This is a genomic window from Actinokineospora sp. PR83 (genome assembly GCF_021056305.1).
GTDB lineage: Bacteria > Actinomycetota > Actinomycetes > Mycobacteriales > Pseudonocardiaceae > Actinokineospora > Actinokineospora spheciospongiae.
In genome coordinates, this window is sequence record NZ_JAJCXD010000005.1 from 115,344 (window position 1) to 172,861 (window position 57,518).

Sequence of the window (57,518 nt, forward strand, 5' to 3'; positions counted from 1 at the left end):
CATCCGCCACGATCGCGTCCAGCGCGGTCAAGCCGACGTTCTCCGCGTGAGCGGGCACGATGACCAGGTCCGCCGCGCGGACCAGTTCGCGCTGCGCCTGCTTGTCCGTCGAGTACGCACGCACCTCCACCGCACGTCCGGCGACCTGCGACAGCAACCGCCGGGCCGCGCGCACCGTCTCCGGCGGCGCGCCGTTCACGACCATGCGCACCGCGCGCTCCGGACCGACGCCGCGCACCATCAACGCGGACTCGTGCGCACCGTGCTGCACGAGGTCGCCGCGCCCGGAGTAGACCACCACCGGCCGCACTCCACTCATCGCTGCGCCCCGACGAACGTCGGTGCCAGGACCTCGTCGGCCACCTCCCCCACCACGACCGCCAACTCCCGACCACCGGAATCGCCCGTGGCCACCAACCGCGCCGCCAACTCCCGCAACAACGTCCCCACCACCATGGCCTGCACCTCCGTCAACGTCGGGTCCCACACATCAGGCCACTCCCCCTGTGGGTCCTCAGTCGCATCATCGAGGGCAAAATCCTCCCGAACGCGCCGTGCCTCGCCTGCAAACGGGCGCAGTGCACCATCTGGCGTACCGCTCTGGTAATCCCGCGAGCACAACAGGTGCAGGCTGGGATCGACAACCTCCCTGGCAGTAGCACTCGAGGACCCGGACTCCGCCAGTGCCGCCGCCAAACGATCCAACTTGTCCTGGTGCACCACAGACACCTCAGCAGCCGCGGTCACCTCGAGCAACGCCGCGGCAGCCCGCCGCAACCGCGCATAGCGGTCCACGAGTTCGTCACCGGTCATCACAGCCTCCCAAGAGCATCGATCAACTTCTCCACCGTGCCGGACCAGGTGACATTCCGGTCCTTGAACTCCTGCTGCAACGCCAGGGCGCGGTCCTGCGCATCGTCGTAATTGTCCGCCACGTTCTTCAGCGCCTCAAACCAGCGGTCCTCCGGCACTCGGTCCTCGAAGCCCTGTTCGACGATGCTCGGCCCGGTGTTGTCCGCCGAGAACCCGTCGCCGAGCCAGCGGCCGAAGCCACTGCCGGACGGGACCACGACGGGCACCCCCGCTCCGGCGGCCTCCTGGGCGGTGAGCCCGAAGCCCTCGGCGCGCGAGGTCATGACCATCACGTCGGCATCGTCCAAGTCGGTGTGGAGGTCGGAGCGGTCCGTCGTGAACGGGCGCACCTCGACATCGGCTCGGGCGATGTTGGCGAGCATGGCCTGCTGCCTCCTCACCTGCGCTTCGGGCACACCGCGTACGGTCAGCCGAACGGGGCGCCCTGCGGCCTGCAACATGGAGACCACTCGCGCTGCCTCCTTGGCGCCCTTCTGACCGACATCGGCTCGGCCGAAGAGGAGCACCTTCATCTCACGCCCCTCGATGGAGCGCGGTCTGCGGTCCACGAACTCCATCCCGGGGATCAGCTCGTGCACCCCCTTCGTCGCCACCGGCGCTCCCGCCGCCCTGGCCTGCTCGACCATCTCCCGCACGTTCTCGGCGATGGCCGGTCCGACGCCGACCGCGAGGTCCGCCCCCGCCACCAGGTCGCGCTCGATGGCGTGGTTCACGATGCCCGCGGCCCGGTCGTCCGGATCGTCGTCCGCCTTCACCCGGCCGAGGGCTTCGGGCACCATGTGGACGAAGTGGACCAGCTTCGCGTCCGGGTACCTGGCGTCGCGGGTCGCCGCGGCGTCCGGGCCGGAGAAGCGCGTGTGCCCGATGACAAAATCGACGTCGTCGGGCATGTCGTCGGGATCGTCCGCGGTTCCGAGCAGTGTGCGCGAATCGGGTGAGGCAGACGGGTCCCGTGGACCGATGATCCGCAGGTTGGGCCGCTGGGCGTCCGCGTAGCGGGAGGCGTCCTCGCCGATGCGCACGACCACGTTGTGCCCGGCGTCGGCCAGCGCCTCGGCGAGCGCCCGGTTGAAGACCACGACGCCGCCCTTCTCCGGGCTGTACTCCGTGCACACCATCAGGAAGGTGTGGGTGGCGTCGTCGGCGTCCTGCGCGTCCGCGGCGGCCCTGCGCTCGTCAGGCGTGGGCCCCGGGTCGGTCGCCCGATCCGGCTCAGCCCCGTCCTGAACCCTCCCGTGATCGGCGGTCGGGTCTTGATCGGAGTGCCGGTCCTGGGCTGTGTCCTGGTCCTGGCTCCGGTTCGGGTCGCCGCCGGTGCGCGGCTCGTCGGGGGTGTCCGGGTCGGCGCGGTGCGCGGAGTCGGTGCGGTCGCGCCGGTCCTGCGCCTGCTCCGGTCGCCCGGGGTGGTCCGGACGGCGCGGTTCGGCCCCCGGGTCCGGCACGGTCCGCTCCCGCCGCACCGGCGTGTGGTCCCGGTGGGGGCCGGTCAGGCCGTCGTCACGAGGTCGCGCGGCGGCCGGGCCGGGCCGCGGCTGCCCGTGCTCACCCGGCAGCGGACCGCTGCCCGGTCGTGGCGAACCGGGCGGTGGTCCCTGGGGGGTCGATCCCGCGCCCGGCGGCGGGCGGTGGCCCGGCGGTGGCTGACCACGGTCCTGCGGCGCAGCGTCACCCCCTCGGGGCGGGACATGGTGCGGTCGGGACGAGTCCGGGGGGCGTGGGCCCTGCGGCGCGGGACCGCCGCCCCGCGGCGGCCCGCCGTGGTCCGGCTGAGGCGAACCGTGGCCAGGCTGAGGCGAACCGTGGCCGGGCTGAGGCGAACCGTGGCCGGGCTGGGGCGGTCTGCCTGCCGCCTGCCGCAGGTGGTCGCCCGGGGTGCCCGCCTCGGGCACACGGGGCCCAGGTCGCGGGAGACCCCCCTGCGGCTGATCTGGTCCCGGTCGCCGCGGCTGCCCCTGGTGGGGCTGGGCGCGGTCTGACTGCGCCGAACCGTGCGCCGGGCTCTGCCGATCCGACCGCGGTGGCACGTTCGCCGGGCGCGGCGCCCCCTGCTGACCCGCCTGCGGTGCGCCGTGCGCTTGCCGGGGCGGGACCTGGCCTGCTCGCGGCGGTCCTTGTCCCTGGGACGGGGTGCTGGGGCCCTGCCCGGACGAGCCGGGTCCCTGCGGAGGCAGGTTCTGCCTGCCGGGTGCCTGCTGAGGTGGTGCCCCCTGCCCGGACGTGGCAGGCGGCCCACCCGGGCGTCCGGTGGGCGGCCCCGACGCCGGTCGGGACCCTGCCGGGCCGGGGCCGGGGGGCGGGGCGGGCGTCGGCTGTGGGGTGGGCCTCGCAGGCGCTCCCGGCGCAGGCACGGGAGCAGGGGGCGAACCAGACGGACGCACGGGTGCACCTGGACGTGCGGCCGGAGCGCTCCGGTCATCCGGTGTGGTCGGCGGCCCCGGCGGACGCGCGGGCGTCCCCGGTGCCCCCGAACGCGGAGCGCTCGCGCCGTCGGACACGCTCGGCGAGCGCGATGGGTGGGGACGAGTTCCGGGGGTGTCGGAGCGCGGGGGCGAGGTCGCGGTGGTCGGTGCACGGGACGGTGCGGACGCAGGCGTTCCGGAGGCGCGGGGAGCGGCGGTGCTCGTGCTCCCTGACGGGCGGGGAGCGGACTTGCCCAGGCTGTCGCCCGACTGGCGGAGGTTGGACGCGTTCGACTGGTCGGTGCTCCGGGCTGCCTGGGCGGTGTCCTTGACCTTCTGGCCGCTGCTCTCCGCCGAGGTGGCCGCGCGGGCCACGCCTTCGCGGGCGGTGCGGACGGCTTCGTCGGCCTTGGCCATCGCGACTTGGCCGAACACACCCGCGCTCTGCGACGACGCGCTGATGTTCAGCCTGCCGCCGATGCCACCGCGGATCTGATCCGCCCGGCCGGAGAAGCGGCTGCCCACGGAGTCCAGGGCGTCGGGGTCCATCCCCGTGCCCGACGCGCCGCCTGCGCCACCGGAGCCGCCCGGGCTCGACGTGCTCGGGCCGCTCGACCCGCCGTGGTGGGACGAGCCGCCGCGCCTGCGCGTCATGAGCCGGTCAGCCTGCCGGGAAGGGGGTCAACGCGTGGCGGCACGACCCCACCCTCGACTCCGGTGCCCCCGCACGACTCCGTCACAACCCGTCCCCACGGCGGTCAGCTCGGCCCGGCGACGTTCCCCCCGAACGGCCGTCACCACGCAAGGCTGTCACATCGCGACCGGCCGCACGTCGAGAACACGGCAATGTCTTGTCCGACACGCCCGCCTGACCTCCAGGACCCGGCATAAACTGCACCGGTGTCCGGGTCCACGATGCCGCTGACGCCTGACGGGCAGGTCTGTGTCCGCTGACCACCGAGGCGACGGGCGCACCTTCCGGCCCCGGTTCGTGATCGCACTCGCCTGCCACAACCAGAACACGGTGCACCGGCTGCTGGAGGTCCAGGACCTCTTCCGCTCCGACCCGCGATTCGGATTCGTCTACGCGCTCAGCGACACCTCCCGCTTCCGCGACGGGGTCGAGCGGCTGCTGCGCGGAGCAGGCGTCACGCGGATCGTCCCCTGGTCGGCTCTGCCGGAGCAGGAGTACCGACTCCTGCTCACCGCCAGCGAGCACATCGACTTCACCACGACGAGGGGGCCGGTGGTCCTGCTCCCGCACGGGGTGGGTTTCAACAAGCGGTTCGTCGACGGCGAGCTGGCCGGGCTGCCACCGGTGGCCGTCCTGCGCGAGGGGCGGGTCCACGTCGTCCTGTCCCATCCCGACCAGGTGGCGCAACTGCTCGCCGAGTGCCCGGAGGCGGCCGGACACCTGGTGGTCACCGGGGACACGACGTTCGACCGGCTGGTCGCGAGCCTGCCGCTGCGCGCCCGGTACCGGCGCCGCCTCGGAGTGGGGGACGAGCGGTTGGTGGTGGTCGCCTCCACCTGGGGTGTGGACGCGGCGGTGGGCAGGCGGCCCGAACTGCCCATGCGGCTGCTGGCCGAGTTGCCCTACGACCGGTACAGGGTGTGCCTGGTGGCGCACCCGAACCTGTGGGCCGCGCACGGCGGACGCGACCTGGAGGTCCTGTTCGCCGACGAACTCGACGCGGGCATGCTGCTGCTCCCCCCGGACTCCGGGTGGCACGCCGCGCTGGTCGCGGCTGACGTGGTGGTCACCGACCACGGCTCGCTCAGCCTCTACGCCGCCGGACTGGGCAAACCACTGCTGCTGACCGACCTGTCCGCGGAGATCGAGCCCGGGACCCCGGTGGCGGACCTGCAACACCTCACCCCGCGGCTCGACGCCACCGCGGACCTGCGCACGCAGATCGACAACGCCCTCCCGCCGGAAGACCACCGGGCTCTCGCCGAGCGGGTGTTCGCCAACCAGGGCGGTGCCCACGAGCGCCTGCAGGACCTCGTCTACCGGTTGCTGGAGACCGCCCCGAGCCGACCTCCCGTCCTGCACCGCGCACCCGACCCCGCTCCCGTGGCCCACCGGCTCGCCGCCGCTTTGCGGGTCCGGACCGCCGCGGCCGGGAACGACATCTCGGTGGAGCGCAGACCTGCGCAGGCCCAGCCGCCCCGGGAGGGGTGGCACCTGGCGGTCGAGGAGGGCGCGAGCGACCTGCGCTTGACGCAGAAGGCGTCGATCCTCTGCCGCGAGGACCCGGCGGACGAGGCCCAGGCGGTCGCTTGGGCCTCGTCGGCGCTCGCCGCGTACCCCGGTGCGCGCATCGCCGCAGCCGCTGTTGCGGGTGGGGCGGTGGTGGTGGTCCGCGGCGGGCAGCTCGTCCGCGCGACGTCGACCGCTGCTGTGTCCGTGATCGGCCCGGTCGTCCACCACCTGCTGCTGGCCGGGCGCCTCGCCGACGGCGAGCACACCGCCGACACCGGCGCCCGCCGGGACCGGCTGGGCCTGCGGGTCAGCCCAGGGCAGCCAACCGGCTTGTGAACTCGTCGACCCGGTCGCCGCCGAGTCGGACCTGGATCTCCACCATGCGGGTGATGTGGAGGCGAGCCGCCGCCACGTCACCCCGGCGCTCCGCGAGGTCCGCGGCGGCTTCGCGCGCCCAGGACTCGTGGAACAGGTCGTTGCCCGCGACCAGCACGTCCACGGCTCGGTCGAACGCCGCCGCAGCCCCACCGTCATCGCCGAGGGCTTCGTGCACCCTGCCGATGGTGATCAACGCCCGGCCCTCCATCTTCGAGTCCCGGACCTCGCGCAACAGCTCCGCCGCACGCCCCAGGGTCGCCTGGGCGTCGGCCAGGTCACCCAGGGCGAACCGGGCGCACCCGATGAAGTAGGTCAGCGACGCGGCACCGCGCAGGTCGTCCACGCTGGTGAACAGGTCCAACGACCGCTGGAAAGCCGCCAGCGCCCGCGCGTGGTCCCCGACCGCCTCGTGGTGGCGACCGTCCATCTCGTGCACCGACGCCACCAACCGGGTGTCCCCGGTGCCCGCCAGCAGCGGGAATGCCTCGTCGAGTTCCGCCCGAGCGCGCGCGGTGTCCCCGAGGTCGATCCACGCCCGCGACGCGAAGCTGCGCAGCCGGGCTTCCGCCTCGGCGTTGCCCGCGAGCCGCGCCGCCCGCGAGCCGAGTTCGCTGGTCTCGGTCCAGTCGACCAGGTACCGGCGGTTGGCGTACAGGGCGGTGGCCGACTCCGCCAACTGCCACGCCTGGTCGTACCAGCCCTGCTCCAGCGCGGTGCGGACCCCGGCGGCGAGGTTCGGCCGCTCGACGTCCATCCACTCCAGCGCCGCGGCCTTGTCACCGGAGAACGGGTCCTCCCGGCCGGTCAGCACCTGGTCGTGCGGGGTGCACCGGTACCGACCGGGGCCGAGGATCGCCAGGTCGCCGAACGCCGCCGACACCAGCAGGAACCCCACGGCCCGCCGGACCCCGGCCTCCAGCTCCGCCGGGTCGGCCGCCGCCTCGCTCGCCGCGTGCCTGCGCACCAGCCCGTGGAAGCGGTAACGACCCCCGGTCACCTCTTGGAGCAACCCGGCCTCGACCACCACGTCCACCAGGTCCGCGCAACCGCCCGCATCGATGTCGAGCACAGCGGCGGCGAGCTCCACCGTGAAGTCCGCGACCGGCGACGCCCCCAGCAGCCGGTAGAGCCGAGCGGCGTCCCCGGGGAGCTTGCGGTACGCGACGGCGAACACCGCGCTCACCCTGTCCTCGCCCCTGACCCGGAACGCCCCCGCGCCCCGGCGGGTGTCCGCGATCTCCTCGACCAGCGCCCGCACCGTCAGGGAGCGCCGCCCCACCAGCCGAGCAGCGACCACCCGCAGCGCGACCGGCAGCCCGCCGCACTCCCGCACCAGCGCGGCCAGGTCGGATTCGTCCCCCGCCGCCCGGGCGCCGCACAGCTCCCGCAGCATGTGCGTGCCCGCGGCCTCGTCCAACGGCCCCACCTCGACCACGTCCGCCCCGTCCAACCGCAGCTCGGTCAACTGCGCGTTGCTCGTGACCAGGACCGCGCTGCCCGGGGCCTGCGGCCGGAACGCGGGCACCTGCCCGGGCTCGGCCACGTCGTCCAACACGACCAGCACCGGCGAGGCCGCGGTCTTCGACCGGAACAGCCCGGCCCGATCGGCAGGCGAGGCCGGGACCAGCTGCGGGGACACCCCCAGCGCCAACAAGCACGAGCCCAGCGCGTCGCCCACCGCTTCCTGGTGGTCGGCGACCGCCACGGCCCCGAAGTCGACGTACAGCTCGCCACCCGGGTACGCGCCCCGGTTCAACTCCACCAACCGCCTGGCCAGCGCCGACTTGCCTGCCCCAGGCAGCCCGGTCACCACGGTGATCCGCGACCCGCGCCCCTCCCCCGCGCCCAAGGCCCCACCGACCGCCGCCAACTCCGCGGACCGGTTGACGAACCGGGCGGGAGCCAGGGGCACCTGGTGGGGCACGTCCGCGGTCGCGACGTGGTGGAAGTGCACGCCGCCCTGGATGTCGCGCGCCTGCACGATGTTCCCGTGGTGGTTTCCCCCCACGTGGTTCTTGGACCCCGGATCGCCCGACACCACGCCCCCTGAACGCGACGATGAGAACACGAGGGTACCGAGAAGATCCCCGGTGCGGGTCGAGCGGCGGTCTAGCGCGATGTGGTGGTGGGGAGTTCGGGGAGCGGCGCCGCGCAGATGCGAACCGCTTCCTCCGGGGAGATCCCCAGCATCTGCAGCATCTGCCGCGCGAGGTCCTCGACGGCACTCGGGTCCACCAGGGCGGGGTGGGACGTCTTCAGGCGCAGGAACCCCAGGAGCGCGCCCCCCACCGTGCTGAGCGCGAGGGGGAGGCTGGAGACGGTGAAGCGACCGGCGGCCACGGCGTCCTGGATGTCGCGCATGGCCCGGGGTCCGAGTCCGTCCTGCAGCTCCAGGAGGTCGAGCCCGAACCGGTTGAGGACGTCGGCGAGGGCGGGGTGGGTCCACGCGAGTCGGGCGGAGATCCGGAACGACGTCGCGAACCTCTCGGCGGGGTCGCCCACGTCCTTCGTCGCGTCCTCGATGAGCTGGGCCCACTCTTCCAGCACCGCGGCGGTCGCCGCGTGGAACAGCTCTTCCTTGCTGCTGAAGTGGTTGTAGAACGAGCCGAAGCCGATGTCGGCGGTGTCGGTGATCTGCTGGATGCTCGCCGTCGACGACCGGCCCTCGGTGATCAACCGCTTCGCGGCCTCGATCAGGGCCCGGCGGGTGCGGACCTTGCGGCGGTCGACGCGCCCGGTCTCCGTCGTCGAGTCCGCGCCTGCCATCCAGGTCCCCCCTCGCGTGGTTGTGGTTCCCGCAGCGTATCCGGGCGCGGTCGCGGACCCCGGACGTCTTGTCTCTTGGAGTGTCATCACATAAACTGGTGAAATCATCAGTTTTGAAGGAGTTCATCAGATGCTGGTGCACGACGACAGCCACCGCGGCCTGCACAGCGAGCAGGGCGGGCGGCCCGGCGAACACCCGGGGCGGTCGCGGAACCCGGTCGTCAAGGTGCACGACATCGCCTGGCTCGAGTTCGAGAAGCCCGACCTGGCCGCGGCGGAGGTCTTCGCCCGCGCCTTCGGGTTCACCGTGGCGTACCGGTCCGCCACCGAACTCGACCTGCGCGGCGCGCTGCCGGGCTCGCCGTGCGTGATCGTCCGCAAGGGCCGCCGCTCCCGCTTCGTCGGCCCGGCGTTCACGGCCGCCGCGGCCACCGACGTCCTCCGCCTCGCCGACCACCTCGGCGTCACCGCGCGCCGCCTGCCCGAGCACCTCGGGGGTGTCGGCGTCGACGTGCGCGAGCCCGCGGGCGCCCTGGTGCGGGTCGTGGCCGACACGATCGAGCACCCGGCCCTGGAGGTCCAGCCCGCGCACGTCCACAACACCGGCGGCGAGGTCCGCCGGGTCAACGCCACGCAGCGACCGCCCCGGGCACCCGCGGTCGTGGAACGCCTCGGCCACGTCGTGCTGCAATCGGACCGCTACCTGGCGTCCCTGGACTGGTACCTCGACCACCTGGGGCTGATCGTCTCGGACTTCCTCCACTTCCCCGGCCAGCGCGACCGCGGGCCCACCATGAGCTTCATCCGGTGCGACCAGGGCAGCACGCCGGTCGACCACCACACCCTCGCGATGACCCTGGGGCCCCGCAGCCGCTACGTGCACTCGGCGTACCAGGTCGCGGACCTCGACGCCCTCGCCGCGGGCGGCGAGCACCTGCGCGCGCTCGGGTACCGGCACTCGTGGGGCATCGGCCGCCACATCCAGGGGAGCCAGATCTTCGACTACTGGCGGGACCCCGACGGTTTCCTGGTCGAGCACTTCACCGACGGCGACCGGTTCGACTCCTCCCTGGAGCCGGGCTGGGCCGAGATGACCGCGAGCGGACTCGCCCAGTGGGGCCCGCCCGCCACCGCGGACTTCCTCGGCGTGGCACCGGGCCGGGAGTCCCTGCGCGAAGCGCTGTCGATGCCCGGCGCGCTCCGCTCCGACAACGAATTCGACCTGTCCCGCCTCCTCGGCCTGCTGAAAGTAGCCCGCTCATGAGCCTGCCCGTCCTGCGCACCGCCGACGCCTGGTGGCTGCGGCGAACCGACGGCGCGGTGCGCATCGCCACCGACGCCACGACGACCGCCGGGCTCCTGGCCGACCGCGCTGCCGTGCTGGCGGCCCGCCAGGCCCCCGACCCCGTCCCGGTCGAGCGGCTCGCGCTGATCGCGCCCGTCACCGCCCCGTGCCGGGTCGTGGCCCAGATGGCCAACTACGCCTCCCACGCCGAGGACGCGGGCATGAACCCGGCCGCCGTGCCGCTGACGTTCTTCCGCAAGTCGTCCGGGTCCCTCAGCGGCCCCCACGACGACATCGTCCGACCGGCCCACGTGACCCTCCTCGACCACGAGGTGGAGATCGGCTTGGTGATCGGCCGCGACGTGCCCGTGGGCACCACGATCACCGAGACCGACCTGCCCGACGTCGTCGCCGCGCTGGTGGTCACCAACGACGTGTCGGCGCGCGACCTGCAACTGCCCAAGACGCAGTTCTACGAGTCGAAGTCCTACCGCACCTTCACCCCCGTGGGCCCGGCGCTCGTCCTCCTGGAGGACGGGGAGTTCGAGCGGTTCGCCGAGCTGCGGCTGCGCCTGTGGGTCAACGGGGAGATCCGCCAGGACGAGCTCGCGGCGGACATGATCCACCGACCGCTCGCGGCGTTGCGCGAGCTGACCCGGTTCCAGGACCTCTCGCCGGGCGACCTCGTGCTCACCGGCACCCCGGCGGGCACCGCCCTCAGCGCCCCGCCGAAGCCCGTCGAGCTGATCGGGGCACTGCTCCCGCCCGCCCTCAAGTGGCGGATCTTCCTCGGCAAGCAGGCGAAGAACCCTCGCTACCTCCAGGACGGCGACCTCGTGGAGGCCGCCATCGCCACCGACGACGGCGCCATCGACCTCGGCGCCCAGCACACCTCGGTCCGGTGGACCGCGTGAGCGCGGCGAACGCCACCGGGCAGGCGTGGTGGCCGACCTACCGCGCGCCGGACGACCTCGCCGCCGTCGAGGAGGTCCCGCTGGCGGACAGGGGCCTCCCGGCCACGACCTACGACCTCCTGCGGCACGCCGTGCAGCAGCGGGGCGACAAGACCGCCCTGGTCGTCATGCCGGACGCCGCGCGGTGGCGCGACGCCGTGGAGCGCACCTTCGCCGACGTCCTGCGGGACGTCCACCGCTACGCCAACGCGCTGCACGCGCTCGGTGTCCGCCGAACCGATGCCGTCACCCTCATGGCGCCGAACTGCGCGGAACTCATCCCGGCCGTCCTGGCGGCCCAGCTCGCGGGGATCGCCGCGCCGGTGAACGGTGCTCTCACGGCTGAGCACGTGTCGCAACTGATCCGCCGGTCGGGATCGCGGACGCTCATCGCCGCGGGCCCGGAACTCGACCCGGCGGTGTGGGAGACCGCCACGTCCCTGGCCGCCTCCGGCGACGTCGACACCGTGCTCGTCGTGCGGCCCACCGCCGCCCGCGGCCGGGCGCCGGAGCTTCGACTGCCGGGGGTGGTGGTGGAGCACCTGCACGACTTCGCCGCCGACCGGCCGGACGACCACTTCGCCGGGCGCCCTCCCGCGGCGACCGACCTCGCCGCGATCTTCCACACCGGCGGCACCACCGGCCTGCCCAAGCTCGCGGCCCACACCCACCGCAACGAGGTCGTCGACGCGTGGATGCTGGCGGCCAACGACCTGCTCGACGAGGACGCGCGCATCTTCGCGGCGCTGCCGCTGTTCCACGTCAACGCCTTGGTCGTGACCCTGCTGGCGCCGATGTTCAAGGCCCAGACCGCGATCTGGGCGGGTCCCCTCGGCTACCGCGACGTCGACCTCTACGGCTGCTTCTGGCAGGTGGTCGAGCACCACCGGATCAGCACGATGAGCGCTGTCCCCACCGTCTACGCCGTGCTCGCGCAGGTGCCCGTCGACGCCAGGATCGACAGCATGGTGTGCGCCGTGGTCGGCGCGGCGGCCCTGCCCGACGCCGTGCGCACCGGCTTCGAGCGGCACACCGGTGTGCCGCTGCTGGAGGGCTACGGGCTCACCGAGGCGACGTGCGCGAGCGTGCGCGGCTTCGTCGACGCCCGCCGACCGGGGTCGGTCGGGCAACGCCTGCCGTACCAGCGGGTCAAGGCCGTGCAGGTCGAGGACGACGGCTCCTGGACCGACCTGCCCCCCGGCGGCAGGGGTGTCCTGGCGATCGCGGGCCCCACGGTCTTCGGCGGGTACGTGGTGGGGCGCGACGAGGGCGGTCTCGTGCTCGACGGTCAGGGGAAGCTGGTCGACGGGTGGCTCGACACCGGCGACCTCGGGAGCGTCGACGAGGACGGCTTCGTCCACCTCGCGGGCCGGGCCAAGGACCTCATCATCCGCGGTGGGCACAACATCGACCCCGCCGCCGTGGAGGACGTGCTGCTCGCCCACCCCGACGTCACCGGCGCGAGCGTCGTCGGCGAGCCCGACGAGCACGCGGGCGAGGTCCCGGTGGCCTTCGTGACGGTCGCGGCGGGCGCGGCGGTCGGCCCGGAGGAGATCCTGGAGTGGGCGTCCGGCCGCGTCGCCGAACGGGCAGCGGCACCGCGCCGCGTCACCGTCCTCGACGCACTGCCCCTCACCGACATCGGGAAACCCCACAAGCTCGGCCTCCGCGCCCGAGCCGCGCAGGAGGTCCTCGCGCAGCGACTGCGGGACGTGGACGGGGTCCACGACGTCTCGGCGGACGTCGTGGACGGCGACGTGGTGGTCAGCGTCGTGGTGGACGGCGGCGACACCGCCCCCGACGCTCGCGCCGCCGCGGAGTCGGTGCTCGGCCGCTTCGCGGTCCGCTCACGGGTGCGGGAGCTGTCGTGACCGCTTCGCTCGTGGCGGTGGGCATCACCGGCCTGCTGCCTGCGGTGACGGGCGGGCTGAAGCTCGCGGCCGTGCCCGCCATGCGCGCCCGCGCCGCGCACCTCGGCTTCTCGGTGCGCGCCTTCCGCGTCCTCGGCGCCCTCGAACTGGCCGGTGTCGCCGGTCTCGCAGTGGGGCTGTTCGCCGCGCCGATCGGGGTGGCGGCCGCCGTCGGGCTCACCGCCATGATGGTCGGCGCGGTCGTCTGCCACCTGCGCGCCGGTGACCCGCCCGCGGCGACCGTGCCCGCCCTCGTCGTCGCCGCTCTGCTCGCGGTTGTCATCGCGCTCCTGGCGGGGGTGGTGTGACCGTGCCGGTCAGGTCGCTTCCCGTGGTCGTCGTCGGTGCGGGCCCCACCGGGTCGTGCGCCGCGCTCGGCCTCGCAGCCCGCGGCGTGCCCTGCGTCGTGCTCGACCGGTGGGAGCGGGTGTACCCGCAGCCGCGCGCGGTCCACCTCGACGACGAGGTGTACCGGGCGCTGGCCCGCCTGGGGCTCGGAGCCGAGCTCGCCGGGCTGACGCGACCCGGTGGCGGCCTGCGCCTGGTCGACGCCGCGCTGTCGGTGCTGGCGGAGTTCTCCCGCGACGGCGTGTCCCCCGTGAACGGGTACCCGCGGGCGAACATGTTCGACCAGCCCGCCCTGGACGCCGTGCTGCGCGCCCGGCTGCTCGCCCACGAAGCCGTCACCTTCCTCGGGGGACACGAGGTGACCGGGGTCGAGCAGGTCGGCAGCGGTCGCGTCCGCGTCCGCCACCGCGACGTCCGCACCGGTGAGCCGCACGAGGTCGAGGCGGCCTTCGTCCTCGGCTGCGACGGCGCCAACAGCCGGGTGCGGCAGTCGATCGGTGCGCGGATGGTCGACCTGGGCTTCGAGCAGCGCTGGCTGGTCATGGACGTCGAGACCGAGGCCGACCTGCGCCAGTGGGACGGTGTCCACCAGGTGTGCGACAGCACGCGCGCCGCCACCTACATGCGGGTGGGCGCGACCCGCCACCGCTGGGAGTTCAAGCTGCTCGACGGCGAGACGGCAGCCGACTTCGGGTCGCTGCCCTCGGTCGAGCCGCTGCTGCGGCCGTGGCTGCGCGGTGTCGCCCTGGACGACCTGCGCCTGGTGCGCTCCACCGAGTACACCTTCCGCGCCGCGGTGGCCGACCGGTGGCGCTCGGGACGGGTCTTCCTCCTCGGCGACGCCGCGCACGTGACGCCGCCGTTCATCGGGCAGGGCCTCGGCGCGGGGGTCCGCGACGCCGACAACCTGGCGTGGAAGGTGGCCGGGTTCCTCGACGGCACCCTGGGGGCCGACGTGCTCGACTCCTACCAGGCCGAACGGCTCCCCCACGCGCGCGCGTCGATCTTGCTGGCGCGGCAGGTGGGCCTGCTCATGTGCAGCGGCGGCCGGGTCGGCGACGCGGTGCGCCGCCTGCTCGTCCCGGTGCTCGGCCGCATCCCCCTGCTGGTCAGGCAGGCCGTCGACAGCGCCACACCGCCCCTGCGCGCGTCCGCCCTGACCCGGGCGGACCGCCGCGACCGCCTCGCCGGTCGGCTGTGCCCCAACGCCCTCGACGGCCGCCCCGCGCTCGACGAGCGGATCGGCCCCGGGTGGGCGCTGGTCACCCTGCGCGCGCCGTCCCCGTCGTGCCTGCGGGAGCTGGTCGCGCGCGGGGTCACCGTCGTGGAAGCGGGCGACCACCCCGAGCTGTCCGACTGGTTGCGCGCGGGACGCTGTGTTGCCGCACTCGTCCGCCCCGACCGCTCGGTGCTGGCCTCCGGCGACGAGGTCTCCACCCTCGTCTCGACGGCCTCGTCCCTCCTCCCGCCGCGAACCGAGGCACCCGCATGAGCAGCACCGCACCCGTCTACCGCCCGGACATCTACGCGCGGAGCGCGATCCTCGACCCCTACCCCCACTACGCGCGCATGCGGGAGTTGGGGCCGGTCGTGCGCGTGCCGAAGCAGGGCGCCTACGCCGTCGTCCACCACGCCGCGTGCAGGCAGGTGCTCCTCGACGACTCGACGTTCCGCTCCGGGCACGGGGTCGGGCTCAACCCGGTGGTCAACAGGCTGAGCCGGGGGACGACGCTCAACAGCGACGGCGCGGAGCACGAACGCAGGCGCACCGCGCTGGCCGCGCGCCTGACCCCGAAGTCCCTGCGCTCGATGCGCGAGGAGGTGCAGCGCCGCGCCGACGACGTGGTGGCGGCGGCGGTCCGCCGCGGCCTCGTCGACGGGGTCGCCGACATCGCCGAGGCGCTGCCCACCTCCTTCGTCCCCGACCTGATCGGGTGGCCCGCGGACGGCCGCGAGCACCTGCTCCGCTGGGCGGCGGCGACCTTCGACACCCTCGGTCCGCCCAACGCGCGCACGGTGCGCGCCGCGCCGCGGGCGATCGCCATGATGCGGTTCGCGCGCTCGGTCGTGCGCCGACGCGCGGCGCTCCCCGGTTCGATGGGGGCGGACCTGCTGGAGAAGGCCGACCGGGGCGAGATGCGGCACGGCGAGTGCCCCGCCCTCATGATCGACTACCTGGCGCCCTCCCTGGACACGACCATCAGCGCCATCGCGAGCGCGTTGCTGCTGCTCGGTCGCGACCCGCGGCAGTGGGCGGCGCTGAAGGCCGACCGGTCGCTGGTGCCCAACGCGGTCAACGAGGTCGTCCGGGTCGAGTCGCCGCTGCGGGCGTTCGCCCGGTACGTCCGGACCGACGCGTCGGTGGGCGAGACGGACCTCCCCGCGGGGTCGCGGGTCATCGTGGTCTACGCCTCCGCCAACCGCGACGAGCGCGTCTGGGACGACCCCACCGCGTTCGACATCACCCGCGACGCCACCGCGCAGCTCGGCTTCGGCCAGGGCGCGCACGGGTGCGCGGGCCAGGGGCTGGCGCGCCTGGAGACCCAGGCGATCCTGCGGTCGCTGCTCGACCGGGTCGACCGGATCGAGGTCGTCGGAGAGCCGGTGTGGGGGCTCAACAACATCATCCACAAGCTCGACCGGCTGCCGCTGCGCCTGGTCGCCGCCTAGGAGAGGACGAGCATGGAGATCATCGCCGACTACGGCCGGTGCGAGGGCCACGGGCTCTGCGTCGACCAGGCGCCCGACGTCTTCGACCTCGACGACGCGGGGGACCTGGTCCACCACTTCGAGGGCGTCGACGTGCCCGCGGACCTGGAGGCCACCGCCCGACGCGCGGTCGACGCCTGCCCGGTCGCGGCGCTGCGGCAGGGATGAGCGTCCGCCACGTCGTGGTGGTCGGCGGCTCGACGGCGGGCGCCACCACCATGCGAGAACTCCGCGGCCGGGGCTACGAGGGCCGGATCACCCTGCTCGACCCCGAGGACGGCACGAACCGCCCGCCGCTGTCGAAGGCCGTGCTCGCGGACCCGGGCAACGACGCGACCGTCGGCATGGACCACCGGGGCCTCGACGTCGAGCACGTCCGCGGGGCGGCCGTGGGACTGGACCCCTCCGCCCGGGTCGTCATCGCCGAGGACGGGGAACGGCACCACTACGACGCCCTCGTCGTCGCATCCGGCGCGCGAGCCAGGCGCATCGCGGCACCGGGACAGCGCGGCGAGGCGGTGCTGCGCACACTCGCCGACGCACGACGGCTGCGGGAGCGGTTGACAACCGCGGCCCGCGTGATCGTCGTCGGCGGGGGCTTCCTCGGGATGGAGGTCGCCACCGCTGCCGCCAGGGCCGGTGCCGAGGTCACGGTGGTCGACGTGGAGGCACCCCTGCGGCGCCACCTCGGCCCGTACCTCGCCGACCTCCTCGTCGCACGCGCCGCGGCGATCGGCATCGGGTTCCGGCGATCCGCGGTGCGCCTGCACGCGGACCCCGTGAGCGGGGTGGAACTCGACGACGGAACCGTCCTGCACGCCGACGTGGTGGTCAGTTGCGTCGGGGACCTGCCGGAGACCGGCTGGCTGGGCACGAGCGCAGCGGTGACCGCGCACGGGGTGCTCGTGGACCGCGCGGCCCGGACAGCGGTCCCGCACGTCTGGGGCGCGGGGGACGTCACCTGCCACGCGCAGGGCGGGAGCGCCAGGAGGCGACCGTTCTGGGCGAACGCCGTGACCCAGGGCCGTGTCGCGGCGGCCTCGATCCTCGGCCTGCCGATCGACGCCCCGATCGTCGACGACTACTTCTGGACGGACGTCGCGGGCACCCCGCTCAAAGCTGTCGGCAGGCTGCCGCCCGGTGGCGCACCGCGGGTGCTGGAGGACGCGGGAGGCGGCGACGGGGTACTCGCCTGGGGCGACGAGGCCGTGGTGGCGGTGGGCGTGCGCCGCCCGGCGCCACGGCTGCGGCGGATGCTCTCGGAGCTGGGGCAGCAGAAGCCCCCGGCCTGAGCGTGAGGTTCTCCGACAGCCCGAGGCTGTTGCCACCTGAATCGCCCCCGTCCCACTACCGTTCCCACGCCGCGCGCCTCGGCACGGCCGCGGCGGGAGGCTGTGCGGAGTGGGCAGCGCGGGTCGACCAGCGGGATGCCCGTGGGCGGCAGGTCGCGATCCCGGCCTGTCGCCCACGGTGTCGCCCCGTCGGTCTGCCGGTCAACCCGCAGGCGCAGGTGGCCATCCGGAGCACCGGATGGCCGATACCAGCGCGCTTCACTCGTCGGCGACGAACTCAAGGTCTTGGTCGTGGTCGGTCGGCTGTCGGTCGGTGAAGTCGCCCATGATGTTGTCGAGGCAGTGTTCGACGACGGCCGCGATGGTCAGGGTCGGGTTGACGCCCGCGGTGGAGCCGGGCATCAGGGCCGAGTCGAGGCAGTAGAGGCCGGGGTGGCCGTGCAGGCGGCCGTGCAGGTCGGTGGCCTTGCCGATGACCGCGCCGCCGAGGGGGTGCAGGACGAGGGGGTACGCGGCGAACGGGTCGAGGAGGGTGGCGCCGTCGGGTCCGGTGTGCGGGGCCGCGCGGCGCATGAGGTCCAGGACGTCTCGGTGGGCGGTGGTGTCGCTGCCGCGTTCCCACCGCAGGTGTGCCGCGCCGGTGAGGGGGCAGTGGGTCCACCGGCCGAAGCGGTCCGGGATGCCGATGCCCGGGCAGACCAGCAGGCGGTTGCCCGCCGGGCGGGAGAGTCCGCCGTGGGTGATCATGGCGGTGTCGTCGTGGTTGCGGGCGAAGTGGGCGGGCGGTCCGCCCTGGTGGGCGCCCACGGGGTGGGAGTTGTCGACGAGGACCGGCATCTGGTCGCCGTTGGTCCCCCACTGGGCGCCGACGAACTCGTTGAGCCCGGGGAGTGCGCCGGTGGCGCGGGCGGTGACCAGCATCCTGGGGGTGTGGACGCCTCCGGCGGCCAGCACGAGGCGTTCGCACACCACGCGGATGCGCTCCAGCACCCGGCCGCGGACGTCGAGGTGTTCGACGTCGACGTGGTAGCGGCCGTCGCGGTGCTGACCGATGCCGGTGACGTTGTGCAGTGGTCGCACCACTGTGCGGCCGGTGGCTTCCGCCTCGGCGAGGTAGGTGCGGTCCACGCTGAGCTTGGCGCCGCTGTCGCAACCGGTGAACAGGTATTGCCCGATGGTGGCCGAAGGGCGCCTGGTGCCCTGGAGCTCGGCGCGGATGACGTCGAAGTCGAAGCCGCTGACGACCTTCTCGGCGGGCAGCCCCGCCTCGACGAGGGCGGTGTGCCACAGCTTGTTGGTGCGGTAGCGGGGGTGGGAGAGCAGGTCGTCGGGGAACGGGGCCGCGCGTAGTCTGCGGCGGGCGCGGGGGAAGTGGGTGCGGTCGAGTTCCCCGTAGTCGATCCCGGGCGGGAAGACGCGGCGGAAGGCGTCCGGGCCCGGCTGCGGCAGGATCGCGCCGTAGACCAGGGTGCCGCCACCGACCCCGGCCCCGCACACGACGGTCAGGTTCCGGTGCGCCAAGACGTCCAGCAGCCCGGTGGAGCGCGGGAGCGCGGACGCGGCGAGCGAACCCAGGGCCGACACGGGCCACGGCAGGCGCGGTGGCCCCGGCGCTGCGCGATCCAGCCAGAGCAGCCGCTTGTCCAGCGACGGGAACCAGGGGAAGGTGCCACCGCCCGGGGTGATGGGCCACCGGCGCCCCCGCTCCAGCACGAGGTTGTCGACCCCTGCCCTGGCGAGGCGGAAGGCGGTGATGCTGCCGCCCACCCCGGACCCGATGATGACCACGCGGTGGCTCTCCTCGCGGTCCACGCCGCCGCGACCGGTGGGCGGAGTGCCGCTCATCGCGACCCTCCTGCGGGTCGTGGCGGCCCCTGTGGAACACCTCGGCTGTGGATGTAGACGCCGGGGGCGGGTTCTCCGGCGGGGTACCGGGCGCTCCCGATCGGCGGCGGTGTGCGCTGGGGGCCGGACCGCTCGCGCAACCACTCCACCCAGGGGTGCCACCAGGTGTCCTTGTGCTCGGTGGCACCGGCGAGCCAGGTCGCCGGGTCCGGGGCAGGCGGTCGGTCGCTCGCCCAGTACCGGGCCCTGGGGTGCGGCGGTGCGATGGCGCCCGCGATGTGACCGCCGGAGACGAGGTGGAACCGCACGTCCCCCGGCAGCAGCGAGGTGGTGCGGTAGGCGAACTCCCACGGGATGATGTGGTCGTCGCGCGCCGAGGTGACGAACACGTCCTGCTCGACCCGCTCCGGCCGCAGCCGCCTGCCCGCCAGTTCCACGCGGCCCCCGGCGAAGTCGTTGTCCAGGCAGGACTGTCGCATGAAGAAGTCCTGGGCGCGGGGGGTGACGTTCATCGGGTCGCTGTTCCAGGCCAGGATGTCGAATGCGGGGGGTTTGCCACCCCGGAGCCAGTTCGCCCCCACGTACCGCCACACCAGGTCGTCGGCCCGCAGGAACCGGAAGAAGGCGTCCATGTCGCGACCGTCGATGTAGCCGCGCCGGTCGGCCGCGCGCGCGATGGCGGGGACGACGAACCGCCTGAGGACCTTCCCGGTGGCGCTGTTGTCGGCGAAGTCGGCCGAGTCGGTGAAGTCGGCGATGGTGTTGATCAGTGTGATGCACCCGATGCGGGGTCGTTCGTCCTCGGCGACCCAGGCGGCCAGCATGAGCGCCAGGAGCCCACCGAGGCACGCCCCGGCGAGGTTGACCTCCTCCGCGCCGGTGATGTCCGCGATCGCCCCCAGCGCCGGTACGAGACCGTCCCGCACGTAGTGGTCGAGGCCCACGTCCCGCGAGGCCGCGTCCGGGTTCCGGTAGCTGATGGCGAAGACGGTGTGCCCGTGCTCGACGAGCCACCCGATGACGCTGCGCTGCGGCGCGAGGTCCAGGACGTAGTACTTGTTGACCCACGGCGGGCTGACCAGCATGGGGACGGCGTGCACGGTCTCGGTCCGCGGCTCGTACTGGATCAGCTCCATGACCTCGTTGCGGAACACCACCTTCCCCGGCGTCGCGGCCAGGTCCCGCCCCTTGACGAAGGGGGCCGCGTCGACCGCCGCGGGCAGGCCGCGGTTGGCCGCCAGGTCGGAGAGGAAGTTGGCGGTCCCCTGCACCAGGCTGCGCCCACGGGTCTGCCGCGCCGCGCGGAGGGCGGCGGGGTTGCCCGGCAGGAAGTTCGTCGGCGCGGCTGCACCGACGCCCAGCTCCGCCAGGAAGCGGGCGGCGACCCGGTCGTGCTCGCCCAGCGGCAGGGCGTCCACGGATTCCAGCACGAACCGGGAACCCAGCAGGTAGGTCTGCCGCACCAGGTGGAAGTAGGGGTTGGTGTCCCAGGCGGGGTCGTCGAAGCGCTTGTCGCCCGCGGCGGGCTCGACGCCCGCGGCCCCCGGGTCCCGCCGCAGGGTGCCCGCGGTGGCCCGGGCGAGGCCGGTCGCGAACCGCCGGTGGGTACGGACGAGCCCCCGCGCGGTCGCCCGCAGCCCCGGGACGCGGTGCGCGCGGGCGCCGGGTTCAGGACTGGTCTGCGTCACGGGGTCTTCCCTGCGGGGCGGCAGCGGCCGGGGCGGTCCTGCCCGTGTTGTCGCGGACGAAGGGACCGAGGTGGTCGAGGAACTCCTCCGGGGTGTCCAGGTGGGGGATGTGGCCCGCGCCCCCGATGACCGCCAACTTCCCCTCGGGGAGCCGCCAGGCCGCGAACAGCGCCTGCCACACCGGCACCACGTCGTCCGTCAGGCCCCACACCACCAGGGTGGGGACGGAGATGTCCCGGAGGCGGTCGAGCACCACGAAGCGCTGCCCCCGCAGGCTGACGCCCCGGCGGACGACGTCGAACGACGTGCGCAGGTAGGTCCGCGAGAACGACAGGCGCAGTTGGTCGCGCCAGACCTGCCACGGCACCCGCCACGGCTGCCGGAACTGGAGGGTGCTCGACGCCACCCGCAGCAGCACTCCGCCCGGCAGGAGCAGGGCGGTGATCACCAGGTCGGCGATCGGCGACGGGATCAGCGCTTGCGCGGCCACCAGCGGGTTGATCATCCGCCCGAGGCCGTTGGCGTCGACCAGCGCCAGGCGGGTGACGCGCCGCGGGTGCGCCAGCGCGAACTCGGCCGCGAGCAGCCCGCCGTAGGAGTGGCCGACCATGACGACCTCGTCCACACCGATGGCGTCGAGGAAAGCGGCTATGAAGGACACCATCCGGGGTGGGGCCACGTCCTCCACGGGGTCGGTCTCGCCGAACCCCGGCAGTGACGGAACCACCACGCGGTGGGTCGGCGCCAGGGCGCGCATGACGCCCTGCCAATCCCGTCCGTTGCTGGCGTTCCCGTGCACGAACAGGACCACCGGCCCCTCGCCCACTTCGCGGTAGAGGGCGGAAACACCTTGGACGAACACCCGCCGCTCGGATTCCATGGTTGTCAACTCGCCACTCCTCGGAACTCCGACAGGAGTTCACCTCGACGGGAGATCATTCGAGCCGCACGGGACCACGCGGCCGACCTTCCTCATCACGGGGATAAGTATCGGCAGGGCCGGAGGTTCAGGGCGGATCTCGAACCCAGTAGACGTCTCCGCGAATGTTTCCGCCAGCCCCTCGGCAGCCATTTCTGTTGAACCTGTTGAACTACTCCTCCGCATGACAAAATAGGGGATGATGTAACAGGAAAAGCCGCGGGACGAATTGTCTGGCATCGGTGGGCGTTGCCGGGGAACCGCGCGCAGAGGTGAGGTTCACCACGCGGCCCGCGGAAGGCGTCACCCTGTTGACGGGTTGTCAGCCGGTCTTCCTGACACTTGACTGGAAGGCAGTGGTCAACTTGCAAACCGCCTATTGCGGCTCCACATCGCACGTGAGGTTGGGGAGGGTATGGCTGCGCGGAATCACAGGAAAAACGAGGCGCTCCGCGCTCTGCTCAAGGAGGCGCGGTGGACGAACCACAATTTCTCCGCCGCGGTCAATCGCGTCGCGGGCGAGGCGGGCGTCATTCTGAGCTATGACCGGACCACCGTGTCGCACTGGTTGTCGGGAAGTCGCCCGCGCACCCCAGTCCCGTCATTCGTGGCCGAGGCGTTCTCCCGCCGCCTGGGGCGCCCCGTGTCGGAGGTCGAGACCGGGATGGCGGCTCCGCAGGCGGACCGCGCGATTCCGCCACCCGAGGGGGTGGGGGTGCGGGACCTGCGCGGGCTCGTGCTGGCCGACCTCGACCCGGTGCGCCGGGCGCTGCTGCGGGAGCAGCCGTTCCGCCTCGACTGGGTGGTGGCCCCCGAATGGCCGGGTTCCCCAGACCTGCCCCGGGTGGCGCTCGAACCGGCCGAATGCGGGATCCTGGCCGGGATCGGTGCGATGACCTCCGCGTTCACCACCGCCGACCGGTCCTTCGGCGGCGGCCACGCCCGGGTCGCGCTCACCGCCTACCTGGCCACCGACGTCGCGGTGTGGCTGCGGGCCCATCGGATGGAGCGCAGTGGAGGAGCGCTGCTGAGCGCGTCGGCCACCCTCGTCCACCTGGCGGGCTTCATGTGCTTCGACGACCTGCACCACAACCTCGCCCAGCGCTACTTCCGGATGGCGCTGGAGTTGACCGCGCAGGCGGGCGACCCCCTCGGCCACGCCGCCGTCCTGCGCAGCATGAGCGCGCAGGCGTGGTTCCTTGGCCACCACCGGCAGGCGGTCCTGATGGCGGAGGCGGCGCTCGCCCGCGCGGGCGGGCACGCGCCGCCCGGCACGCGGGCGGAACTGCTCGGGCAGGCCGCCGTCGCCCACGCGGCACTGTCCAATCGCGACGAAGCCCTGGCCAGGCTCACCGAGGCCGAGGAGAGCCTCGACGGCGCGCGGCGGCCCACCGAGCCCACCAGCCGGGCGAACCTGGCGCACCAGGCGGGCCAGGTGCTCGCCCTCCTCGGCGACCGCTCCGCGGCCCAGGGCGCCTGGCGGGCGTCACTGCGCCACCGCCCCGTCGACCAGCGCCGGTCTCGCATGATCACCACGCACCGGCTCGCCGAACTGCACCTGCGCCGGGACCGCGTCGAGCAGGCGTGCGCCACCTGGCAGCGGTTCGTCGACGAATACCCCTACATCCACTCGGCCCGCGTGGATTCCGCTCACCGCAGCTTCCTGCGGCAGCTCCGCCCGTACCGCGACCACACCTGTGCGCGGCGCATCCTCGACCAAGCGGCGACCGGACCGTGATCGTCGTCCCGGCACCGGCGCCGCACGGACCCCGGTGGGGCCCGTGCGGCGCGCGTTCGCTCAGACGGGGCAGGTGAGCTGGAAACCGGACTTGACGGGGCAGAGGAACTGCGAGTAGCGGGTGTCCTCGTCGACGTAGCGCTTGAGCCAGGAGACGGTGTACTCGGTGACAGTGGCGCTGTAGCGGTTGGTGGCGAAGTGGTCGGCGTTCTTGAGCTTGAGGTAGCCCTGGTCCTGCTTGGCCTTGAGCGAGTTGTACATGGGGGTGGCGTGCATGAAGGCGGGGGCGATGAAGTCCCGGTCCGCACCGATGATCAGCGTGGGCACGGTGACGTCGGAGAAGTCCGAGTACAGGTTCCAGGGCGTCAGCGGCACGGCCGCCTTCAGGGCCGGGTTCTTCGAGGCGGCGATGAGGGTTCCGCCGCCACCCATCGAGTGGCCCGCGACGGCGAGGCGACCGGGGTCGACGCGGTCCTTGACCGGGGACTGGTTGGCGAGCCAGTCCACGGCGGCGAGGAGTTGGTCGCTGCGCGGCTCGGGGTAGTCGGTGGTGGCGTTCGGCGCGAGGGTCAGCACGACGAACCCGTGCGAGGCCAGCGTCGGACCCAGCCAGGAGATGGCCGCCTCGCCCTCGAGGTAGCCGGGGATGACCGCGACCGCGCCGAAGGTGCCCTGCGAGGTGTCGTCCGGGTAGTAGATCGTGCCCTTGTTGAAGCCGCGGCCCGCCTGCGCCGGGACGGCCAGCTTGCCCGTCGTGAACGGCCCCTGCTGCGCGCGCACGGACTGCTCGGTGGGAGCAGGCCCCTTGGCGTACCCGGCGAGGGCGACCACCGAGGCGTCGGGGCGCTCGCCCGCGAAGGCCTGGGGACCGACCAGGGACGCGGTCGCGACCGCGACCGCGGCGGCGGCGATGCCCGCCTTGGCGAAGATGCGTCGTTGCATGGCAACTCCTTGAATCTGTCACAGCACCGGACGAACAGGCCCCCGCCCCAGCACCGCGGACACCTGCATACCTTCATTGCGCACATCCCGAGTGTTGCGGTGACCCCAACTGTCACGGTTGTGCGCACACCGCGGGAGGCGAAGATTTGTCCGCCCTACCACGGCAACTCACCCTAACAGCCGTTAGGGACGGCGACCAGGGTCCGCATCCGCCGGATCGCCCACCCCGACACGTGAATCGGATTCCGGTCGCGGTGAAGACGAAGAACGGTCGCCACAGCACCACCGACACAGATCGATCGGGAAGTGCCGCGCTCCACCCCCGCTCGGATGAACCTGCCACCGGCTCCACACGGACACCCACCACCCACCTGACCGCGACCGAGGAGAACCGACTCGAACGCGTCCGGCGCCTGCCCGACGGCGGGCGGGGTGTCGACACCAGGGTCACGGGGACGGGCAGTGGGCCACGGCCAAGCGGATGGTCTCGCCCGTTTCGACATCGACTTCACTCGATCGAGGTTGTGTTGCTGGGTGGCGATGACGGTCCGGCGCGTGCCGATCTGACAATCGGGTGGACTGATCCGGTCGGAAGAGGCAACCTCGACGTGGGCGCTGTCACCAGTCGCGTGTCGGTGTCATTCTCCTTGTGCAGCAGGAGAACCTTGCCGCAACGATTCAACGGGAGGAGATGGGGGACCATGAACAGGACGCGGTGGCGAGCGGTCTCGACTTCTGCGGTGGCGGTGGCGGCGTGTCTCAGCGCGACGGCCCCGGCCTCGGCGAGCACCATGGTCATACCGTGCACGCCCGACCCGGCGAACAACCGCTGGTCCTGCACGAACCGCCCGAACATCGACGTCATCGACGCCCACGTGACCGTCGGCCGCCTGCAGGGCTCGCGCAACTACTTCTTCTGCCGTGAAGACGGCGGTGACCCGCACGGTGGCTGGATCCACACCCGAGCCGACAACGGGAACTACGGGTTCGTCCAGGCCAACAACGTCTTCGACGACGGCGACAACCTCCCCGACTGCTGACCCGCACGACCGGGAAGTGCCGAGGCGAACGCGCGCCCGTCCACCCCCCATCGCAGCGGATGACACCCCGAGGCCGGCGGGGGCGGATGCCGACACCCCCTGGTCCAGCCCGGCGCCGGGCCTGCGGTGGGTTAGACACGCCGGACGACCGGCACCCCGATGTCGACCTGGGTAGTGGAGAGCGCCAAGCCGGAGGAGAAGTCCGCGGCTCCACGCAAGAGCGTGCTGAGCGACATCGTCGGGGGCATTCGGTGGCTGTTCCGAAACCGGACCCTGCGGGCGCAGGCCGCGGTTTCCTGCCTCGGCAACGTCGCCGCCACCGCCCAGTTCGCGATGCTCGCGCTGCCTGCCAAGGAGGTTCTCGGACTTTCGTGGGTTGCGGCCGCGATGATGGCGGTGAACGGTGCGTTGATGACCGCGGAGAAAGTCCGTGCTGAACAACCGAGCCCTGGCACGCGCTACTGGCGGATCGGCCGGGTGAACGGGAAAAGCCGACATCCGCGGCGCAGATCGCGCGAGTGGCGACGTCGACCGCGGTGGTCGACTCCACCCACCCGGTCACCCCGTCCGGAGGCGAACAGCCGCGCCACGGTCAGGGCCACAGCCAGGAGATGCCGTGGACCCCGGGAGTGCACTTGGGCAGGAAGGTGTGCACGGTGTGCGAGGCGTCGGTGGTGAGTCGCCGCCGTCGTTTCGGGGCGGAGGGGACGGTGTCGCGGTAGTAGCTGTGGCAGCGGGCGGGGAGGGTGGACCCGGCGAACCGCACGCGCAGGAGGAAGTCGTGGGCCTGCACGCGGAAGCGGCGCTCGTGCAGGCGCGAGGGGGCCGGGCTCGGGCCGAGCACGGTTTCGTACTCGATGATCGCGGTCTCGTTCCTGGCCAGCGTGCGGCCGAAGTGGATCTCGGCGGCCAGGTACCCGTTCTCGTGGTCGGCGGCCACCTCGCCGAGCCGCCCCGCCCGCACCCGGATGTCGGAGGGCATGACCTCGCCGTCGTCCACGCCGTGGGCGACGAGGAAGCGGTCCTGGCCCTCGGCCACCGCGCGCAGCACCTGGGTGACCGCGATCAGGCGCAGCGAGCGGTCGGCGTCGACGGTGCACAGCTCGGACACGCTCAACGGGACCACCCCGTCGTTGAAGTGCTCGAACGAATCCCCCAGTGCCCGCTGGAACGGTGAGTCCACGCCGTAGAGGTGGCTTCCGGTGACACCCGCGGTGATGGCTCCCCTGCCCCGGGGCCGGGGTGGTCCCAGCAGGTCGAACAGGGTGTCGCGGGGCAGGTTGAGGATGGCCTCGAGTTCGCGCAGCGCTCGCAGCGACTTGGCCCGTTCCGGCCTGCTGCGGCCCTGCTGCCAGTAGCTCAGCGTGGCCAGACCGACGTCCACGCCGCGGTCGGCCAGCCTGCGGCGGATCCGCTGCAGGGTCAGGTCGCGCCGCTGGATCGCGGCCCGCAGCACCTCGTCGAAGCTCTCCGCGCGCGGCGCGCCATCGGGGTCGGCGGTGTGGTCCTGTGCTGTCGGGAACCGGCTCACGGCGGCGCTCTTTCGTTCGCGGGTCTCCTTCGGACGGGAACGCAGTATCACCCGCGGCGCCGTGGCTGTCACCCCTGTGGGGAAGTGGCAGCCACGGCGCGCGGGTCTTGTTGTGATCAGCCGACGTTCAGGGTCAGGCCGTAGTAGGACAGCGCGTCGCCCAGCGGCTGGAAGTAGGAGGACTTGCCCGCCTGGTTGCCGCCGTTGAAGGTGCACTGCTGCCCGGTCGGGCCACCCGAGGTCATCCCCTGGGCCTGGTTGCCGGAGATGTAGGCCCCGCCGCTGTCACCGCCCATGGTGCACACCGAGGAGCTGCCCAGTCCCCGGACCACGGTGTTCGGGCCGCCGTTGGGGTCGGTGTAGGTGACGGTGACGTTGTAGCCCTTGATGGTGCCGCAGGTCCAGCCGGACGTGGCGCCGGACTTGCAGATCGAGGAGCCCACGGCGGCGCGCTGCCCGCCGCGGACGGCGATGGTGCCCACCGCGCCCCAGGTTCCGACCTGGGTGGCGATGGAGTTGCCGGGGTCGACCTTGGCGATGCCCATGTCGACGCTGTTGGCGCCCAGCGCGTAGCGCGAGCTCGTGCCCTTGGCGAACCGGGTGCCGTTGAAGTACAGCGTCGGCGACCCCGCGACGCAGTGCCCGGCGCTGACCAGGTACTGCGCGCCCGACGAGCTGCGCGCGCCGAAACCGACCGAGCAGTAGAAGCCGTCGTACGTCATCTTGCTGCCCGGGTAGACGGTTGCCTGGGTCTGCAACGGCCTCCCGCTGTTCTTCACCCGCACCGCTTGGCCGAACCGGGCGGCCTCGGCGAGGAACGCCTTGGCCTGCGGCTTCGCCGCGTCGCCCACCTCGACCTCGACCACGTCGGCGGCCACGTCCACCCCCCACGCCGAGATGCCCTCGGGCACCTGGCGGGTGGCGAGCTCATCGAGCTGCGCCTGGACCCGGTTCAGCGCCGCCTCGCCGCGGGCCGGGGTGCGCGCCGCCAGGCCCGCCGCCCGCACCCGCGCGGCGCTCGCCGGGTCGGCGGTGTTCACCGTCAGGGTGCCACCGCCGTCGACGAACGCACCGTCCACCCGCAACCCGCCGCGGGTCAGGTCGGCGAGCCGCTGCTGCTGGACCGCCTCCCGGTCCAACCGGGACACGGCGGCCCGCTCGTCGACACCCAGGGTGCGCGCCAGCGCGGTCACCATCTCCGGCTGGTACTGCTGCGGTGCCGCGCTCGCCGAGGACCCGGTGGTCGCCAGGGCGGCGGGGACGAGCGCGCACAGCGCGGCACCGGCGATCAACGACTTCCGGAAACTGATCGACATAAACCATGCCTTTCCTCTCCGAAGTCCACACGCGCAGGGGTGGAGGAGGCGCGGAACTGCCATTTCCGCGCCTGCTCAGCGTGTGGATCTCCGGCGACCGGCGGGACGACCGGCCGTTGGGGAAAGACTTTGCTATTGACCACGCGCCGTGGACAAGAGACTTTCCGGGAGAACTTTTCACAGAGAGAATGCAAATCGTTGAACACCGTCCCGCGGCCGTGCGGCGAGGGGCTGTCCACGTGAAGACGCCGCCCACCTGCGACCGTGGCGGATGCGACCGCCTGCCTCGGTCATCATGCGGCGTCAGGGGGCGCCGTTCCCGGTGCACTCGATCCGAACTCCTCGCACGCGGGCCACCGCGTCCAGCAGCTCCGGCAGGCGTGTCCGGCGCACAAAAACCTGCGGATTCCGTTGTGAATCCATGCGAAATTCCTGCTGCGCGTGTTCGCGAGACCGCAGGTCTGCATATCGTGGAGCGCCAACGCCCATTCGCAGGCGCTTCGAACCGCTGTCCACCGGCCGAGGGGCATCGCATTTCGACCACGGTGGGTCGCACCCGGAGTCCGTTCCCGGCGCACGAGGTTGTTGGCCGCCCGCTGCACGACCGCCCCGCCACCACCCAGGCCGACACCTCGACCGGGACGACACCCGCACCCGGGTCGATCACCACCGAGGACGGAACGCTCACATCCGCGTCCCGGAACACCGAAACCGCGGCGATCTTGTCGGCGACCCGCGCCACCACCGCCTCCGCACGGCGCCAGCTCGTCCACAGTGGACCACTCGGGCTGGTGGGCGGCGGCGATCCCCGCCACCGCGTTCGGGAACACCGCGGTCTCCCGGTCATCCAACCTGAGTCCTTCACACCCACCCGGATCAAGGGTTCCCGACCCGGGTCCCGCCGGGCGGTGATCGCCCGGTGGCGCGCGTCGGCCGCCGAATGCCGGGTTCGGTCCTGCTCCGCCCACTTCCGACTGTCCCACTCGCCCCGGCTGTGCCGGTCGGTGAGCAGCGGTTCGAGCAGGTCGGGCAGTGACGGGCGGCAGAACAGTCCGTGGTGCTCGGCGCGGCTTTCCAGGAACGAGGTTCCACCGGGAGCCGGGCCGGGAGGAGCGAGATCCACCTCGTGGAGGTGGGCGGGACGATCTCCTGGCGTCCTGGTCGATCTCTCGGCAGTATGGGGAGCATGCCAGCCGATCCCGGGAGTTCCGCCGACGTGGCCGTGGAGAACGACTACGACAGCTTCGCCGAGGCGTACACGGTCGAGAACGACACCAGCCTCATCAACGCCTACTACACCCGGCCCGCGATCGTGGACCTGGCCGGGGACGTGGCCGGTCGCCGGGTTCTCGACGCCGGGTGCGGCTCCGGTGCCGTGGCCGAGGCGCTGCGCGACCGGGGCGCCACCGTGGCGGGCTTCGACCGCAGCGCCAAGATGGTGGAGCTGGCCCGGCAGCGGCTCGGCGACGACGCGGACCTGCGGGTCGCCGACATCGCCCGACCGCTGCCGTACCCCGACGGCGCGTTCGACGACGTCGTCGCGGCTCTGGTGCTGCACTACCTGGAGGACTGGGCCGCGCCGCTGGCCGAGCTGCGGCGGGTGCTCAAGCCCGGCGGCAGGCTGATCGTGGTCGTCAACCACCCCATCGTGTACAAGATCGTGCATCCCGGGGGCGACTACTTCGCGACCGCCAAGTGGTCCGACGAGTACACCTTCAACGGTCAGCAGGCCGTGCTCACCTACTGGCACCGACCGCTGCACGCGATGACCGACGCCTTCACCGCGGCGGGCTTGCGCACGGCCGTCATCAGCGAGCCGCCCGTGGTGGCCGAAGCACACGAACTCTTCCCCGACGAGATGGCCGAGTTCCCCTCCGGGGCCTTCCTGAGCTTCCTGTTCTTCGTGCTGGAGGCCGTCTGACGGCCGAGGCCGTGGACGGGTCACCCCCCACCGCGGCGGACACCGAGTCCGATCGCGAGCAGCCCGGTCCGCCGCGCTCGTGAGTACGGCCGCGGGCCTCACCGTCACGGGCGATTGTCGTCACTGAAAGTGTGAAAAACGCTTGGTGTCCAGGCTTTGCCATTGACCCGTCTGCCTCTGTCCAGGATCGTCCGGATGTCAGTAGCGTCTCCGGTGTCGATCACCGTGGGAGCGGGGCACGTGGTGGCGCAGCACATTCCCCCGCTCGCCCACCGCGGCCCCGCGGGCTTCCTGACCGGCGCCACCGGACACCCACGAGTCGAGTCGCAGACGGACCACCAGGGAGCACCAGTGCATTTCACCCCTTCGGAACAGGAGAAGCTGCTCCTCAGCGTCGCGGGCATGCTCGCAGGCCACCGCAAGGAGCGGGGTGTGCGGCTGAACCACCCCGAGACGGTCGCCTACCTGAGCTGCTGGGTGATCGAGCAGGCGCGCGTGGGCCAGAAGACCGTCGAGGACCTGATGGCCGAGGGCAAGACCCAGCTCACGCGGGCCGACGTCATGGACGACGTCCCCCTCATGCTCGAGAACGTCCAGATCGAGGCGACGTTCCCCGACGGCCGCAAGCTCGTCACCATCCACGACCCGATCGCATGAGGGGACCCGTGCCCTACTTCCAGACAACCGCGTCACCGTCGGAGACCCCGCCGACGACCGCCACGCCGCCCACCGCCGAGCTGCCGTTCCGGTACGGGCCCGGGCACATCTGGACCGACCCGACCGCGCCCGACCTCGAACTCAACCGGGGGTTGGCGAAGACCGAGGGCGTCTACGTGCAGAACGTCGGCGACCGCCCCATCCAGGTCGGCTCGCACGCCCACCTGGCGGACATCAACCCGGACCTCAAGTTCTTCACCGAGTCCGAGGTCCGGCAGCTCGACGTGCTGCCGCCCGACCCGACCGCAGCCGAGGTCGAGGCCGCCCGCGCGAAGTCGAAGGCGCTCGCCGAGCAGACCGGGGACGCGGCGGCCGAACGGGTCCACGGCAACCGGTTCGACATCCGCTCCGGTGCGTCCCTGCGCTTCGAGCCGATGTCCAACCCGGACGGACCGCACACGCTCGTGGCGATCGGCGGCAAGCGCCTCGTGCCCGGGATCCGCCTGGACAAGCAGCCCGGCGAGGAGAGCCTCGACTGATCCGCGGCACTCCGACACCGGCTGAACAGCACAGGAGACAGACATGCGGATCTCCCGCGAGGACTACGCCAAGGCCTTCGGCCCCACCGTCGGCGACCGGGTGCGCCTGGGTGACACCGACCTGTGGATCGAGATCACCCACGACCTCACGTTCGGGGGTGACGAGGCGATCTTCGGTGGTGGCAAGTCCATCCGCGAGTCGATGCTGCAGGGCACCACCACCAGCGCCGACGGCGCCCCGGACACCGTCATCACCAACGTGACCATCCTCGACGCCAAGCCCGCGGTCCCGTTCGACGAGAGCACCGAACGCCCCGTGGTGCGCGCCGACGTCGGCATCAAGAACGGCAGGATCGTCGCGATCGGACGCTCCGGCAACCCGGACGTGTCCAGCGGTGTCACACCGGGCCTGCACATCGGCCCCGCCACCGACATCATCGCGGGCGAGGGCAGGATCCTGACCGCGGGCGCGGTGGACACCCACGTGCACTTCATCTCGCCCTCCCAGGTGGTGGAGGCGCTCGCCACCGGCACCACGACCCTGATCGGTGGCGGGGTCGGCCCCTCCGAGGGCACCAAGGCCACCACCGTCACCCCGGGCCCGTGGCACCTGCTGAACATCCACCGCAGCCTCGACCACCTGCCGGTCAACGTGCTGCTGCTCGGCAAGGGCAACACCGTCAGCCAGGACGCCCTCGCCGAGCAGGCCCTGGCGGGCGCGGGCGGCTACAAGGTGCACGAGGACTGGGGTGCCACCCCGGCGGCCATCGACGCCGCCCTGACCGCGGCGCAGCGGTGGGGCCTGCAGGTGGCCCTGCACGCGGACTCCCTCAACGAGGCGGGGTTCGTCGAGATGAGCCGCAGGGCGTTCAAGGGCCGCCCCATCCACGTGTTCCACGCCGAGGGCGCCGGTGGCGGGCACGCCCCCGACATCATGGCACTGGCGGGCGACGTCAACGTCCTGCCCGCCTCCACGAACCCGACGCTGCCCTTCACCGAGAACACCGTGGCCGAGCACCTGGACATGCTGGCGGTCTGCCACCACCTGAACCTCGACGACCCGGCCGACCACGCGTTCGCCGAGTCCCGCATCCGCGCCACCACGATCGCCGCCGAGGACGTCCTGCACGACCTGGGCGCGATGTCCATCACCTCCTCCGACGCCCAGGCCATGGGCCGCATCGGCGAGGTGATCACCCGCACCTGGCAGGTCGCGCACGTCATGGGTGGCCGGTTCGGCGCCATCGGCCCCGGTCCCGCCGACAACGCCCGCGCCCTGCGCTACGTGGCCAAGTACACGATCAACCCGGCCGTGGCCCACGGCATCGACGAGCACATCGGCTCGGTGGAGCCGGGCAAGCTGGCCGACCTCGTGCTGTGGGACCCCCGCTTCTTCGGCGTGCGCCCCGAGCTGGTCGTGAAGGGCGGCGCACTGGTGCGCGGGAACCTCGGTGACCCGAACGCCTCCATCTCCACACCGCAGCCGCGGCTGATCCGCCCGGCGGTGGCCGACGCGATCGGCGCGGACCTGTCCTACACCTTCGTGTCCCCGCGAGCCCTGGAGGAGCAGAGCTACCGGGAGTGGCACTCCCGCAACCCGGGCAAGCCCTCTCTGTTCACGGGGGACACGCTGGTCGACACCCTCGCGCTGCGGCGCAGGCTGGTCGCGGTCAACGACACGCGTTCCACCACGAAGGAGGACATGGTCTTCAACGCCGAGACCCCGGCCATCGACATCGACCCGGAGACCTTCGAAATCACCGTCGACGGCACCAGGATCGAGCCGAGGCCGACGACGATGGCCGAGCGGCTGCCCCTGGCCCAGCTCTACACGATGTTCTGAGGCGACGGTGAGCACCTCGTCGCTGCTGCTCGCGCTGCTGGGCGACGCCCGGCTGCCGTCCGGCGGGCACACCCAGTCCGCCGGGCTGGAGCCCGCCCTGCGCGCGGGCACGACCCCCGCCGAGGTCCCCGCCTACCTCCGGGCCCGCCTGCGCACGGTGACCAGGGTGGAAGCGGGAACCGCCGTCGTGGCGCGCGCGGTGGCGGCCGGGGGCGGTGACCTCGACGCGGTCGAGGCCGCCTGGGCCGCCCGGACCCCGAGCCCGGCGCTGCGCGCCAACGGCAGGCGCCTGGGCCGCGGGTACCTGCGCGTCCTGCGGACCCTGTGGCCCGGCCCGACCGACGACCGGGCACGCCGCTGGTCGCGCCCGGTCGTGCTGGGCCTGCTCGCGCACCGCGCGGACCTGAGCCCGGTCGACCTCGCCCGCCTGGTCGGCTACGACGACGCCCAGACCGTGACCGCGGCCCTGCTCAAACTCGAACCGGGTGACCCGCTGCGGGCCACCGCGTGGGTGCGCGACCTGCTGCCCGACATCGACCGGATGGCGCGGCAGCTCGCCTCCCTGCGAACCCCGGACGAAATCCCCGCGGGCGGCGCACCGCTCATCGAGCGGTGGGCGCAGACCCACGACACGACGACAGAAAGACTCTTCAGTGCCTGAGACCACCAAGACCCCCGCCCGCGCCATGCGCCTGGGGGTCGCGGGCCCCGTCGGGACCGGCAAGAGCTCGCTGATCGCGCTGCTGTGCCGCGCCCTGTCCGACAGGCTGCGCATGGCCGTGATCACCAACGACATCTACACCGACGAGGACGCCCGCCTCCTCAAGTCCGCGGGCGTCCTGGACCCCGAGCGCATCCGCGCCGTGGAAACCGGTGCGTGCCCGCACACCGCGATCCGCGACGACGTGACCGCGAACCTGCTCGCCGTCGAGGACGTGGAGGCCGACTTCGACCCCCTGGACCTGGTGGTCATCGAGTCCGGTGGCGACAACCTGACGGCCACGTTCTCCCCGGCCCTGGTGGACGCCCAGCTCTTCGTCCTGGACGTGGCGGGCGGCGGCGACGTCGTGCGCAAGGGCGGGCCCGGCATCGCGCGGGCCGACCTGCTGATCGTCAACAAGACGGACCTGGGCCCGCACGTGGACGTGGACGTGGAGCGCATGGTCCGCGAAGGCTCGGCCGCGCGCGAGGGGCGTCCCGTCATCGGGCTGTCCCGGGCCGACGAGGCGTCGATCGACGAACTGGTGGCCTGGGTGCTGGGCATGCTGGACACCCACCGCCGCGGCGACCACACGCCCGTCGACCCGGGCCCCATGGCCCCGCACTCGCACGCCGACGGCGAGCAGCACGTGCACGCCGACGGCACCACCCACTCGCACACCCCCGACCACGGAAGCGCGGCGGCCGGGTCGGGCGCGTGACCCGCATCAGCGTCGCGCCGGGCCCGGGGCGCTGCTACCTGCGCACCCAGGACGGCCGCCTGTCCGCGCGGGTCCTGCACCGCGACCCGCACGGGGCGCGCGTGGGGCTGATCGCCAACGGCGCACTGCTGCTGTCCGGCGACCGCGTCCACGTGGAGGTCGATGTGGCCGACGGTGCGTGGCTGGAGGTCGTCGAGGCGACCGGCACCGTCGCCTACCGCGGCGAGCAGCCGTCGTCCTGGACGGTGGACGCCACCGTGGGCGACGGGGCGGCGCTGTCCTGGGGGTCGCTCCCGTTCGTGGTGTCGGACAACGCCACCACGCACCGGGGCACGCGGATGCGCCTGCGCGGCACCGGCCGGGCGCTGTTGCAGGAGAAGGTCGTGCTGGGGCGTGCCGGGCAGGTGGGCGGCGACCTCACGACGTCCTTGGACGCCGTCGACGGCACCGGTCCCCTGCAGGTGGAACACCTGGACCTGTCCCGGTCGGCTCGGGTGCTGCCCGGGATCCTCGGCCGCCTGCGCGCACTGGACACCGTGACTGCCCTCGGGTGGGCACCGCAGCCCCCCGAGGGCCTGGTCGCGGGCCGGAGCGGCGCCGGGGAGACCTGGTTCCCCCTGGACCGCTCCGGCTCGGTGTTCCGGTGGATGGGCGACGGCCTGTTCCAGGACACCTTCGGCGACCGCACCTTCAGGGCTTGGCGGGCCGATCTCCTCGCCGGGTACCCGCGCCGGGACGCGACCCCGCCCAGCAGGGCCGCCCCGCAGCCGCCCGCTCCCACCCCGGCCGCCCGATTCGGCGGCTGACCGTCGTCCCACGAGCCGGCGGGCAGTGGGCGCCAAGCCTCCCGGACCGGTTGCTGTCGGCGGATGCGCCGGATCGGCCCACTGTCCGGGGTGTCGCACTCCGCGCCGCACCGTGACGGGCGAACCCCTGCTCCCGGGTCGGGACCCGGGAGCAGGGGCGGCGACGCGGATCAGGTGTTGGGGCAGGACGCGGTGTACTCGGCCAGCCCGTCCCCGGTGGGTGCGGGGCAGAGGAACTTGTCGTAGCGGGTGTCCTCGTCGACGAAGCGCTTGAGCCAGGCGGTGGCGTACTTGCCGATCGTGGCGTTCTCCCGGACGAAGGTGCCGTGGTCGGCGCCCTGGACGTTGACCAGGGCGCGCTCGCGGGCGCCGGTCATGCTCCGGTAGAACGGGCGCGAGAAGGTGCCGATGCCGGCGACGTTGTCAGCGCTGCCCGCCATGAGCATGGTGGGGGTCTTGACTTCCGGCCAGGTCTTGTCCTGGTTGTACGGTGCCAGCGGGACGGCGGCCTTGATGGTGCTCCGCTGGGAGACGGCGTAGAGCGCGCCGCCGCCGCCCATCGAGTGGCCCATGACGGCGAGTCGGTTCGGGTCCAGTCGCTGCCTGACCGCGGCCGGGGACGACGTGGTCAGGTAGTCCAAAGCGGACAGCAGCTCCCGGCCGCGGGTGGTCGGCTGGTCGTAGATGCTGTTGGTGGCGATGGTGATCACGACGAAGCCGCGGGAGGCCAGGCGCGGGCCGAGCCAGGCGACGGCGCTCTGCGGTGAGGTGTAGCCGGGCACGACGGCCACGCCGCCGTAGGTGCCGTGGGTGGTGTCATCGGGGTAGTAGATGGTGGCCGCGCCGAAGCCGGGGGTCTGCGAGTCCGCGATGGTGACCTTGCTGAAGGCCAGGTCACCGACCGGCTGGCGCAGGTTCGCATCCGTGGGGTCGACACCGTGGACGGGCACGGCGGCGGGGGCGACGGCGACGGGTGCCGCCTCCGCCCCGGTCGTGACGGTCAGGGCACCCGCTCCCACCGCGGCGGCGGAGGCGAGGGCGATCAGGGATTTGCGCAGGGTGAAGGGCATCGGCGTTCCTCTGCGTTGAGTGGCACCTGCGGGAAGCACACGCGATCAGGGGTGTCCGCGTGTGGTCGGCGTGGACACCGGATCACCGACGGTGGTGACCGGGGCTCGTCAGCTCGTCCTTGTTGTCCGCCGTATCCCGACTGTACGCAGACCGGTTTCCCCAAAGCAATACTCTGTTCGGCATTACCGAAATCCACCCGCCGCACTGCGCACAGGGCACCCGTGGGCGGTTTCATCGCTCAGGCGAATTCGATCGCATCCGCCCTGCGGGAAAAGAAAACCAGCGATCGCCGGATGGACGCCGCACGCTCGGCAGATCGGATTCGTCCTGGCACGTCGCCCACCGCACCGGTTACGATGTTCGGCGATGTCGAACCGTGTGACCGACCTCGTGAACCCCGTCCGGGTGTTGGTCGTGGACGGCGATCGCACCGCGGCCGACGCGCACCGCGGGCAGGTCGAAGTCCTGCCCGGTTTCACCGTCGTGACGAGCACCCACACCGCCGCCGCTGCCCGGCGCGTGCTGGCGCACCGGCGGGTGGACCTGGTCCTGCTCGACCCACACCTGCCGGACGGGTCCGGCGTGGACCTGCTGCGGTGGCTGCGCGCGACCGGCCTGGACACCGACGTGATCGCGGTGGCCGACACCCCCGAACCCGCCGGCCTGCGGGCCTGCGTTTCCCTCGGTGTGCTGCACTACCTGCTCAAACCGCTCGCCGGGGAGCACCTGCGCGACCGCCTGCGCCGGTACGCGCAGTACCGCGCGGCGGCGGGCGGGTTCAGCGGCCAGGAGGACGTGGACCGGGCGATGTCGGTGCCGCGCACCCCACCCGCCCGCCCGGACGGCATCACCGGCAGCACCCTCGACGCCGTGCGGGGGTCGCTGCGGGCGGCGGGCACGGGCGGCGCGACCGCGGCCGACCTCGCCGAGCGGACCGGCGTGTCCCGCGTCACCGCCCGCCGCTACCTCGAACACCTGGTCAGCGGCGGCAGCGCCGATCGCGTGCCGCGCCACGGGGCCGTCGGCAGGCCCCGAGTGCACTACCGGTGGCTGGGCGCCTGAGCGGGGGCGTTGTCGACGCCCCGGGCGTGGCGGGCAGGCAGGTCCACTCGGCCGGGAACCGGTGCGGCGCGGCGGCGGGCGGCGCGCTGTCCGACCCGGTGCGGGGGCGCGGGGCTACAGCCGAGCTTCACCAGGAGCGGGCGCCGAGGTTGCGGGAGACGGATCGGGCGGCGTCGCGGACGGTGGCGACGAGGTCGGGGCGGGGGGTGCGGTCCTGGGCGCAGACGCGTTCGATGGCGCCGGAGATGCCGATGGCGCCCACGACCACCCCCCGGTCGTCGTGGATGGGGGCGGCGATGCCCGCTTCGCCGGGGACCAATTCCTCGACGTCGGCGGACCAGTTCCGGGTGCGGACGCGCTTGAGGTCCTGCAGGAGCGCCCGGCGGGTGGTGTGGGTGTGCGGGGTGACCGGGGGCAGTTCCAGGTCGTCGAGGATGGCGTCGCCCTCCAGGGCGAAGGCCAGGAGGACCTTGCCGAGGGCGCTGGCGTGCGGGGGCAGCAGGGCGCCGACCTCCAGGACCTGGAGGCTGTCGTCCGGGCGGAAGACGTGGTGCACGACCAGGACCTTGCCCTCGTGCAGGGAGCCGATGCGCACGCTCTCACCGGAACGGGTGGCCAGGGAGTCCGACCAGTTGAGCGCGCGGGTGCGCAGTTCGTTGAGGTCGAGGTAGCTGTTGCCCAGGTGCAGCAGGGTGGCGCCGAGGCGGTACTTGCCGCCGGAGCGGTCCTGCTCGACGAAACCCACGTGCTGCAACGTGCGCAGGATGCCGTGCACGGTGCCCTTGGGCAGCTTCATGGCCTGCGCGAGTTCGACCACGCCGAGCCTGCGGGAACCGGAGGCCAGCAACCGCAGGATGGCGGCGGCGCGCTCGACGGACTGGATTCTCTCTGGCACGCGCACACCATACCCGGCACCACGTTCGACGATACCGAACGCCGCGGTTGATCAGCGGATTCGGTCACCGCCCGCCGGTCGCCTGGGTGAAGGCCGTGCCGACGGCCTCCAGCGCGACGGGGAGGCCGGAGGTCCAGTAGTCCCACTCGTGCGCGCCCTCCCGCGCCATGAACCGGTGCGGCACCGCCTTCGCCGTCAGCGCCAGGTGCAGGTCGGCGTTGCCCTCGAAGAACCCGTCGTAGGACCCGCAGTCCAGGAAGTACGCGGTGCGCGACAGCTCCTCGGCCGGGGTGCGGGCGATCGTGTCGAGCAGGTTCCACTGCCGGTAGCGTTCGTTCAGCCGCGCCTGCCCGACCAAGCCCGCGCCCCACGCCTTGGCGTAGCGCCAGTCGAACTCGGTCTGCGGCAGCGCGACGACCTGCGCATCCGTGCGGTGCGCGACGCTGAGGCCGAAGGCCGCGCTGAACAGGCCGGGGTGGCGGAACGCGAAGGACAGCGCCCCGAAACCACCCATGGACTCGCCGCCGATGGCCCGCCGGGCGGCCGAGCCGCCCGCGCCGTGCCGCGCCTCCACCCCGGGCAGCAGTTCGCGCACCACCATCTCCGCGTACCGGAAGGACCCGTCGGCGTCGTCCATGTAGTACGTCTGCGCCTGTTCGGTGGGGGGCCGACCCGGGTCGCGGCGGGCGTCGGGCATCACCACGACCGTCGGGGGCAGGGCGCCCGAGGCGATGGCGCGGTCGGCGATCGAGCCGAGGCCCAGGCCCGGCCACTCGGTGTCGTCGCCGATCAGCCCGTGCAGCAGGTACAGCACCGGGTAGCGCCTGCCGGGGCGGTGGCCGGGCGGCAGGTAGAGGGAGTAGCGGACGTCCTGGCGCAGGAGGCGGCTGGGCAGCCGCAGTCCTTCCACGACCCGACCCGCGGGCACCGGGCGCGCAGGGGGCGGGGGCGTCGGGGTGACGGGCGCCGGGGTCGCGGTCGCGGCGGTGGACCCCAGCAGGGTCGTCGCCACGGCGGTGGTCGTCGTGGCCAGCATCGCTCGTCGGTTCACCGGGGGCCTCCGCATGGGGGTGGGGGATGACGGCGACGGTAGCGAATTCGGCCATGTCGAACAAGCAGCCGACCGGGTCGGCGATGTCGAACCAGGCCGCGCGGCCGAGTACGTAGAAACCTACGTATTCCTGCGGATACCCCCGCTCCGGGCCCGCGCACAGACTGGCCGCGGCCCCCGGGGCGGCTCGACGCGGAGCCGACGACCGTCCCGTCCGACCCCGGAGAGGAACCCCCGTGCACGATCCCCGGTACGTCGCCGCCATCGACCAGGGCACCACGTCGAGCCGGTGCATCGTCTTCGACGGCCGGGGCGGCATCGTGTCGCTGGCCCAGCGCGAGCACCGGCAGATCTTCCCCCGCCCCGGCTGGGTGGAACACGACGCGGCCGAGATCTGGTCCACCGTGGAGCAGGTGGTGCTGGAGGCGCTGGAGGACGCGGGCCTGGTGCCCGGCGACCTGGCCGCCGTGGGCATCACCAACCAGCGCGAGACGACCGTGGTGTGGGACCGGGCCACCGGCCGCCCGGTGCACAACGCCATCACCTGGCAGGACACCCGCACCGCCGACCTGGTGGCCGAGCTGGCGGGCGCGCAGGGGCCGGACCGGTTCCGGGACCGCTGCGGCCTGCCGCTGGCCACCTACTTCTCCGGTCCCAAGCTGGTGTGGCTGCTGCGCGAGGTGCCCGGCCTGGCCGAGCGGGCGGCCCGCGGCGAGGTGCTGTTCGGCACCGTCGACAGTTGGCTGATCTGGAACCTGACCGGCGGGGCGGACGGCGGCGTGCACGTCACCGACGTGACCAACGCCAGCCGCACCATGCTGATGGACCTCACCAAGCTCCAGTGGGACCAGGACACCTTCGACACCATGGGCATCCCGGTGGCGGTGCTGCCGGAGATCAGACCGTCCTCGCACGTCTACGGCACCGCCAGGGGCGCGCTGGAGGGCGTGCCGGTGGCGGCGGCGCTGGGTGATCAGCACGCGGCGCTGTTCGGGCAGACCGCGTTCGACCGCGGCGACGTCAAGAGCACCTACGGCACCGGCAGCTTCCTCGTCCTCAACACCGGGGACACGCTGGTCCGCTCGGAGAACGGGCTGCTGACCACGGTCGCCTACCAGCTCGACGGCGCACCGGCGACCTACGCGCTGGAGGGGTCGATCGCGGTGACCGGCGCGCTGGTGCAGTGGTTCCGCGACCGGCTGGGCCTGATCCACTCGGCGGCGGAGATCGAGACGCTGGCCAACACCGTGGCCGACAGCGGCGGCTGCTACATCGTGCCCGCGTTCTCCGGGCTGTTCGCCCCGCACTGGCGCGGCGAGGCCCGCGGGGTGATCACCGGGCTGACCGGCTACGTCGGCCGCGGCCACCTCGCCCGCGCGGCGCTGGAGGCCACCGCCTGGCAGACCAGGGAGGTGGTCGACGCGATGCGCGCGGACACCGGCATCGCGCTCACCGGCCTGCGGGTCGACGGCGGCATGACCGCCAACAACACCCTGATGCAGTTGCTGGCCGACGCGCTGGCGGTCCCGGTGGCCCGCCCGACCGTGGCGGAGACGACCTGCCTGGGCGCGGCGTACGCGGCGGGGCTGGCGGTCGGCTACTGGCCCGACCTGGAGAGCCTGCGCGGCAACTGGCACAAGGCCGCCGAGTGGACCCCCGGCCTGGACGCCGACCTGCGCGAGCGGCGGTTCCGCAAGTGGCGCAAGGCCGTCGAGCGCAGCCTGGACTGGATGGACGAGGATGACATTGAGTAGGACGACACTGTCGACTGAACACTCCCCCGGAACGAGCCGGACCCCGGCCAGGCGGGTGAGCCTGCTGTTCGTCGTCGGCCTGGCGCTGGTGCTGGTCGGCGGCGCGTTCGCCGCGGTGGTCAACACCGACTTCGGCCGGGTCGGCGTGACCGACACCCGGTTCACCGGCGAGGACGGGCAGGCGCTCGGCGGGCTGCTCTACGTGCCGGACAGCGCGACCGCCGGGTCCCCGGCGCCCGCCGTGCTCGCGGTGCACGGCTACGTCAACTCGCGGGAGACGATGTCCCCGGTCTCCCTCGAACTGGCCCGGCGCGGGTACGTGGTGCTGGAGCTGGACCAGGCCGGGCACGGCACGTCGGCGGCCCCCGCGTTCGCGCACGGCTACGGCGGCCCGGCCGCGCTGCGCCACCTGCGCTCCCTGGACTTCGTCGACCGCGACAACATCGGGCTGGTCGGGCACTCCATGGGCGGTTGGACGGTGTTGCAGGCCGCCGCGGCCGTGCCCGACGGCTACCGGTCGCTGGTGCTGATGTCGTCGGCGCCGTTCCCCGCGGGCCCGTCGACCGGGGGCGGTGCGGCGGCCACCCCGAAGGGGACGACGACGTTCCCGCGCAACACCGCCGTGGTCGTGTCCACGGTGGAGGAGTTCTCCGGCTCGATGTGGCAGTCGGCCAACCCGCTCGACATCAACGGCGCCCCCAACATGAAGTCGCTGTTCGGCACGGACTCACCGGTCCGCGAGGACACCGTCTACGGCGACGTCGACGCCGGGACCGGGCGGGTGCTGCACCGGCCGTCCACTGTGCACGCCGGGGTCACGCACGACCCGGCCGCCGTGGGGCACGTGGTGGACTGGTTCGGCCGCACGCTGACCGGGGCCGGTCCGGCGAGCGGGCAGGTGTGGTGGCTCAAGGAGCTGGGCACGCTGGTGGCGCTGGTCGGCGGTGTGCTGTCGGTCTTCGGCGTCGCCAAGACCCTGGCCCGGCGGCGGGAGCGGCCCGAGGTCCCGGCCGCCACCGGACGCGGCTGGTGGGTGGCGGCGCTCGCGGCGACGGCCATCCCGGCGGTCACGTTCATCCCGGTGATGAAGTACGTGCCGAAGCTGTTCCCACCCGGCGCCTGGTTCAGCCAGAGCGTGTCCAACTGGGTCCTGGCCTGGGCGCTGCTGAACGCGGTGATCACCGCCGTGGCGCTGGTGCCGTGGCTGGTGCGCAGGCGGGCGGCGCTGTCCGGGGTGCTGCCCGGGTCGTGGCGGGCGGCGGGGCGGTCGGTCGGGCTGGGGGCCGCGGCCGTGGGCACGATGCTCGGGCTCGTCCTGGCGTCGGACCTGGTGTTCAAGACCGACTTCCGGTTCTGGGTGCTGGCCTTCCGCGCGCCGACGGCCCTGCAACTGGTCACCGCGTTCTGCTACGCGCTGCCGCTGCTGGTGTTCTTCGTGGTGTTCTCCACGCTGCTCAACACCCAGTTGCGGGTGGGCGGGCGGCGCGGGTACTGGGCGGCGGCGCTGATTCCGTCGGTGGGCTTGGCGGTGCTGGTGCTGGTGCAGTACTCGCGGTTCCCGTTCGGCGGTGAGCTGGTGTTCCCCGGCTACCAGTTGCACACGATCGTCGCCTACCAGGTGGTGGTGCTGCTGGCGGTGGCCGGGGTGCTGTGCGTGGCGCTGTTCCGGTGGACCGGGGACGTGCTGCCCGGTGCTGTGGCCTCGGCGCTGCTGGCCGCGTGGTGCATGACCGCGGGGACGGCGACGCAGGCCGCGGTGGGTGAGTGGGGGCCGGTGCCCTGGGTGGTTCGGTTGGTCCTGCCGCTGCTGGTGGGGGTGGTGCTGCTCGTGGTCGCGGCCCGGTCGCGGCGCGGTCGCGGGGTGGCCGGTCCGGACAGCACCCCGGGTGGCGCGGGGGGCGTTCCCGCCTGAGCGGTGGCCGTCCCGGGCTCACCGGGACGGCTACCATCGGGTGGCGTGGCACCGGACGAGGCGGCGCCGCCCCTGGTGAACACCAGTTTCGTCGGGCGCGGCCTGGAGGACGCGCGGGTTCGGGACGCGCTCGGCACCGGCAGGCTGACCACGCTCACCGGTCCCGGTGGTGTCGGCAAGACCAGGTTGGCCGGGCACGTGCTGGCCGGGCACCCCGGCGCGGCGGTGTTCGTCGGGCTGGCCGAGCTGCGCGACCCGGCCCTGCTGCCGAACCTGGTCGCCGACCGGTTGGGGCTGCACCACCGGCCGGGGGAAGCGGTCGAGGACACCGTGCTCGACCACCTGCGCGGGCGGGAGCTGCTGCTCGTCCTGGACAACTGCGAACACCTCGTCGAGGCGTGCGCGCGGTTCGCGCAGCGGGTGCTGGACACGTGCCCGGGCGTGGTGGTGCTGGCCACGAGCAGGCAATCGCTGGGGGTGGGTGGGGAGCGGGTGCTGCCGGTGCCGCCGTTGGCGGTGCCCGAGCGGGGGGTGGCGCTCGCGGAGGCGGCCGGGTACGACGCGGTGGTGCTGTTCGTCGACCGGGTGCGGGCGGTGGTGCCCTCGTTCCGGTTGGACTCGGGCAACGTGGACGACGTGGTGCGGCTGTGCGGGCACCTGGACGGGGTGCCGCTGGCCGTGGAGTTGGCGGCGGCTCGGGTGCGGGCGCTGTCGCCGGGGCAGATCGCCGACCGGTTGGCGGCGGGTGGGTCGCCGCTGGGCAGTGGGCCGCGCACGGCCCCGGAGCGCCAGCGGACCCTGCGCGCCACCCTCGACTGGAGCCACGGGCTGTGCACGGTGGCGGAGCGGGCGGTGTGGCGGCGGCTGTCGGTGTTCGCGGGGTCCTTCGAGCTGGGTGCCGCCGAGTACGTGTGCGCCGGGCCCGGGGTGGGCGTGGACGACGTGCTCGGGCTGGTGGACGCCCTGCTGGACAAGTCGGTGCTGGTGCGCGACGACCGGCCGGGGGCGGCGACGGCCCGCTACCGGGTGCTGGAGGTGCTGCGCGAGTACGGGCAGGAGCGGCTGCGCGAGGCCGGGGAGCTGACCGGGGTGTCCCGCCGCCACCGGGACTTCTTCGACCGGCTCACCGCCGAGGCCGACGCCGCCTGGCTCGGGCCGGAGCAGGTGCGGTGGGCGGACCGGCTGCACCGCGAGCAGGCCAACCTGCGCGCGGCCCTGCACTGGTCGCTGACCGAACCAGGGGAAGCCGGGGTCGCGCTGGCCATGGCCGCCCGGGTCGACGAGCACTGGACGCTGCACGGCCGCAACGCCGAGGCGCGGATGTGGCTCGACCGCGCCCTGGCGGCGGTGCCCGCCCACCCCGCCCGGGCCAGGGCGCTCAGCGTCAGCGCCCTGTACGCGCTCTGGCAGTACGACGTCGTGGTGGCCGCCGCCCGCCTCGACGAGGCGGAGGTGCTCGCCGACGAGCCGGGCCGCGCCCACGTCACCTACGTCCGGGCGCTCGGGGCGATGCTGCGGCGGGACTTCGCGGGCGCGGCCGACCTGGCCCGGCGGGCCGCCCGCGACTGCCCCGCCCGGCACCGACCGCACCCGCGCTGGATCCACGGCGTGTGCACCGCCGTCCTCGGCGACGTCGACACCGCGCGCACCCTGCTGGCCGACCTGGCCTCCGACGTGGTCGACCCGTACTACCTGGCCATGGCCCACTACGGCCAGGCGGTGGTCGAGGTCCTCTACGGCGACGCGGGCGCCGCCGCCCGCGCGGCCAGGGCCGGGATCGAGGCGGACCTGCTGCTGGGCAACCGGTTCGGCACCGCCCACCAGGTGGAGGCCCTGGCCTGGGTGCACGCCCGCCAGGGCGAGCACGCCCACGCGGGCCTGCTCTTCGGCGCCGCCGCCACGCTGTGGGAGGCGGTGGGCACCTCCCCGGAGCGGGCGGGCTCGCTCGCCGTGCCGCACTTCGACCACTGGGCGATGGCCCGCGACGGGCTCGGCCACGACCGGTTCGACCAGGCGGTGGCCACCGGTCGGGCGCTGTCCTTCGAGCAGGCGGTGCGCTGCGCGCTGGCCCCCGCCCCGACCCGCGACCGCTCCGCGCTGACGCGCCGGGAGCACGAGATCGCGGTGCTGGTGGCCGAGGGGCTGTCCAACCGGGACATCGCGGCGAAGCTGGTGATGTCCCCGCGCACGGCGGAGACGCACGTGCAGCACGTCCTGACCAAGCTGGGCTTCACCCGGCGCACCCAGATCGCCGCCTGGATCGCCGCCCGCGAGCGGTGACCGGGCCGGGTCACCCCCGGAGCCCGGTGAAGCCCAGGGTGCGGGAGATGGCGCGCGCCGAGTCGCGGACCGCGGAGACCAGGGCGGCGTGCGGTGCCCCGTCGGGGGCGCACACCCGCTCGACCGCACCGGACAGGCCGACGGCGCCGACGACCACGCCGCGGTGGTCGCGGACGGGGGCGGCCACACCCGCCTCGCCGTCGACCAGTTCGCCGACGTCGGTGGCCCAGCCGCGGGCGCGCACCCGGTCCAGGTCGGCGGTGAGGGCGGCCGGGGTGGTGTGGGTGCGCGGGGTGCAGCCGGGCAGCGGCAGCTCGTCCAGGGCCGGGGCGCCGCGCAGGTCGAAGGCCAGCAGGACCTTGCCCAGGGCGCAGGCGTGAGCGGGCAGCAGGGCGCCGACCTCCAGCACCTGGAGGCTGTCGTCGGGGCGGAAGACGTGGTGCACGACCAGCACCTGGCCCTCGTGCGGGGCTCCGATGCGGACGCTCTCCCGCGTCCGGGAGGCCAGGGCGTCGGCCCGGTTCAGGGCGCGGGTGCGCAGTTCGTTGGCGTCGAGGTAGCTGGTGCCCAGGTGCAGCAGGGTGGCGCCGAGGCGGTACTGGCCACCCGCGCGGTCCTGCTCGACGAATCCCACGTGCTGCAATGCCTGGAGGATCCCGTGGACCGTCCCCTTGGGCAGCCGCAGCGCGCGGGCGACCTCCCCCACACCCAGCCTGCGCGGCCCCGCGGCGAGCAGCCGCAGGATCGCCGCCGCCCGCTCGACCGACTGGATCCGCCCTGGCATCCACCCTCCCCTTGCCGGTACCGTGTTCGACATTGTCATACTTGGTTCAGTCAAGCCGATCCGCGCTCGTACGTCGAGGAGCCGCCATGCGCCCCGCACCCCTCTCCCCCGCGGCCAGGACCCGCGCGCTGCGCGAACTCGCCGCCGCCCCCGGGCTCGACGTCCTCGTGGTCGGCGGCGGGGTGGTCGGGGCGGGCGCGGCGCTGGACGCGGCCACCCGCGGCCTGCGCACCGGCCTGGTCGAGGCGGACGACTGGGCGGCGGGCACCTCCAGCCGCGCCAGCAAGCTCATCCACGGCGGCCTGCGCTACCTGGAGATGCTCGACTTCGGCCTGGTGCGCGAGGCGCTGCGGGAGCGCGGCCTGCTGCTCACCCGCCTGGCCCCGCACCTGGTGCGGCCGGTCCCGTTCCTCTACCCGCTGACCCGCCGCGGCTGGGAGCGCCCGTACGTCGGCGCAGGCATCCTGCTCTACGACGCGATGGCCGCGGGCCACCCCGGCACCCCGCGGCACCGGCACCTGACCCGCCGCGGCGCGCTCGCCGAGGCCCCCGGGCTCTCCCCGGACGCCCTGGTCGGCGCCGTGCGGTACTGGGACGCCCAGGTCGACGACGCCCGGCACACCCTGGCGCTGGTGCGCACCGCCGCCGCCCACGGCGCGCTGGCGGCGAACCGGGCGCGGGTCGTGGACTACCTGCGCGACGGCGAGCGCGTCGTCGGCGCGGTGGTGGTGGACGGGGAGACCGGGGAGCGGATCGAGGTCCGGGCGAAGCGGGTGATCAGCGCGACCGGGGTGTGGAGCGAGGAGACGCAGGCCCTCGCCGCCGCGAGCAGCGTGCGGGTGCGCGCGTCGAAGGGGGTGCACCTGCTGGTGCCGCGCGAGCGGATCGACTCCACCAGCGGGCTGATCCTGCGCACGGACACCAGCGTGCTGTTCGTGATCCCCTGGGGCAGGCAGTGGATCGTCGGCACCACCGACACCCCGTGGGACCTGGGCAAGGAGCACCCCGCCGTCAGCGCGGCCGACGTGGCGTACCTGCTGGAGCAGGTCAACCGGGTGCTGGTCGACCCGCTGACCCCCGACGACGTCGAGGGCGTCTACGCCGGGCTGCGACCGCTGCTGGCGGGCAGCGACGAGCGGACGGCGAAGCTGTCGCGCGAGCACGTGGTGGGCACCCCCGTCCCGGGGTTGACGGTGGTCGCGGGCGGGAAGTACACGACCTACCGGGTGATGGCCGCCGACGCGGTGGACGAGGCGGTGCGCGGGCTCGGACCGGTGCCCGCGTCGGTCACCGCCGAGGTCCCGCTGCTCGGCGCCGACGGCCACGCCGCGCTGTGGAACCGGCGGGACGCCGTGGCCCGCGAGCACGGGCTGACCGTCGAGCAGGTGGAGCGCCTGCTGGGCAGGCACGGTTCGCTGATCGGCGAGGTGCTGGAGCTGGTCGTGGCCGATCCCACACTCGCTGAACCGCTGCCGAGCAGCGACGCCTACCTGCGGGCCGAGCTGGTGTACGCCGCCGCGGCGGAGGGCGCCCGGGACGTGACCGACGTGCTCGCCCGGCGGGTGCGGGTGGCGATCGAGTCGGCCGACCGGGGGGTGGACTCCGCGCAGCTCACCGCGCACCTCATCGCGCCGGTGCTGGGCTGGGACGCCGACCGGGCCGCGGCTGAGGCCGAGACCTACCGGGCGGGGGTGCGCGCTGAGCGCAAGGCGCAGGAGCAGCCCGACGACGAGTCCGCCGCAGCGGCCTTGCAGTCGGCCTGAGCACCGTCCCCAGGGGCGGCCGGGTCGAGTCGGTCGGGCGGAGCGGTCCTGGTACTGCGACGGCACCGGGACAGCGCTGCGCGTGAGGGGGGTGGCCGTCAGGGGTACCAGCAGTACCTCTCTCCACTTGTGGGCAGGGCTTACGGTGGAGGGATGGCCACGATCGACCTGCGCACCGAGATCAAGGAATTCCTGAGTTCGCGCCGCTCGCGGATCGCCCCCGAGCGGGCCGGGCTGTCCACCTACGGCGGCAACCGCCGGGTCACCGGTCTGCGCCGCGAAGAGGTGGCCCTGCTGGCAGGGGTGTCGGTCGAGTACTACGTGCGCATGGAACGCGGCGGCCTCGCGGGCACCTCCGACGGGGTGCTCGACGCGGTGGCCTCCGCCTTGCAACTCGACGAGGCCGAGCGCGATCACCTGTTCCACCTCGCGCGGCAGTCCAGGGCGCCCGGCGGGCCACGCCGCCCGCGACCCGCCGTGGCGGTGCGCCCGGCGCTCCAGCAGGTGCTCGACGCCATCACCGATGCGCCCGCGTGGATCTGCGACGTCCGCTACGACGTGCTGGCCGTGAACCGGCTCGCCCGCGCGCTGTTCTCACCGGTGCTGGCCGACACGCGACGGCCTGCGAACACCGCTCGGTTCCTGTACCTGGATCCCGAACCGGCACGAGCGTTCTTCGTCGACTACGACCGGATCGCCTGCGACGTGGCCGCGAAGTTGCGCATGGAAGTCGGCCGCGATCCGCACGACGAGGAACTGCACGCCCTGGTCGATGAGCTGTCGGCACGCAGTGGACTGTTCCGGCAGCGGTGGGCGTCCCAGGACGTCCGGCTCCACCGGTCCGGGCGCAAGCGCCTGCACCACCCGGTGGTGGGCAGGCTCGACCTGGACGTCGAGTCGATGGAGCTGCCCGCCGACCCCGGCCTGCTCCTGAACGTCTACACCGCGCCCGCGGGCACGGCGACCGCGGACGGCCTGGCCCTGTTGGCGTCGTGGGCGGCAGGCCAGGAGAAGCAGGCGACCAAGACGCAAGCACTCGGCTGACTGCCGTTTCAGTTCTAGGTGCCCGATGCGGTCGTGGCGATGCCGCCGTCGACCGGGATGACGGTGCCCGTGAGGTAGGAACCGGCCCGACTGGCGAGGAACACGGCGACACCGGCCATGTCGTCGTCGCGGCCGAGCCTGCGCAGCGGGGCCTTCGCCGCGATCCGGTCGCCGATGGCGTCGAGCGTGGCCGCCATCATCTCCGACGGGAACGGTCCCGGGGCCACCGCGTTCACCGTGACGTGCTGTGGGCCCAGTTCCCTGGCGAGCACCCTGGTGAGCTGGTGCAGTGCCGCTTTGCTGGCAGCGTAGGAGTAGTTGGGCGAGTCGGCGACGTGAATGGCGGCGATGCTGCCGATGTTGACGACCCGCGCGGGGTCATCGGCGGTGCCCGCCCTGCGGAGCGCGGGGAGCAGCGCCTGCACCAGCCAGAACGGCGCCTTGAGGTTGAGGTCGACCACCTCGTCCCAGGCTTCGCGCGGGAACGTCTCCAGCGGCTCGCGCCACATCGCCCCCGCGTTGTTGACGAGGATGTCGAGGCGTTCCGAATCGGCCTCGACGAGCTCAGCGAGGCGCAGGCACTCCTCGTACCTGGACAGGTCCGCGGGGATCGCCCGGACGTCGCCGAATTCGGACAGCAGGCGCTGAGCCTCCGCGCACGCGTCCGCCTTGCGTGAGCTGATGACAACGCGGGCGCCCGCTTGCAGGAGGCCGCGCGCGATCATCATCCCGATGCCCCTGGTGCCGCCAGTGACAAGTGCGTACTTCCCACTCAGATCGAAGAGGTCTGCGTGAGTGGTGAACCGGTCGTCCGCCATTGGTCTCCGTCCCTTCTGCCGTGAGAACAGGTTGGCAGGCGGCTTGGACGCCCGGCAGACCCTGGTGGTACAGGTACTGCGAGAGACCCTGTCGACCACCCGTCCCACCAGGGGTCAACCGGTGACGCGGGTCAGCCAGGAGGCGAGGTCGGCCTCGACCTCTTCGCGGTTGGTCTCGTTGAGGAGTTCGTGCCGGGCGCCGGGGTAGGTGCGGTAAGTGATGTCGACCAGTCCGGCGTCGCGGTAGCGCTGGACCAGGGCGTCGGAGAGGGCCAGCTTCCGGTTGAGCGGGTCGCGGTCGCCGACCATGACGTACAGGGGGAGGTCGGGGCGGATGCCGGTGGGCGTGACCGCGCGTTCGGCACCGGCGTACATGCCCGCCAGGCCGCGCTCGTCGAGGGAGAAGCCGCACAGCGGGTCGGCCAGGTAGGCGTCCACTTGGGACTCGTCGCGGCTGAGCCAGTCGAACTCGGTGCGGGCGGGTTCGAACTCGGCGTTGTAGACCGCCAGGCCGCCCTCGGCGATCGTGGTGGCCAGCAGGTCGAGCGCGGTCGTGCCGGACAGCGCGACCCCGTCGAGCAGGTCGGCGTGGTCGAGCAGGTACTGCTGGGCGGCGAAGGAGCCCATGCTGTGGCCCACCAGCACCAGCGGCAGGCCGGGGTGGCGCTCGCGCAGCAGCCGGGTCAGCGCGACCACGTCCGCGACCAGCCCGTCCCAGCCCGCTTCGCCGAGGTCGCCGGGCGCGGCGGCCGTGGTGCGGCCGTGGCCGCGGTGGTCGTTGGCGTACACGGCGTAGCCGAGGCCGGTCAGCAGCTCGGCGAGGTGGGCGTAGCGCGCGGAGTGCTCGCCCATGCCGTGCGCGAGCTGCACGACACCGCGCGCCGGGCCGGTGGGCCGCCACTCCTCGACGTGCACGGTCAGGCCGTCGGCGCTGGGGAAGGTGAACATCGTCGGTTCCTCCGGGGGGTGGGTGGGCCGCCGGGGACCTGGCCGACGGCGGCGCGTTCCGCCACCGTAGCCGATCCGGCATTGCCGAACAACGAACCTGGGATTCGACATTGTCGAACTTCGTTCTTGTGAACGCCGGGTTTCGCACCTACAGTTCTCAGCACCTCACCACCGCCGGTCTCCACTCAGGACACCCAGGCACGAAGGACTCCCCCATGCGCTCCAGATCAGCAACGGCGCTGGTGGCCGCGGCCGTGCTCACCGCCGCCACCGCCTGCGGCTCGCCCAGCGGCTCCCCCGACAACGACGTGGTCAAGGTCGGCGCGATCCTGTCGCTGTCCGGCATCTACGCCACCCTCGGCCCGGCGCAGAAGAACGCGTTGCAGATGGGCGTCGAGGAACTCAACCGCACCGGCTTCACCGTCGGCGGGCGCAAGCGCACGCTGGAGATCAGCTACGCCGACGACCGCTCCGACGCCGCCACCACCGGCGTGACCGCGCTGCGCGAACTGGTGCAGTCGCAGAAGGTCCCGGTCATCGCCTACGGCCTGGGGTCGGACACCTACGTACCGCAGTTGCAGCGCCAGCCGGTGCCGATGGTCAACATGCTCGACTCCAGCTACCCCGGCATCCTCGGCCTCAGCGACCACCTGTTCCTCACCCGCGGCGCCTCCCCCACCTACGTGCCGGGCTGCCTGCACTACGCCAAGCGCAAGCTGGGCACCACCAGCATCTCGGTGATCACCGCCAAGGGCGAGCCCTACGGCGAGGGCCTGACCCAGCTCGTGACGAAGTCCGCGCAGGCCGAGGGCGTGCGGATCGCGGCGAACAGCGAGTTCCCGCTCAGCTCCACCGACTACAGCAACGCGATCGGCGCCGCCGTGGCCGCCAAGCCCGACGCGATCTACCTCTCCAGCGTCACCGCCGTGATCCTGCCCGTGCTCAAGCAACTGCGGCAGTCCGGCTACACCGGGCCGGTGATCCACAGCGCGGGCGTGAACCCCAACCAGGCCAAGGCGATCCTGGGCGCGCAGTACGACTCCATCATGAAGGACAACTACGACTGCGCGGGCACCCTGCCCACCACCTCCCAGGACCCGGCGGCGCAGGCGTTCGCCAAGGACTACCAGCAGCGGTACGGCGAATACCCGCAGGACCTGACCATGTGGGCGCACGACTTCCCGTTCATCGTGGCCGCCGCGATGACCAAGGCCGACACCGTCTCCGACCCGGCGAGGATCGAGCAGGCGCTCAAGGAGATCGACGTTCCACAGGGGACGGTCAGCGGCTGGCTCCCCGGCGACGGCGGCAGGCTGTTCACCGACCGCAACGCCCGCACCGCCTCCGAGGTGACCGCCTGGTGCCCAGGCGAGGACACGCTGCGCAGCGCGATGGTGTTCGACGTCGAGGATGGGGCCGTCGTCGACCCGACCTTCCCGCAGGAGACCTGCGGATGAGCCAGGTCCTGGTCAACGGGGTGTTCCTCGGCTGCCTGTTCGCGGTGGTCGCGGTCGGCCTCACCCTGGTCTACGGGGTGATGGAGGTGCCGAACTTCGCCCACGCCGGGGTCATCGTGCTCTCGGCGTACACCACCTGGTCGGCGAGCGCGGCGGGGCTGCCGTTCGCGCTCGCCGCCCTGGCGGGCATCGCCTGCGGGGCGCTGGTGTCGGTGCTGACCGAGGTGCTGGCCTACCGCTGGATCGTCGACCGGCCCGCCGCCGCGCCCGCCGTGGCGCTCGGGCTGATGCTGATCCTGCAGAACGTCGCCCTGCGCCTCTACGGCGGCGAGGGCCGGTCCCTGGACACCCCGTACGACCGGGTGCTGCTGCGCCTGGGCGGGGTGTCGCTGTCGGGGGTCAAGGCGGCGCTGGTGGTGCTCGCGGTGGTGTCGCTGCTGGCGCTGCACCTGCTGCTGTCGCGCACGTCGCTGGGCCGGGCCATGCGCGCGGTCGCCCAGGACCGGGAGGCCGCGGCCATCCTCGGCATCCCGATGCGCAGGCAGTACGCGCTGGCGTTCCTCATCGCCGGGGTGCTCGGCGGGGTCGCCGCCATCGCCTACGCCCCGACGTTCCAGGTCTCGCCGTACATGGCCGACGAGGTGCTGCTCAGCGCGTTCGTGGTGGTCGTGCTGGGCGGCCTGGGCAGCGTGTGGGGCGCGGTCGCGGGCGGGCTGGTCCTCGGCGTGGTCGAGGGGCTCGGCTCGGCGTACCTGAGCCCGGCCTACCAGAGCGCCTTCGGGTTCCTGCTGCTGGTGTCGATCCTCGTGCTGCGGCCCGACGGGCTGCGCAGCACGAACGCGAGAAGGGTGGCCTGAGATGCGCGCGCACGTGACGGCGCTGGGCGCCGCGGTGGGGTTGAGCGTGCTCGCCTACCTGCTGCTGACCGGGTTGAGCGGTGACCAGGGGCAGGTCGCGCTGCTGGTGGTGGTCTGGACGATCGCGCTGATCGGGCTGAACCTGATCCAGGGGCTGGGCGGGTACCCGAACCTGGCGCACGCGGCGTTCTTCGGCGGCGGGGCGTACCTGTCGGCGGTGCTGCTGGACACCGGGCTGCCGATGACGGTGGCCGCGCTGCTGGCGGTGGCCGGGGTGATGGCCGCCGGTCTGGTCGTGGCGCTGGTCTTCAGCCGCACCCGTGGGCAGTACTTCGCCATCGGCACCATGTTCTTCACCGCCGTGGCCACGCTGGTGTTCACCAACGCCGCCGACCTCACCGGCGGCCCCAACGGCAGGCCGGTGGCGCTCGGCTACAGCCTGGAGGCGACGGTCGTGCTGCTGGCCGCGTCGGTCGGGGTCGGGCTGGCGCTGTTCCACTGGGCGTCGGTCAGCCGGTTCGGCGACCGGCTGCGCGCCATCCGCGCGGACGAGGACCTCGCCCAGCACGTCGGCGTGCCGACCTCCCGGGTCAAGCTGCTGGCGATGGTGTGCTCCGCGGGCGCGGCGGCGTGGGCGGGGGTGCTGTTCGGGCAGTACAACGGCGTGGTCGCCCCGTCGCAGTTCACCTTCGGGCAGAGCTTCCTGATGTTCGTGGCGCTGGGCCTGGGCGGAGCGGGCAGGCTGCTCGGCCCCGCGGTGGGCGCGGCGGTGGTCATCGGGTTGACGCAACTGCTCACGCTCGGGCCCGGGGTGAGCCAGATCGTGCTGGGCGTGCTGTTCATCCTCGTCACCCTGCTCGCCCCGGAGGGCGTGCTCGGCGGGGTGTCGACGCTGGCGCGGCGGGTGCGCGCGGTCCGGTCGGATCGGTCGGATCGGTCGGTTCGGGGAGAGGGGGCGGTGGCGTGAGCGCGCTGCTGGTCGTCGAGGACGTGGTGAAGCGGTTCGGCGGGGTGGCCGCGGTCGACGGGGTGTCGTTCACCCTGGGCGCCGGGCAGGTGCTCGGGCTGATCGGGCCCAACGGGTCCGGCAAGACCACGCTGCTCGGGGTGCTCGCGGGCACCCACGACCCCACCTCGGGCACGGTCACCCTGGACGGGCACACCGCGTCCGGGCGGGGCGCGCACAAGGCGGTGTCGGCGGGCATCGCGCGCACCTTCCAGACCACCCGCCTGTTCGGCACCTGGACCCTGCGCGAAGCCCTGCGCCTGGCCCACGGCGAGCGGCGCGGTCGCCCCGGTTGGCCGGACGAGCGGATCGCGGACCTGCTCGGCCTGGGCGACGCGCTCGACCGGCCGGGCGCGAGCCTGACCAGCGCGGCGCAGCGGCTGGCCATGATCGCCCTGGCGCTGGCCACCGGCCCGAGGGTGCTGCTGCTCGACGAACCCGCGGTCGGCATGGACGGCACCGAGGCCGCCGCCCTGGCCTCGGCGGTGCGGCGCGCGGCGGGCGAACTCGGCGTCGCGGTGGTCGTGGTCGACCACAACATGCAGTTCCTGATGCCGCTGGCCGACACCGTCCTGGTGATGGCGGCGGGCGCGGTGCTCGCCGCGGGCACCCCCGCGCAGATCCGGTCCGACGAGGCGGTCATCGCCTCCTACCTCGGGGAGGCATGACCGTGCTGGACGTGCACGACCTCACCATCACCTTCGGGCCCACCACCGCCGTGCGCGGGGTGTCGCTCACCGCCGCCGCGGGCACCGTCACCGGTGTCCTCGGCGCCAACGGCGCGGGCAAGACCAGCACCCTGCTGGGCATCCTCGCCCGCGCACCCCGCCGGTCGGGCCGGATCACCTTCGACGGCGCGGACGTCACCGGGTTCGACACCGGCGCCCTGGTCCGGGCGGGCATCGCGCTGTGCCCGGAGAACCGCAGGCTGTTCCCCAACATGTCCATCGAGGACAACCTGCTGCTGGGCGCCCACGGCACCGGCCGCGCCACCCGCCGCACCCGCCTGCGCGACACCTACGACCGCTTCGGCTGGGTCGCCACCCGCCGCGCTGAACCGGCGGGCAGGCTCAGCGGCGGGCAGCAGCAGGCGGTGGCCATCGCCAGGGCGCTGATGTCCGCCCCCAGGCTGCTCCTGCTCGACGAACCCTCCAGCGGCCTGTCCCCGGTGGCGGTGGACGAGGTGGGCGCGGTCCTGGCCGACATCGCCCGCGACGGCACGGCGCTGGTCCTGGTGGAGCAGAACGTCCGCCTGGTCCGCACCCTGTGCACCACGGCGTACGTCCTGGCCCACGGCCAGGTCACCGCGTCCGGACCGGTCCCCGACCTGCTCAGCGACACGGCCGTCTCCGACGCCTACCTCGGCGTGACACCGTGAACCGCGCCTCGACCTGCTCGAACTCCGACTGCGGGACGGGCGCGGGTGGCCTTCGCCGCTCACGCCACCGCCAGCACCGCCAGGACGGGTGGCACGGCGGCCAGGACGAGGATCGCCGCGGCGTTCGTGCGCCGGTACTGCGCGAGCAGGGCGACGAACTCGCGCAGGAACGCGCTCGGGACGAAGTAGTTCGCGGTCGGCGCCCCCACGACGTCGAGCGGCAGGCCCAGGCGCCGGGACAGCACCGCCGTGCGGAAGACGTGGTAGTTGTTGGTCACCGCCACCACGGCCCCGCCGCGGCCGTGCTCGGTCAGCAGGTCCATGCTGTTGCGCAGGTTCTGCTCGGTGGTGGTGGCCCTGTCCTCCAGCAGGATCCGGTCGGCGGGGACACCCTGCTCGCGCAGGTAGGCGCCCATCGCCTCGGCCTCGGAGACGAGTTCGCCGGAGCCGCGGCCACCGGAGACGACGACCACCGGGTCGGCGTCGGCCGCGTGGGCCCGGCACTCGATCGCCCGGTCCAGCCGGTTGGCCAGCAGCGGCGGCACCCGGTCGCCCGCGAGGCCCGCGCCGAGCACGATGACGGCGTCGGCCCGCGTTCGGGCGCCGAGCCTGCCGTACAGCGCGCCGTAACCGAGCAGCGCGAGGAACAGGAACGCCAGGTAGCCCGCGACCAGCAGCAGCGAGGTGGCCGCGACGACGAGCCAGCGCGAACCGCCGAACCCGACCACGGCGGCGGTCCCGACCAGCAGGCCCAGCACGGCCAAGCCCGTGAGCAGCGACAGCAGGTTGGCCAGGCTGTGCCCCTCCCTGCGCCACATCACCACACCGTTGGCGATCAACGCCCACGGCAGCACGAGCACGACCAGCGCGAAGAGCACGAACACGACCACGCGCAACCAGGCGGCACCCGACAGCGCGTCGAGCAGCCACATCCCCGCGAGCACCACGGCCACACCGGACCACACGGCGTTGCCGAACCGCCTCGGCTCCCGGTGCACGCGGTGGGCGGCGACCAGCACCGCCGCCAGGGAAAGCATCCCGAGAACCATGTTCCTCCGTCGCGGGGCCGAATCGGTCACCCACCATTGTTCCCGCGACACCGATCGCGGGCCACCTCGGGTGCGGTGGCTCGGACCCATGACCGCAGCACTGGGGATCTGCCCGGTGTTGCGCGGCGTGTGCTGTGCGTTCCGCTCGCCTGGGTGTCCGATGTGGATTTGTTCGATGTGGTCGCCTCCCGCCCGAACCGCTCCCGGTGAGCCGGGACCGCGGCGTACTCCGGCGGGAGCACCTCCAGCGCCACCGGCCGCCGCATGCGGTGCTGCCGGGCCCCGGAACACCACACCCATCCCACCGCGACCGAGAACGCCCCTCGAAGTACTCCCCGACTTCAGAGAGCGGACCGCAGCGCTGTCAGCTCCGCGCGATAGTCGCTGTAGGCGGCGCGCAGGTCTGCGGCGGGCCAGGGCTCGGGCAGCAGCGGCAGCGGGAGGACCGGGTCGGCGGCGAGGTGGCGGACGATCGCGGCGGCCGCGGTGAAGCGCTCGGCCGGGGTCGCCGCTCGGCGGTGCAGGTCGTGCAGGGTGTTCGCGGTGGTCGACCACGCGGCGAGGTCCCACAGGGTCGAGGCCAGCATTGCCGGGTCCGCCTCGGGGCGGGCTCGGAACGCCTGGACCAGGCCGGTGGGGAGGGCGGGGGCGTCCAGGGGCAGGTTGGCCGGGCGCAACCACACCCCCTCGCGCAGCTCGGCCAGGCGGCGGTCGGTGAGGGCGGTGCGCAGGGCGGCGCGGTCGGCGGGGCTGCGGCCGGTGGCGGTGACGACGACGCAGTTCCAGTCGCCGTCCCAGTCGGTCGTCTCGGGGTTCAGGGCGGTGTTCTGCCTGCGCTGCCGCTCGACGAGGCGGTCGGAGAGCCGGTGGACGCCGTCGGCGCGGACGAGGTCGCCCGCGCCGACCATGCGGGTCAGGGCCACGCGCAGGGCCGACTCGCCGACGCCGAGCAGCCCGGCCAGGCGGACGAGGTCGCGGCCGGGCAGTTCGGGCGGGTCGGCGCCGAGGAGCAGGCTGAGCACGACCGAGCGGGCGGTCAGCGGGCGCAGGTCGGTCTCGGTTCG

The 57,518-nt window shown here is 73.2% G+C and carries 49 protein-coding genes (2 of these 49 cut by a window edge); 30 read left to right on the forward strand and 19 right to left on the reverse strand.

Annotation, left to right across the window (positions count from 1 at the left end):
• The 3 genes in view from L6E12_RS01670 to L6E12_RS01680 are tightly spaced (each overlapping or abutting the next) and all read right to left on the reverse strand, a layout consistent with a single transcriptional unit that may run on beyond the window.
• Positions 1-319 carry the 5' portion of a glycosyltransferase gene (locus tag L6E12_RS01670; RefSeq protein WP_236226079.1) on the reverse strand. It extends 299 nt beyond the left edge of the window, so 319 of the gene's 618 nt are visible here — the first part of the coding sequence; it begins with the start codon at positions 317-319; its stop codon lies beyond the left edge, outside the window.
• Positions 316-813: a hypothetical protein gene (locus L6E12_RS34660; RefSeq protein WP_255683034.1), complete on the reverse strand. Its 498-nt coding sequence runs from the start codon at positions 811-813 to the stop codon at positions 316-318. Before L6E12_RS34660 ends, L6E12_RS01670 begins: the two co-directional genes overlap by 4 nt.
• Positions 813-2,315, reverse strand: coding sequence for a glycosyltransferase family 4 protein (locus L6E12_RS01680; RefSeq protein ID WP_236226080.1), 1,503 nt, complete (start codon positions 2,313-2,315; stop codon positions 813-815). Before L6E12_RS01680 ends, L6E12_RS34660 begins: the two co-directional genes overlap by 1 nt.
• A 1,207-nt stretch (positions 2,316-3,522) precedes the next feature.
• On the opposite strand from L6E12_RS01680, the gene L6E12_RS01685 reads away from it, so the two are divergent.
• Together L6E12_RS01685 and L6E12_RS01690 are read left to right on the forward strand one after the other, a co-directional pair.
• Entirely contained in the window at positions 3,523-3,768 is a 246-nt protein-coding gene (locus L6E12_RS01685) for a hypothetical protein (protein ID WP_236226081.1), read from the forward strand.
• A 447-nt stretch (positions 3,769-4,215) separates the two neighbouring features.
• On the forward strand, positions 4,216-5,814 hold the full coding sequence (locus L6E12_RS01690; RefSeq protein ID WP_236226082.1) for a hypothetical protein: 1,599 nt from the start codon (positions 4,216-4,218) through the stop codon (positions 5,812-5,814).
• On the opposite strand, the gene L6E12_RS01695 is transcribed toward L6E12_RS01690, so the two are convergent.
• Positions 5,786-7,864, reverse strand: coding sequence for a hypothetical protein (locus L6E12_RS01695; RefSeq protein WP_236226083.1), 2,079 nt, complete (start codon positions 7,862-7,864; stop codon positions 5,786-5,788). The genes L6E12_RS01690 and L6E12_RS01695 overlap by 29 nt on opposite strands.
• A 101-nt stretch (positions 7,865-7,965) precedes the next feature.
• Positions 7,966-8,622: a TetR/AcrR family transcriptional regulator gene (locus L6E12_RS01700; RefSeq protein WP_236226084.1), complete on the reverse strand. Its 657-nt coding sequence runs from the start codon at positions 8,620-8,622 to the stop codon at positions 7,966-7,968.
• 130 nt (positions 8,623-8,752) lie between these two features.
• Between L6E12_RS01700 and L6E12_RS01705 the strand changes: the two genes are divergently transcribed.
• The 8 genes from L6E12_RS01705 to L6E12_RS01740 are packed head-to-tail and all read left to right on the forward strand — an operon-like array spanning position 8,753 to position 17,119.
• Positions 8,753-9,886 carry a VOC family protein gene (locus tag L6E12_RS01705; RefSeq protein ID WP_236226085.1) on the forward strand — a complete coding sequence of 378 codons (1,134 nt, stop codon included), beginning with the start codon at positions 8,753-8,755 and terminating at the stop codon, positions 9,884-9,886.
• Positions 9,883-10,821 carry a fumarylacetoacetate hydrolase family protein gene (locus L6E12_RS01710; protein WP_236226086.1) on the forward strand — a complete coding sequence of 313 codons (939 nt, stop codon included), beginning with the start codon at positions 9,883-9,885 and terminating at the stop codon, positions 10,819-10,821. The genes L6E12_RS01705 and L6E12_RS01710 overlap by 4 nt, the downstream gene beginning before the upstream one ends.
• The gene (locus L6E12_RS01715) at positions 10,818-12,731 is read left to right on the forward strand and encodes an acyl-CoA synthetase (protein ID WP_236226087.1); all 1,914 of its coding nucleotides are present in this window, start codon (positions 10,818-10,820) and stop codon (positions 12,729-12,731) included. Before L6E12_RS01710 ends, L6E12_RS01715 begins: the two co-directional genes overlap by 4 nt.
• Positions 12,728-13,078 (forward strand): DoxX family protein, encoded by a 351-nt coding sequence (locus L6E12_RS01720; RefSeq protein WP_236226088.1) that lies wholly within the window; start codon positions 12,728-12,730, stop codon positions 13,076-13,078. The genes L6E12_RS01715 and L6E12_RS01720 overlap by 4 nt, the downstream gene beginning before the upstream one ends.
• Positions 13,075-14,610, forward strand: coding sequence for a bifunctional 3-(3-hydroxy-phenyl)propionate/3-hydroxycinnamic acid hydroxylase (locus L6E12_RS01725; protein WP_236226089.1), 1,536 nt, complete (start codon positions 13,075-13,077; stop codon positions 14,608-14,610). The genes L6E12_RS01720 and L6E12_RS01725 overlap by 4 nt, the downstream gene beginning before the upstream one ends.
• Positions 14,607-15,788 carry a cytochrome P450 gene (locus tag L6E12_RS01730; RefSeq protein ID WP_236226090.1) on the forward strand — a complete coding sequence of 394 codons (1,182 nt, stop codon included), beginning with the start codon at positions 14,607-14,609 and terminating at the stop codon, positions 15,786-15,788. Before L6E12_RS01725 ends, L6E12_RS01730 begins: the two co-directional genes overlap by 4 nt.
• Positions 15,789-15,800: 12 nt before the next feature.
• Complete coding sequence (locus tag L6E12_RS01735) at positions 15,801-15,995, forward strand: ferredoxin (protein WP_236226091.1); 195 nt, start codon at positions 15,801-15,803, stop codon at positions 15,993-15,995.
• Positions 15,992-17,119: an NAD(P)/FAD-dependent oxidoreductase gene (locus tag L6E12_RS01740; RefSeq protein ID WP_236226092.1), complete on the forward strand. Its 1,128-nt coding sequence runs from the start codon at positions 15,992-15,994 to the stop codon at positions 17,117-17,119. The genes L6E12_RS01735 and L6E12_RS01740 overlap by 4 nt, the downstream gene beginning before the upstream one ends.
• Positions 17,120-17,377: 258 nt before the next feature.
• Here the strand turns inward: L6E12_RS01740 and L6E12_RS01745 are convergent, their stop codons facing one another.
• Genes L6E12_RS01745 through L6E12_RS01755 form a run of 3 tightly spaced genes read right to left on the reverse strand, consistent with a single transcriptional unit; the run spans position 17,378 to position 21,532 of the window.
• Positions 17,378-18,964, reverse strand: coding sequence for a GMC oxidoreductase (locus L6E12_RS01745; protein WP_236226093.1), 1,587 nt, complete (start codon positions 18,962-18,964; stop codon positions 17,378-17,380).
• Positions 18,961-20,652: an alpha/beta hydrolase gene (locus L6E12_RS01750; RefSeq protein WP_236226094.1), complete on the reverse strand. Its 1,692-nt coding sequence runs from the start codon at positions 20,650-20,652 to the stop codon at positions 18,961-18,963. Before L6E12_RS01750 ends, L6E12_RS01745 begins: the two co-directional genes overlap by 4 nt.
• On the reverse strand, positions 20,633-21,532 hold the full coding sequence (locus L6E12_RS01755) for an alpha/beta fold hydrolase (RefSeq protein WP_236226170.1): 900 nt from the start codon (positions 21,530-21,532) through the stop codon (positions 20,633-20,635). The genes L6E12_RS01750 and L6E12_RS01755 overlap by 20 nt, the downstream gene beginning before the upstream one ends.
• A gap of 682 nt (positions 21,533-22,214) precedes the next feature.
• On the opposite strand from L6E12_RS01755, the gene L6E12_RS01760 reads away from it, so the two are divergent.
• A complete protein-coding gene (locus L6E12_RS01760) occupies positions 22,215-23,309 on the forward strand; it encodes a hypothetical protein (RefSeq protein WP_236226095.1) in 1,095 nt (364 codons plus the stop codon).
• 60 nt (positions 23,310-23,369) lie between these two features.
• Here the strand turns inward: L6E12_RS01760 and L6E12_RS01765 are convergent, their stop codons facing one another.
• On the reverse strand, positions 23,370-24,251 hold the full coding sequence (locus tag L6E12_RS01765; RefSeq protein WP_236226096.1) for a dienelactone hydrolase family protein: 882 nt from the start codon (positions 24,249-24,251) through the stop codon (positions 23,370-23,372).
• A gap of 701 nt (positions 24,252-24,952) precedes the next feature.
• Between L6E12_RS01765 and L6E12_RS01770 the strand changes: the two genes are divergently transcribed.
• The gene (locus L6E12_RS01770; RefSeq protein ID WP_236226097.1) at positions 24,953-25,291 is read left to right on the forward strand and encodes a hypothetical protein; all 339 of its coding nucleotides are present in this window, start codon (positions 24,953-24,955) and stop codon (positions 25,289-25,291) included.
• Between the two features lie 592 nt (positions 25,292-25,883).
• Here L6E12_RS01770 and L6E12_RS01775 read toward each other — a convergent pair.
• Entirely contained in the window at positions 25,884-26,822 is a 939-nt protein-coding gene (locus L6E12_RS01775) for a hypothetical protein (protein WP_236226098.1), read from the reverse strand.
• A gap of 116 nt (positions 26,823-26,938) precedes the next feature.
• On the reverse strand, positions 26,939-28,138 hold the full coding sequence (locus L6E12_RS01780) for a S1 family peptidase (protein WP_236226099.1): 1,200 nt from the start codon (positions 28,136-28,138) through the stop codon (positions 26,939-26,941).
• Positions 28,139-29,324: 1,186 nt separating this feature from the next.
• Here L6E12_RS01780 and L6E12_RS01785 point away from each other — a divergent pair.
• The 7 genes from L6E12_RS01785 (at position 29,325) to L6E12_RS01815 (ending at position 35,325) form a co-directional block, all read left to right on the forward strand.
• Positions 29,325-30,059 (forward strand): class I SAM-dependent methyltransferase, encoded by a 735-nt coding sequence (locus tag L6E12_RS01785; protein ID WP_236226100.1) that lies wholly within the window; start codon positions 29,325-29,327, stop codon positions 30,057-30,059.
• Between the two features lie 351 nt (positions 30,060-30,410).
• Entirely contained in the window at positions 30,411-30,716 is a 306-nt protein-coding gene (locus L6E12_RS01790) for an urease subunit gamma (protein ID WP_236226101.1), read from the forward strand.
• A complete protein-coding gene (locus L6E12_RS01795) occupies positions 30,713-31,255 on the forward strand; it encodes an urease subunit beta (protein ID WP_236226102.1) in 543 nt (180 codons plus the stop codon). The genes L6E12_RS01790 and L6E12_RS01795 overlap by 4 nt, the downstream gene beginning before the upstream one ends.
• A gap of 43 nt (positions 31,256-31,298) precedes the next feature.
• Positions 31,299-33,098 carry an urease subunit alpha gene (gene ureC, locus L6E12_RS01800; RefSeq protein WP_236226103.1) on the forward strand — a complete coding sequence of 600 codons (1,800 nt, stop codon included), beginning with the start codon at positions 31,299-31,301 and terminating at the stop codon, positions 33,096-33,098.
• 7 nt (positions 33,099-33,105) lie between these two features.
• On the forward strand, positions 33,106-33,759 hold the full coding sequence (locus tag L6E12_RS01805; RefSeq protein ID WP_236226104.1) for an urease accessory protein UreF: 654 nt from the start codon (positions 33,106-33,108) through the stop codon (positions 33,757-33,759).
• The gene (ureG, locus tag L6E12_RS01810) at positions 33,752-34,519 is read left to right on the forward strand and encodes an urease accessory protein UreG (RefSeq protein WP_374201823.1); all 768 of its coding nucleotides are present in this window, start codon (positions 33,752-33,754) and stop codon (positions 34,517-34,519) included. Before L6E12_RS01805 ends, ureG begins: the two co-directional genes overlap by 8 nt.
• Positions 34,516-35,325 (forward strand): urease accessory protein UreD, encoded by an 810-nt coding sequence (locus tag L6E12_RS01815; RefSeq protein ID WP_236226105.1) that lies wholly within the window; start codon positions 34,516-34,518, stop codon positions 35,323-35,325. The genes ureG and L6E12_RS01815 overlap by 4 nt, the downstream gene beginning before the upstream one ends.
• Positions 35,326-35,495: 170 nt before the next feature.
• Here L6E12_RS01815 and L6E12_RS01820 read toward each other — a convergent pair whose 3' ends face one another.
• Positions 35,496-36,395 carry a dienelactone hydrolase family protein gene (locus L6E12_RS01820; RefSeq protein WP_236226106.1) on the reverse strand — a complete coding sequence of 300 codons (900 nt, stop codon included), beginning with the start codon at positions 36,393-36,395 and terminating at the stop codon, positions 35,496-35,498.
• A gap of 367 nt (positions 36,396-36,762) precedes the next feature.
• Between L6E12_RS01820 and L6E12_RS01825 the strand changes: the two genes are divergently transcribed.
• Positions 36,763-37,458: a response regulator gene (locus L6E12_RS01825; protein WP_236226107.1), complete on the forward strand. Its 696-nt coding sequence runs from the start codon at positions 36,763-36,765 to the stop codon at positions 37,456-37,458.
• A gap of 127 nt (positions 37,459-37,585) precedes the next feature.
• Here the strand turns inward: L6E12_RS01825 and L6E12_RS01830 are convergent, their stop codons facing one another.
• Positions 37,586-38,353: an IclR family transcriptional regulator gene (locus L6E12_RS01830; protein ID WP_236226108.1), complete on the reverse strand. Its 768-nt coding sequence runs from the start codon at positions 38,351-38,353 to the stop codon at positions 37,586-37,588.
• A gap of 64 nt (positions 38,354-38,417) precedes the next feature.
• Complete coding sequence (locus tag L6E12_RS01835; RefSeq protein ID WP_236226109.1) at positions 38,418-39,404, reverse strand: esterase family protein; 987 nt, start codon at positions 39,402-39,404, stop codon at positions 38,418-38,420.
• Between the two features lie 236 nt (positions 39,405-39,640).
• Between L6E12_RS01835 and glpK the strand changes: the two genes are divergently transcribed.
• The 3 genes from glpK to L6E12_RS01850 are packed head-to-tail and all read left to right on the forward strand — an operon-like array spanning position 39,641 to position 45,350.
• On the forward strand, positions 39,641-41,158 hold the full coding sequence (glpK, locus tag L6E12_RS01840) for a glycerol kinase GlpK (RefSeq protein WP_236226110.1): 1,518 nt from the start codon (positions 39,641-39,643) through the stop codon (positions 41,156-41,158).
• A gap of 55 nt (positions 41,159-41,213) precedes the next feature.
• Positions 41,214-43,070 (forward strand): S9 family peptidase, encoded by a 1,857-nt coding sequence (locus tag L6E12_RS01845; RefSeq protein ID WP_236226111.1) that lies wholly within the window; start codon positions 41,214-41,216, stop codon positions 43,068-43,070.
• A gap of 45 nt (positions 43,071-43,115) precedes the next feature.
• Positions 43,116-45,350: a LuxR C-terminal-related transcriptional regulator gene (locus L6E12_RS01850; RefSeq protein ID WP_236226112.1), complete on the forward strand. Its 2,235-nt coding sequence runs from the start codon at positions 43,116-43,118 to the stop codon at positions 45,348-45,350.
• A gap of 10 nt (positions 45,351-45,360) precedes the next feature.
• On the opposite strand, the gene L6E12_RS01855 is transcribed toward L6E12_RS01850, so the two are convergent.
• Positions 45,361-46,134 carry an IclR family transcriptional regulator gene (locus tag L6E12_RS01855; RefSeq protein ID WP_236226113.1) on the reverse strand — a complete coding sequence of 258 codons (774 nt, stop codon included), beginning with the start codon at positions 46,132-46,134 and terminating at the stop codon, positions 45,361-45,363.
• Positions 46,135-46,220: 86 nt separating this feature from the next.
• Here L6E12_RS01855 and L6E12_RS01860 point away from each other — a divergent pair, with 86 nt between their 5' ends.
• Both L6E12_RS01860 and L6E12_RS01865 read left to right on the forward strand, forming a co-directional pair.
• Positions 46,221-47,897, forward strand: a complete 1,677-nt coding sequence (locus L6E12_RS01860; protein ID WP_236226114.1) for a glycerol-3-phosphate dehydrogenase/oxidase — start codon at positions 46,221-46,223, stop codon at positions 47,895-47,897.
• 153 nt (positions 47,898-48,050) lie between these two features.
• On the forward strand, positions 48,051-48,941 hold the full coding sequence (locus L6E12_RS01865; protein WP_236226115.1) for a helix-turn-helix transcriptional regulator: 891 nt from the start codon (positions 48,051-48,053) through the stop codon (positions 48,939-48,941).
• A 14-nt stretch (positions 48,942-48,955) separates the two neighbouring features.
• On the opposite strand, the gene L6E12_RS01870 is transcribed toward L6E12_RS01865, so the two are convergent.
• Together L6E12_RS01870 and L6E12_RS01875 are read right to left on the reverse strand one after the other, a co-directional pair.
• Positions 48,956-49,759, reverse strand: a complete 804-nt coding sequence (locus L6E12_RS01870) for an SDR family oxidoreductase (protein WP_236226116.1) — start codon at positions 49,757-49,759, stop codon at positions 48,956-48,958.
• 114 nt (positions 49,760-49,873) lie between these two features.
• The gene (locus tag L6E12_RS01875; RefSeq protein WP_236226117.1) at positions 49,874-50,707 is read right to left on the reverse strand and encodes an alpha/beta hydrolase; all 834 of its coding nucleotides are present in this window, start codon (positions 50,705-50,707) and stop codon (positions 49,874-49,876) included.
• Positions 50,708-50,922: 215 nt separating this feature from the next.
• On the opposite strand from L6E12_RS01875, the gene L6E12_RS01880 reads away from it, so the two are divergent.
• Genes L6E12_RS01880 through L6E12_RS01900 form a run of 5 tightly spaced genes read left to right on the forward strand, consistent with a single transcriptional unit; the run spans position 50,923 to position 55,405 of the window.
• Positions 50,923-52,164, forward strand: coding sequence for an ABC transporter substrate-binding protein (locus L6E12_RS01880; RefSeq protein WP_236226118.1), 1,242 nt, complete (start codon positions 50,923-50,925; stop codon positions 52,162-52,164).
• Complete coding sequence (locus L6E12_RS01885; protein ID WP_236226119.1) at positions 52,161-53,021, forward strand: branched-chain amino acid ABC transporter permease; 861 nt, start codon at positions 52,161-52,163, stop codon at positions 53,019-53,021. The genes L6E12_RS01880 and L6E12_RS01885 overlap by 4 nt, the downstream gene beginning before the upstream one ends.
• A gap of 1 nt (position 53,022) precedes the next feature.
• Positions 53,023-53,988 carry a branched-chain amino acid ABC transporter permease gene (locus L6E12_RS01890; protein ID WP_236226120.1) on the forward strand — a complete coding sequence of 322 codons (966 nt, stop codon included), beginning with the start codon at positions 53,023-53,025 and terminating at the stop codon, positions 53,986-53,988.
• Entirely contained in the window at positions 53,985-54,695 is a 711-nt protein-coding gene (locus L6E12_RS01895; RefSeq protein ID WP_236226121.1) for an ABC transporter ATP-binding protein, read from the forward strand. Before L6E12_RS01890 ends, L6E12_RS01895 begins: the two co-directional genes overlap by 4 nt.
• Positions 54,692-55,405 (forward strand): ABC transporter ATP-binding protein, encoded by a 714-nt coding sequence (locus L6E12_RS01900; RefSeq protein ID WP_236226122.1) that lies wholly within the window; start codon positions 54,692-54,694, stop codon positions 55,403-55,405. Before L6E12_RS01895 ends, L6E12_RS01900 begins: the two co-directional genes overlap by 4 nt.
• A gap of 59 nt (positions 55,406-55,464) precedes the next feature.
• On the opposite strand, the gene L6E12_RS01905 is transcribed toward L6E12_RS01900, so the two are convergent.
• Entirely contained in the window at positions 55,465-56,442 is a 978-nt protein-coding gene (locus tag L6E12_RS01905) for a YdcF family protein (RefSeq protein WP_236226123.1), read from the reverse strand.
• 353 nt (positions 56,443-56,795) lie between these two features.
• Positions 56,796-57,518, reverse strand: the 3' portion of a protein-coding gene (locus tag L6E12_RS01910) for a PaaX family transcriptional regulator C-terminal domain-containing protein (protein ID WP_236226124.1). It continues 3 nt past the right edge of the window; only the last 723 of its 726 coding nucleotides appear in the window; its start codon lies beyond the right edge, outside the window; its stop codon occupies positions 56,796-56,798.

Coding starts and splice junctions, on each gene's coding strand:
- L6E12_RS01900 (WP_236226122.1), top strand. CDS start 54,692: ATGACCGTGCTGGACGTGCACGACCTCACCATCACCTTCGGGCCCACC.
- L6E12_RS01825 (WP_236226107.1), top strand. CDS start 36,763: ATGTCGAACCGTGTGACCGACCTCGTGAACCCCGTCCGGGTGTTGGTC.
- L6E12_RS01735 (WP_236226091.1), top strand. CDS start 15,801: ATGGAGATCATCGCCGACTACGGCCGGTGCGAGGGCCACGGGCTCTGC.
- L6E12_RS01710 (WP_236226086.1), top strand. CDS start 9,883: ATGAGCCTGCCCGTCCTGCGCACCGCCGACGCCTGGTGGCTGCGGCGA.
- L6E12_RS01740 (WP_236226092.1), top strand. CDS start 15,992: ATGAGCGTCCGCCACGTCGTGGTGGTCGGCGGCTCGACGGCGGGCGCC.
- L6E12_RS01860 (WP_236226114.1), top strand. CDS start 46,221: ATGCGCCCCGCACCCCTCTCCCCCGCGGCCAGGACCCGCGCGCTGCGC.
- L6E12_RS01885 (WP_236226119.1), top strand. CDS start 52,161: ATGAGCCAGGTCCTGGTCAACGGGGTGTTCCTCGGCTGCCTGTTCGCG.
- L6E12_RS01890 (WP_236226120.1), top strand. CDS start 53,023: ATGCGCGCGCACGTGACGGCGCTGGGCGCCGCGGTGGGGTTGAGCGTG.
- L6E12_RS01870 (WP_236226116.1), bottom strand. CDS start 49,759: ATGGCGGACGACCGGTTCACCACTCACGCAGACCTCTTCGATCTGAGT.
- L6E12_RS01875 (WP_236226117.1), bottom strand. CDS start 50,707: ATGTTCACCTTCCCCAGCGCCGACGGCCTGACCGTGCACGTCGAGGAG.
- L6E12_RS01820 (WP_236226106.1), bottom strand. CDS start 36,395: ATGCCCTTCACCCTGCGCAAATCCCTGATCGCCCTCGCCTCCGCCGCC.
- L6E12_RS01785 (WP_236226100.1), top strand. CDS start 29,325: ATGCCAGCCGATCCCGGGAGTTCCGCCGACGTGGCCGTGGAGAACGAC.
- L6E12_RS01745 (WP_236226093.1), bottom strand. CDS start 18,964: ATGAGCGGCACTCCGCCCACCGGTCGCGGCGGCGTGGACCGCGAGGAG.
- L6E12_RS01780 (WP_236226099.1), bottom strand. CDS start 28,138: ATGTCGATCAGTTTCCGGAAGTCGTTGATCGCCGGTGCCGCGCTGTGC.
- L6E12_RS01855 (WP_236226113.1), bottom strand. CDS start 46,134: ATGCCAGGGCGGATCCAGTCGGTCGAGCGGGCGGCGGCGATCCTGCGG.
- L6E12_RS01705 (WP_236226085.1), top strand. CDS start 8,753: ATGCTGGTGCACGACGACAGCCACCGCGGCCTGCACAGCGAGCAGGGC.
- L6E12_RS01765 (WP_236226096.1), bottom strand. CDS start 24,251: ATGCAACGACGCATCTTCGCCAAGGCGGGCATCGCCGCCGCCGCGGTC.
- L6E12_RS01755 (WP_236226170.1), bottom strand. CDS start 21,532: ATGGAATCCGAGCGGCGGGTGTTCGTCCAAGGTGTTTCCGCCCTCTAC.
- L6E12_RS34660 (WP_255683034.1), bottom strand. CDS start 813: ATGACCGGTGACGAACTCGTGGACCGCTATGCGCGGTTGCGGCGGGCT.
- L6E12_RS01865 (WP_236226115.1), top strand. CDS start 48,051: ATGGCCACGATCGACCTGCGCACCGAGATCAAGGAATTCCTGAGTTCG.
- L6E12_RS01730 (WP_236226090.1), top strand. CDS start 14,607: ATGAGCAGCACCGCACCCGTCTACCGCCCGGACATCTACGCGCGGAGC.
- L6E12_RS01770 (WP_236226097.1), top strand. CDS start 24,953: ATGAACAGGACGCGGTGGCGAGCGGTCTCGACTTCTGCGGTGGCGGTG.
- ureC (WP_236226103.1), top strand. CDS start 31,299: ATGCGGATCTCCCGCGAGGACTACGCCAAGGCCTTCGGCCCCACCGTC.
- L6E12_RS01880 (WP_236226118.1), top strand. CDS start 50,923: ATGCGCTCCAGATCAGCAACGGCGCTGGTGGCCGCGGCCGTGCTCACC.
- L6E12_RS01700 (WP_236226084.1), bottom strand. CDS start 8,622: ATGGCAGGCGCGGACTCGACGACGGAGACCGGGCGCGTCGACCGCCGC.
- L6E12_RS01905 (WP_236226123.1), bottom strand. CDS start 56,442: ATGCTTTCCCTGGCGGCGGTGCTGGTCGCCGCCCACCGCGTGCACCGG.
- L6E12_RS01795 (WP_236226102.1), top strand. CDS start 30,713: ATGAGGGGACCCGTGCCCTACTTCCAGACAACCGCGTCACCGTCGGAG.